General features: G+C 66.6%; 51 protein-coding genes and 3 pseudogenes (1 of these 54 cut by a window edge). 25 read left to right on the top strand and 29 right to left on the bottom strand.

Going from position 1 to position 54,942, the window contains the following annotated elements:
* From AC1D14_RS04460 to AC1D14_RS04430, 7 genes and pseudogenes are all read left to right on the top strand, one after another.
* A pseudogene (locus AC1D14_RS04460) lies at nucleotides 1-275 on the top strand (amino acid permease); the annotation flags it as partial.
* Between the two features lie 410 nt (nucleotides 276-685).
* Nucleotides 686-2,062 (top strand): FAD-binding oxidoreductase, encoded by a 1,377-nt coding sequence (locus tag AC1D14_RS04455; RefSeq protein WP_230119860.1) that lies wholly within the window; start codon nucleotides 686-688, stop codon nucleotides 2,060-2,062.
* Between the two features lie 137 nt (nucleotides 2,063-2,199).
* Nucleotides 2,200-3,567: an MBL fold metallo-hydrolase gene (locus tag AC1D14_RS04450; RefSeq protein ID WP_476968092.1), complete on the top strand. Its 1,368-nt coding sequence runs from the start codon at nucleotides 2,200-2,202 to the stop codon at nucleotides 3,565-3,567.
* Nucleotides 3,568-3,604: 37 nt separating this feature from the next.
* A complete protein-coding gene (locus AC1D14_RS04445) occupies nucleotides 3,605-4,093 on the top strand; it encodes a universal stress protein (protein WP_354962169.1) in 489 nt (162 codons plus the stop codon).
* Between the two features lie 126 nt (nucleotides 4,094-4,219).
* Nucleotides 4,220-5,536, top strand: coding sequence for an ATP-binding protein (locus AC1D14_RS04440; protein ID WP_230119862.1), 1,317 nt, complete (start codon nucleotides 4,220-4,222; stop codon nucleotides 5,534-5,536).
* Nucleotides 5,537-5,544: 8 nt separating this feature from the next.
* Nucleotides 5,545-6,183, top strand: a complete 639-nt coding sequence (locus AC1D14_RS04435; RefSeq protein ID WP_230119863.1) for a transmembrane-type terpene cyclase — start codon at nucleotides 5,545-5,547, stop codon at nucleotides 6,181-6,183.
* A gap of 95 nt (nucleotides 6,184-6,278) precedes the next feature.
* Nucleotides 6,279-6,404, top strand: a pseudogene (locus tag AC1D14_RS04430) (low temperature requirement protein A); the annotation flags it as partial.
* Between the two features lie 343 nt (nucleotides 6,405-6,747).
* Here AC1D14_RS04430 and AC1D14_RS04425 read toward each other — a convergent pair.
* Nucleotides 6,748-7,335: pseudogene (locus AC1D14_RS04425) on the bottom strand (HD domain-containing protein); the annotation flags it as partial.
* Nucleotides 7,336-7,361: 26 nt separating this feature from the next.
* Nucleotides 7,362-8,243 (bottom strand): tRNA glutamyl-Q(34) synthetase GluQRS, encoded by an 882-nt coding sequence (gene gluQRS, locus AC1D14_RS04420; protein WP_230119865.1) that lies wholly within the window; start codon nucleotides 8,241-8,243, stop codon nucleotides 7,362-7,364.
* Between the two features lie 377 nt (nucleotides 8,244-8,620).
* Here gluQRS and AC1D14_RS04415 point away from each other — a divergent pair, with 377 nt between their 5' ends.
* Together AC1D14_RS04415 and AC1D14_RS04410 are read left to right on the top strand one after the other, a co-directional pair.
* Nucleotides 8,621-9,079: an Lrp/AsnC family transcriptional regulator gene (locus AC1D14_RS04415; protein ID WP_476968091.1), complete on the top strand. Its 459-nt coding sequence runs from the start codon at nucleotides 8,621-8,623 to the stop codon at nucleotides 9,077-9,079.
* Between the two features lie 185 nt (nucleotides 9,080-9,264).
* The gene (locus AC1D14_RS04410; RefSeq protein ID WP_476968090.1) at nucleotides 9,265-11,979 is read left to right on the top strand and encodes an FG-GAP-like repeat-containing protein; all 2,715 of its coding nucleotides are present in this window, start codon (nucleotides 9,265-9,267) and stop codon (nucleotides 11,977-11,979) included.
* Between the two features lie 132 nt (nucleotides 11,980-12,111).
* On the opposite strand, the gene AC1D14_RS04405 is transcribed toward AC1D14_RS04410, so the two are convergent.
* Nucleotides 12,112-12,567, bottom strand: a complete 456-nt coding sequence (locus tag AC1D14_RS04405; RefSeq protein WP_230119868.1) for an Lrp/AsnC family transcriptional regulator — start codon at nucleotides 12,565-12,567, stop codon at nucleotides 12,112-12,114.
* A 103-nt stretch (nucleotides 12,568-12,670) separates the two neighbouring features.
* Between AC1D14_RS04405 and AC1D14_RS04400 the strand changes: the two genes are divergently transcribed.
* Nucleotides 12,671-13,318, top strand: coding sequence for a LysE family translocator (locus tag AC1D14_RS04400; protein ID WP_476968089.1), 648 nt, complete (start codon nucleotides 12,671-12,673; stop codon nucleotides 13,316-13,318).
* Between the two features lie 25 nt (nucleotides 13,319-13,343).
* On the opposite strand, the gene AC1D14_RS04395 is transcribed toward AC1D14_RS04400, so the two are convergent.
* The 6 genes from AC1D14_RS04395 to AC1D14_RS04370 form a co-directional block, all read right to left on the bottom strand.
* Complete coding sequence (locus AC1D14_RS04395; protein WP_230119870.1) at nucleotides 13,344-13,703, bottom strand: nuclear transport factor 2 family protein; 360 nt, start codon at nucleotides 13,701-13,703, stop codon at nucleotides 13,344-13,346.
* An 86-nt stretch (nucleotides 13,704-13,789) separates the two neighbouring features.
* The gene (locus tag AC1D14_RS04390; RefSeq protein WP_230119871.1) at nucleotides 13,790-14,752 is read right to left on the bottom strand and encodes a tetratricopeptide repeat protein; all 963 of its coding nucleotides are present in this window, start codon (nucleotides 14,750-14,752) and stop codon (nucleotides 13,790-13,792) included.
* Between the two features lie 26 nt (nucleotides 14,753-14,778).
* Nucleotides 14,779-15,282: a DUF456 domain-containing protein gene (locus tag AC1D14_RS04385; RefSeq protein WP_230119872.1), complete on the bottom strand. Its 504-nt coding sequence runs from the start codon at nucleotides 15,280-15,282 to the stop codon at nucleotides 14,779-14,781.
* A 130-nt stretch (nucleotides 15,283-15,412) separates the two neighbouring features.
* Entirely contained in the window at nucleotides 15,413-16,618 is a 1,206-nt protein-coding gene (locus AC1D14_RS04380; protein ID WP_476881142.1) for an NAD(P)-dependent malic enzyme, read from the bottom strand.
* 275 nt (nucleotides 16,619-16,893) lie between these two features.
* Nucleotides 16,894-17,493: a TetR/AcrR family transcriptional regulator gene (locus AC1D14_RS04375; protein ID WP_230119898.1), complete on the bottom strand. Its 600-nt coding sequence runs from the start codon at nucleotides 17,491-17,493 to the stop codon at nucleotides 16,894-16,896.
* Between the two features lie 126 nt (nucleotides 17,494-17,619).
* Nucleotides 17,620-18,921 carry an MFS transporter gene (locus AC1D14_RS04370; protein WP_476968088.1) on the bottom strand — a complete coding sequence of 434 codons (1,302 nt, stop codon included), beginning with the start codon at nucleotides 18,919-18,921 and terminating at the stop codon, nucleotides 17,620-17,622.
* Between the two features lie 104 nt (nucleotides 18,922-19,025).
* On the opposite strand from AC1D14_RS04370, the gene rraA reads away from it, so the two are divergent.
* The 3 genes from rraA (at nucleotide 19,026) to AC1D14_RS04355 (ending at nucleotide 23,076) form a co-directional block, all read left to right on the top strand.
* Nucleotides 19,026-19,547 carry a ribonuclease E activity regulator RraA gene (rraA, locus tag AC1D14_RS04365; protein ID WP_476968087.1) on the top strand — a complete coding sequence of 174 codons (522 nt, stop codon included), beginning with the start codon at nucleotides 19,026-19,028 and terminating at the stop codon, nucleotides 19,545-19,547.
* A 163-nt stretch (nucleotides 19,548-19,710) separates the two neighbouring features.
* A complete protein-coding gene (locus AC1D14_RS04360) occupies nucleotides 19,711-21,375 on the top strand; it encodes an MDR family MFS transporter (protein ID WP_230119876.1) in 1,665 nt (554 codons plus the stop codon).
* A gap of 261 nt (nucleotides 21,376-21,636) precedes the next feature.
* Complete coding sequence (locus AC1D14_RS04355; protein WP_230119877.1) at nucleotides 21,637-23,076, top strand: sugar porter family MFS transporter; 1,440 nt, start codon at nucleotides 21,637-21,639, stop codon at nucleotides 23,074-23,076.
* A gap of 120 nt (nucleotides 23,077-23,196) precedes the next feature.
* Here the strand turns inward: AC1D14_RS04355 and AC1D14_RS04350 are convergent, their stop codons facing one another.
* Nucleotides 23,197-24,468 carry an MFS transporter gene (locus AC1D14_RS04350; protein WP_476881145.1) on the bottom strand — a complete coding sequence of 424 codons (1,272 nt, stop codon included), beginning with the start codon at nucleotides 24,466-24,468 and terminating at the stop codon, nucleotides 23,197-23,199.
* Between the two features lie 27 nt (nucleotides 24,469-24,495).
* Nucleotides 24,496-24,939: a MarR family winged helix-turn-helix transcriptional regulator gene (locus tag AC1D14_RS04345; protein WP_230119879.1), complete on the bottom strand. Its 444-nt coding sequence runs from the start codon at nucleotides 24,937-24,939 to the stop codon at nucleotides 24,496-24,498.
* A 252-nt stretch (nucleotides 24,940-25,191) separates the two neighbouring features.
* On the opposite strand from AC1D14_RS04345, the gene cycA reads away from it, so the two are divergent.
* Nucleotides 25,192-26,652: a D-serine/D-alanine/glycine transporter gene (gene cycA / locus AC1D14_RS04340; protein ID WP_476968086.1), complete on the top strand. Its 1,461-nt coding sequence runs from the start codon at nucleotides 25,192-25,194 to the stop codon at nucleotides 26,650-26,652.
* Between the two features lie 76 nt (nucleotides 26,653-26,728).
* Here cycA and AC1D14_RS04335 read toward each other — a convergent pair whose 3' ends face one another.
* Both AC1D14_RS04335 and AC1D14_RS04330 read right to left on the bottom strand, forming a co-directional pair.
* Nucleotides 26,729-27,664: a hypothetical protein gene (locus AC1D14_RS04335; RefSeq protein WP_476881147.1), complete on the bottom strand. Its 936-nt coding sequence runs from the start codon at nucleotides 27,662-27,664 to the stop codon at nucleotides 26,729-26,731.
* A gap of 4 nt (nucleotides 27,665-27,668) precedes the next feature.
* A complete protein-coding gene (locus tag AC1D14_RS04330; RefSeq protein ID WP_476968085.1) occupies nucleotides 27,669-28,418 on the bottom strand; it encodes a TetR/AcrR family transcriptional regulator in 750 nt (249 codons plus the stop codon).
* Between the two features lie 102 nt (nucleotides 28,419-28,520).
* Between AC1D14_RS04330 and AC1D14_RS04325 the strand changes: the two genes are divergently transcribed.
* Nucleotides 28,521-29,198: a DUF2306 domain-containing protein gene (locus tag AC1D14_RS04325; protein ID WP_230119883.1), complete on the top strand. Its 678-nt coding sequence runs from the start codon at nucleotides 28,521-28,523 to the stop codon at nucleotides 29,196-29,198.
* On the opposite strand, the gene AC1D14_RS04320 is transcribed toward AC1D14_RS04325, so the two are convergent.
* Nucleotides 29,195-29,614: a winged helix-turn-helix transcriptional regulator gene (locus AC1D14_RS04320; protein ID WP_476968084.1), complete on the bottom strand. Its 420-nt coding sequence runs from the start codon at nucleotides 29,612-29,614 to the stop codon at nucleotides 29,195-29,197. The genes AC1D14_RS04325 and AC1D14_RS04320 overlap by 4 nt on opposite strands.
* Before the next feature lie 104 nt (nucleotides 29,615-29,718).
* Between AC1D14_RS04320 and AC1D14_RS04315 the strand changes: the two genes are divergently transcribed.
* Nucleotides 29,719-30,591, top strand: a complete 873-nt coding sequence (locus AC1D14_RS04315; RefSeq protein WP_230119885.1) for an SDR family oxidoreductase — start codon at nucleotides 29,719-29,721, stop codon at nucleotides 30,589-30,591.
* Nucleotides 30,592-30,692: 101 nt separating this feature from the next.
* Here AC1D14_RS04315 and AC1D14_RS04310 read toward each other — a convergent pair whose 3' ends face one another.
* Genes AC1D14_RS04310 through AC1D14_RS04300 form a run of 3 tightly spaced genes read right to left on the bottom strand, consistent with a single transcriptional unit; the run spans nucleotide 30,693 to nucleotide 34,654 of the window.
* Nucleotides 30,693-31,856, bottom strand: coding sequence for a mannitol-1-phosphate 5-dehydrogenase (locus AC1D14_RS04310; RefSeq protein ID WP_230119886.1), 1,164 nt, complete (start codon nucleotides 31,854-31,856; stop codon nucleotides 30,693-30,695).
* Entirely contained in the window at nucleotides 31,856-33,868 is a 2,013-nt protein-coding gene (locus tag AC1D14_RS04305; protein ID WP_230119887.1) for a PTS mannitol transporter subunit IICBA, read from the bottom strand. Before AC1D14_RS04305 ends, AC1D14_RS04310 begins: the two co-directional genes overlap by 1 nt.
* A 57-nt stretch (nucleotides 33,869-33,925) precedes the next feature.
* A complete protein-coding gene (locus tag AC1D14_RS04300; protein WP_230119888.1) occupies nucleotides 33,926-34,654 on the bottom strand; it encodes a TetR/AcrR family transcriptional regulator in 729 nt (242 codons plus the stop codon).
* Nucleotides 34,655-34,814: 160 nt separating this feature from the next.
* Between AC1D14_RS04300 and ptsP the strand changes: the two genes are divergently transcribed.
* Nucleotides 34,815-36,500, top strand: coding sequence for a phosphoenolpyruvate--protein phosphotransferase (gene ptsP, locus AC1D14_RS04295; RefSeq protein WP_230119889.1), 1,686 nt, complete (start codon nucleotides 34,815-34,817; stop codon nucleotides 36,498-36,500).
* An 18-nt stretch (nucleotides 36,501-36,518) separates the two neighbouring features.
* On the opposite strand, the gene AC1D14_RS04290 is transcribed toward ptsP, so the two are convergent.
* Complete coding sequence (locus AC1D14_RS04290) at nucleotides 36,519-37,421, bottom strand: alpha/beta fold hydrolase (RefSeq protein WP_476968083.1); 903 nt, start codon at nucleotides 37,419-37,421, stop codon at nucleotides 36,519-36,521.
* A gap of 66 nt (nucleotides 37,422-37,487) precedes the next feature.
* Here AC1D14_RS04290 and AC1D14_RS04285 point away from each other — a divergent pair, with 66 nt between their 5' ends.
* Nucleotides 37,488-37,886 carry a helix-turn-helix domain-containing protein gene (locus AC1D14_RS04285; protein ID WP_476968082.1) on the top strand — a complete coding sequence of 133 codons (399 nt, stop codon included), beginning with the start codon at nucleotides 37,488-37,490 and terminating at the stop codon, nucleotides 37,884-37,886.
* 146 nt (nucleotides 37,887-38,032) lie between these two features.
* On the top strand, nucleotides 38,033-38,329 hold the full coding sequence (locus AC1D14_RS04280; protein WP_476968081.1) for a hypothetical protein: 297 nt from the start codon (nucleotides 38,033-38,035) through the stop codon (nucleotides 38,327-38,329).
* Nucleotides 38,330-38,370: 41 nt separating this feature from the next.
* Here AC1D14_RS04280 and AC1D14_RS04275 read toward each other — a convergent pair whose 3' ends face one another.
* Complete coding sequence (locus tag AC1D14_RS04275) at nucleotides 38,371-39,585, bottom strand: PucR family transcriptional regulator (protein WP_230119893.1); 1,215 nt, start codon at nucleotides 39,583-39,585, stop codon at nucleotides 38,371-38,373.
* 235 nt (nucleotides 39,586-39,820) lie between these two features.
* On the opposite strand from AC1D14_RS04275, the gene ald reads away from it, so the two are divergent.
* Nucleotides 39,821-40,939, top strand: coding sequence for an alanine dehydrogenase (gene ald, locus AC1D14_RS04270; RefSeq protein ID WP_230119894.1), 1,119 nt, complete (start codon nucleotides 39,821-39,823; stop codon nucleotides 40,937-40,939).
* Nucleotides 40,940-41,031: 92 nt separating this feature from the next.
* Here the strand turns inward: ald and AC1D14_RS04265 are convergent, their stop codons facing one another.
* Nucleotides 41,032-42,135, bottom strand: a complete 1,104-nt coding sequence (locus tag AC1D14_RS04265) for a Gfo/Idh/MocA family protein (protein ID WP_290369785.1) — start codon at nucleotides 42,133-42,135, stop codon at nucleotides 41,032-41,034.
* 9 nt (nucleotides 42,136-42,144) lie between these two features.
* Nucleotides 42,145-42,756: a TetR/AcrR family transcriptional regulator gene (locus AC1D14_RS04260; RefSeq protein WP_230119895.1), complete on the bottom strand. Its 612-nt coding sequence runs from the start codon at nucleotides 42,754-42,756 to the stop codon at nucleotides 42,145-42,147.
* A gap of 127 nt (nucleotides 42,757-42,883) precedes the next feature.
* On the opposite strand from AC1D14_RS04260, the gene AC1D14_RS04255 reads away from it, so the two are divergent.
* Nucleotides 42,884-43,450 carry an NAD(P)H-dependent oxidoreductase gene (locus AC1D14_RS04255; RefSeq protein WP_476968080.1) on the top strand — a complete coding sequence of 189 codons (567 nt, stop codon included), beginning with the start codon at nucleotides 42,884-42,886 and terminating at the stop codon, nucleotides 43,448-43,450.
* A 184-nt stretch (nucleotides 43,451-43,634) separates the two neighbouring features.
* Here the strand turns inward: AC1D14_RS04255 and AC1D14_RS04250 are convergent, their stop codons facing one another.
* Nucleotides 43,635-44,117, bottom strand: a complete 483-nt coding sequence (locus AC1D14_RS04250) for a hypothetical protein (RefSeq protein ID WP_476881150.1) — start codon at nucleotides 44,115-44,117, stop codon at nucleotides 43,635-43,637.
* A gap of 79 nt (nucleotides 44,118-44,196) precedes the next feature.
* Here AC1D14_RS04250 and AC1D14_RS04245 point away from each other — a divergent pair, with 79 nt between their 5' ends.
* Complete coding sequence (locus tag AC1D14_RS04245) at nucleotides 44,197-44,583, top strand: GerMN domain-containing protein (protein ID WP_476968079.1); 387 nt, start codon at nucleotides 44,197-44,199, stop codon at nucleotides 44,581-44,583.
* Nucleotides 44,584-44,591: 8 nt separating this feature from the next.
* Here the strand turns inward: AC1D14_RS04245 and AC1D14_RS04240 are convergent, their stop codons facing one another.
* On the bottom strand, nucleotides 44,592-45,461 hold the full coding sequence (locus AC1D14_RS04240) for an isocitrate lyase/PEP mutase family protein (protein ID WP_476968078.1): 870 nt from the start codon (nucleotides 45,459-45,461) through the stop codon (nucleotides 44,592-44,594).
* Nucleotides 45,462-45,570: 109 nt separating this feature from the next.
* Between AC1D14_RS04240 and AC1D14_RS04235 the strand changes: the two genes are divergently transcribed.
* Entirely contained in the window at nucleotides 45,571-46,884 is a 1,314-nt protein-coding gene (locus tag AC1D14_RS04235) for an aminotransferase-like domain-containing protein (RefSeq protein ID WP_230121494.1), read from the top strand.
* Between the two features lie 112 nt (nucleotides 46,885-46,996).
* Entirely contained in the window at nucleotides 46,997-47,428 is a 432-nt protein-coding gene (locus tag AC1D14_RS04230; protein ID WP_230121493.1) for a universal stress protein, read from the top strand.
* 36 nt (nucleotides 47,429-47,464) lie between these two features.
* Here the strand turns inward: AC1D14_RS04230 and AC1D14_RS04225 are convergent, their stop codons facing one another.
* Nucleotides 47,465-49,045, bottom strand: coding sequence for an AMP-binding protein (locus AC1D14_RS04225; RefSeq protein WP_230121492.1), 1,581 nt, complete (start codon nucleotides 49,043-49,045; stop codon nucleotides 47,465-47,467).
* A gap of 231 nt (nucleotides 49,046-49,276) precedes the next feature.
* Here AC1D14_RS04225 and AC1D14_RS04220 point away from each other — a divergent pair, with 231 nt between their 5' ends.
* Complete coding sequence (locus AC1D14_RS04220) at nucleotides 49,277-49,615, top strand: hypothetical protein (protein ID WP_476881154.1); 339 nt, start codon at nucleotides 49,277-49,279, stop codon at nucleotides 49,613-49,615.
* A 54-nt stretch (nucleotides 49,616-49,669) separates the two neighbouring features.
* Here the strand turns inward: AC1D14_RS04220 and AC1D14_RS04215 are convergent, their stop codons facing one another.
* The 5 genes from AC1D14_RS04215 to hisC all read right to left on the bottom strand — a co-directional run.
* Nucleotides 49,670-50,299 carry a phosphatase PAP2 family protein gene (locus AC1D14_RS04215; protein ID WP_230120844.1) on the bottom strand — a complete coding sequence of 210 codons (630 nt, stop codon included), beginning with the start codon at nucleotides 50,297-50,299 and terminating at the stop codon, nucleotides 49,670-49,672.
* A gap of 63 nt (nucleotides 50,300-50,362) precedes the next feature.
* A complete protein-coding gene (locus tag AC1D14_RS04210) occupies nucleotides 50,363-51,919 on the bottom strand; it encodes a dihydrolipoamide acetyltransferase family protein (RefSeq protein ID WP_230120842.1) in 1,557 nt (518 codons plus the stop codon).
* Between the two features lie 99 nt (nucleotides 51,920-52,018).
* The gene (locus tag AC1D14_RS04205) at nucleotides 52,019-52,999 is read right to left on the bottom strand and encodes an alpha-ketoacid dehydrogenase subunit beta (RefSeq protein ID WP_230120840.1); all 981 of its coding nucleotides are present in this window, start codon (nucleotides 52,997-52,999) and stop codon (nucleotides 52,019-52,021) included.
* Nucleotides 52,999-54,231: a thiamine pyrophosphate-dependent dehydrogenase E1 component subunit alpha gene (locus tag AC1D14_RS04200; RefSeq protein WP_230120839.1), complete on the bottom strand. Its 1,233-nt coding sequence runs from the start codon at nucleotides 54,229-54,231 to the stop codon at nucleotides 52,999-53,001. The genes AC1D14_RS04205 and AC1D14_RS04200 overlap by 1 nt, the downstream gene beginning before the upstream one ends.
* Nucleotides 54,232-54,379: 148 nt before the next feature.
* Nucleotides 54,380-54,942 carry the 3' portion of a histidinol-phosphate transaminase gene (gene hisC, locus AC1D14_RS04195; RefSeq protein ID WP_230120837.1) on the bottom strand. 556 nt of this gene lie beyond the right edge of the window, so 563 of the gene's 1,119 nt are visible here — the last part of the coding sequence; its start codon lies off the right edge, out of view; its stop codon occupies nucleotides 54,380-54,382.

Below are 54,942 nucleotides of genomic sequence, written 5' to 3'. Positions count from 1 at the left end.
ACAAAGGCTGGCTCAAACGCCCCTCCTTCCGCATGTTCGGCGCCCCCTACACCGGCTACCTCTCCCTCCTCTTCCTCCTCGGCGTCCTCATCATGGTCTTCATCGACTCCCCCCTCACCCTCCTGGTCACCCTCGTCGCCTGCGCCCTCATGGTCGCCGGCTGGTACGCCTGCCGCAAACAAATCCACGAAATCGCCGAAGCCCGCGACGGCTTCACCGGCATGTCCCCCGTCATCGCCAACCGCCCAGCTCCGGGAGCCACTGACCGCATCTAGCTCCCCCACTTAGCGCAGTCTTCCTGAATCACGACGGCGGCGCCCAGGTTCTGTTCTGACGGAACCTGGGTGCCGCCGTCGGCGTTTGTTTTTGCTTATTGACCGCCGAATGGGGCGGGCGTAACTTACGACTAGCCGGGCAGCCTAATGATGTGCTGACACCGGCATCCCGCCCGCCGGCAGCCCGACGGGCAACCGTTTACAATCACGCCGGGGCAGGCGAGCGCCAGGGCAGGCGCGGCGCTCCGGTGCATCCGGTCTCCGCCGCTGCAGACATGCACCATCTGCGGATCTCTCCGCGGACCCATCCGCGTACTGCGCCGGCTGCACACTAGTCGTCAGGCACGGCCGCCGAGTGCCGCGCCCAGACCTGATCATGCAAGCATGATCAGGGCGCATTGGAGTTCACCATGGACAACAGCTCGTTCCAGGCCCTGCAGGACAAAGTGCGGGGCCAAGTCATCACTTCTGACCACGCAGATTATGACGCCGCCCGGGCCGTGTACAACGGCATGATCGACAAACGTCCGGCAGCCATACTGCGTGTTTCGCAGGTGGCGGATGTCATGGCGGCAGTGAATTTTGCCCGAGACGAGGGCCTCGACCTCGCACTCCGCGGCGGTGGTCACAGCGCTCCCGGCTTCGGCACCTGCGACGGCGGCCTGGTGGTCGATTTCGCGGACTGCCGTGGCGTGCGCGTGGATCCGGCCGGCGCCACGGCCCGGGCCGAAGCCGGTACCACGTGGGCCGACTTCAACCACGCCACCGGCGCGTTCGGGCTCGCCACCACCGGTGGCATCATCGGTTCGACGGGCGTCGCCGGGCTGACCCTTGGCGGCGGCGTCGGTTACCTCGCAAGAAAGTACGGGCTGTCCTGCGACAACCTGAAGTCCGCTGACGTGGTCACGGCGGACGGGAAGTTCCTGGTCGCGAGCGCCACCGAGAACGACGACCTTTTCTGGGCCCTGCGCGGAGGCACCGGCAACTTCGGCGCAGTGACCTCCCTGGAGTTCAACCTGCATCCTGTTGATGTGGTCTACGGCGGCGTGGTCATTTACCTGCTGGAGCACGCCGAAGCCGTCGCCCAGCTGTACCGGGACTACATCGCCACTGCCCCCGAGGAAATGGGCCTGTTCCTCGGGTTCCACCAGGGCCCGCCGGTCCCGTTCCTGCCCGAGGAGTACCACGGGAAGCCAGTGGTGGTGCTGGTGGGCGGCTGGACTGGCCCTCACAGCGAGGGCGAGCGGCAGTGGCAGCAGTTCCTGGATGTGGCACCCGTGGCCGGCTCCTTCGTGGGGCCCATCCCCTATCCGGTGCTGAACACGCTCTTCGACCCCATGCTGCCGAAAGGCCTCCAGGCCTACTGGAAGGCCGAGTTCCTGGCCCGGCTGAGTGATGACGCCATCAGGGTCGCGCAGAAATTTGGCGAAGGCATCCCAAGCCTTCAGACCGCAAACCACTACTACCCCATTAACGGCGCCGTCCACCGCGTCGGGCAGGACGAGACCGCGTTTCCATACAGGGACGTCAACTTCGCCGTGGCCATCGCCGGGATGTGGGAGGATCCCGCCGACAACGTGGCGAACACCAAGTGGGTGCGCGACTACTATGCCGAGCTCCACCCCCTCGGTTCCGGCGCGGGCTACGTGAACTTCCTTGACGCCGACGACCAGCCACATATCGAAGAAAATTACGCGGGCAACTATGCCCGGCTCGCCCAAGTCAAGGCCAAGTACGATCCTGGCAACCTGTTCCACGTCAACCAGAACATCAAGCCGGCCGCCTGATTCCTGCCGCTGGCTCACGTGTCCGCCGAACCTGCGGGGTTTAAAAGCCTTCTGCGGCCGATCGGCCTACGATTGAGGCATCCGGGGCACGGCGGGCGACCGGCCGGCGCCGCCCGGGAATGTCGAAGGACCGGCTCATGGACGTTGTCGTCATCGAGACCCCGCAGCTCGGGGACCGCAGCTACCTGATCCATGACGGCAGCGTGGCCCTGGTGATCGACGCCCAGCGCGACACCGACCGCATCGAGGACGCCGCTCGAAGGGCCGGCGTGCGCATCACCCACGTGGCCGAAACCCACGTGCACAACGACTACCTCACCGGCGGCCTGATTCTTGCCCGCGTCCACGGCGCAAAATACCTGATCAATGCAGAGGATTCGGTGGCGTTCGAACGGGATCCGATTGCTGATGGCCAGACCGTGCAGATCGGCGGGCTCTCACTCCGTGCCGTGGCCACCCCCGGGCACACTCACACCCACCTGTCCTACATCGTCACGACCCCTGAGGGGGAACAGGCTGTGTTCTCGGGGGGAAGCCTGCTCTACGGTTCGGTGGGACGGACCGATCTGCTGGGCCCCGCAGACACCGTCGGGCTGACGCGCGACCAGTATGCCTCGGTCCGCCGACTGGCTGATGAAGCGGGTCCCCGGGCCGGGCTGTTCCCGACGCACGGCTTCGGATCGTTCTGCTCGGCAGGACCCTCCACCGGCGCGGGCTCCTCGACCATCGGCGAACAGCTCGCCACCAACCATGCGCTGACCGACCCTGATCCGGAGCACTTTCTCGCTGAACTCATGGCCAGCCTCTCGGCCTTCCCGTCCTACTACGCGCACATGGCACCAATCAACCTGACGGGCCCCGGGCCTGCGGACCTGAGCCTGCCGGAACCTATGGATGCCGGTGAGCTGGCCGCACGGCTGTCGAACGGCGAATGGGTAGTGGACCTCCGCCGCCGCATGGCCTTCGCCAGCAGCCACCTGCGGGGTAGCGTCAGCTTCGAATACGGGTCCGGGTCGAGCTTCAGTTCGTATCTTGGCTGGGTCCTGCCCTGGGGTGAGAAGCTGACGCTCGTCGGCAGCCGGGACGATCTGAAAAACGCCGTCCGCGACCTCTCGCGGATCGGCATCGACGGCCCGGACGCCGCCGTCGGCACCGAGCCGGACGCGCTTGCTCCCGGCGCCCCCGTGGCCTCCTACCCGCGGGCCGGCTGGGCCGCCGTCGTGCATGAAAAGCCCGCCAATGAACCGGTGCTGGACGTGCGGCGCACGGACGAGTTCGCCGCGTCGCACCTCGCTGGGGCGGTGAACGTGCCGCTGCATGAGCTGCTGGCACGGCTCGGCGAGCTTCCGGCCGGGAAAATCTGGGTGCACTGCGCCACGGGATACCGCGCCGGCGTAGCGGCCAGCCTGCTGCAGAGGGCCGGGCGGGACGTGGTGCAGATCGACGCCCGGTTCCGCGATGCCGGGCCGGCGGGTGTAGCGCTGCACAAGCCCTCGCCGCACTGACGCGCACAGTCAAGGATCCACTTTTCAAAGGAGAACAATGATGGATACAGAAGGCCAAGTAGTCGTCGGCGTCGACGGCTCGGACTCCTCGATAGAGGCGCTGCGCCTCGCAGCCCGGCTTGCCCCTGCACTGGACGCCCGGGTGCACGCAGTAGCGTGCTGGGATTTCCCGCAAATGTACGCCGGCTATGTGCCGCCGGACTTCGCCGCGTTCGAGGCGGCTGCCGCCAAGACCCTGCAGGAAGCTCTCGACAAGGCCTTCGGGGCGAACGCCCCTGACGGCCTGAGCCAGGACCTGATTCGCGGCCCGGCGGCGGAAAAACTGGTGGAGGCAGGCACAGGCGCGCGCATGATGGTGGTTGGACGGCGCGGCCATGGCGGTTTCATGGGCATGCACCTGGGATCAGTCAGTTCAGCCTGTGTTTCGCACGCTGATTGCCCGGTCCTGGTGGTGCATTCCGAGCGCGGCCACCGCACCCACCATCTCTGGAAGGGTTCCAAGGGAAAGGGCGAGACAAAGGCCTAGTCCTACGGCCTGCTCAGCCGCGTCGCCGTAACGCAACGCCGCCGCAACCTCCTGCGGGGCCGGTTCGCATATGCTCAGCAGACAAGCTCAACCTGGCTCAGCGACGAACCACACGGGAGACACCTCATGACCAACTGGCGGATCAGGGATTTCCATTCAGCGGACCTGGACGGCATCCTGCATCTCTGGGAATCGCTCAAGGCCACCAACGTCGAACCCGTCTACGCGCTCTCCGAGGTGCTTGCGTCCTGCGAAAAAGACCACGCCGTCGTGGCAGTGCAGGGCGACCAGGTGGTGGGCGCCGCCGTCGGACGCGCCGCGCACGACCAGGGCTGGATCGTCTTCCTGGCCACGCTGCCCGAGTACCGCGGCCGCGGGATCGGCACCTCGCTGCTGGCCGCCGTCGAAAACCGCATGGCGCCGCACGGGCTGAACAAGCTGTCCGCCCTCATGCCCGAATCCGAAACGCGGGTGGAGGCGTTCCTGAGCCGGGGGTTCGTGCTTAAGAAGAACCTGCGCTACTTCGAACGGACCATTCCCGTCCAGCGCCAGGAGCTCGAGCCGCTCAGCCTGCTCGGCGGACGCGTCCTGGCCCGGGACCTGTGGGAGAACGTGGCCGGCATGCGGCGCGAGAAGGAACTGCTGGAGCGGCGTCTGGTCCTCCCCCTGGCCGAGGCCGACCTCGCCGATGAATACGGCGTGGTCCCGCCGCGCGCCGTCGTGCTTTTCGGCCCGCCGGGCACCGGCAAAACGACCTTTGCGAAGGCGATCGCCTCCCGGTTGGAGTGGCCGTTCGTGGAAGTGTTCCCGTCCCGGCTGGCGTCCGATCCCAAAGGCCTCGCCGGCGCGCTGCGCGAGACGTTCCTGGAGATCGCCGAGCTGGAGCACGCCGTGGTGTTCATCGACGAGGTGGAGGAGATCGCCTCCCAGCGTTCGGGTGAGCCGCCGTCGCCGCTGCAGGGTGTCACCAACGAGCTTCTCAAGATCATCCCGGCCTTCCGCGAACAGCCCGGCCGCCTGCTGGTCTGCGCCACCAACTTCATCCGCGCCCTGGACACCGCGTTCCTGCGCCACGGCCGGTTCGACTACGTGATCCCGATCGGCCTGCCGGACCGCCAGGCCCGCGAAGCCATGTGGCAGCGCTTCATTCCCGCCGCTGTGGTGGACGACGTGGACGTGGAACTCCTCGTGGACCGCACCGAAGGCTTCTCCCCCGCGGACATCGAGTACGCGGCCCGCAGCGCCTCCCAGCGTGCCCTGGAAAAAGCAGTGTACGACGACGGCGGGCTGGCGTCCGGGGGCACCGTTTCCGTCCGCGAGGCCGTCCGGAAGGGGCCGGCTACGGAGGACTACCTGGACGCGATTGGCGAGACGCGCACCACGGTGAGCCAGGAGGTCCACGAGCTGTTCCTTGAGGACATAGACGCCCTGGGCCGGGTGTAGGGGGCGAAGTGATCCTGTTCCTGACGATCCTGAGCGGGCTGGCCTGGACCGTGGTCTACGTTGACGCCATCCGGATCGGGTTCAGGGACCGGAGCTATGCCATTCCGGCAGCGGCGCTGGGGCTGAACTTCGCCTGGGAAGTCATCCATGCGTCGCATTCCGTGGCCACAGGAATCACCGCGCAAGGCGTCTTCAACATCGTCTGGGGCCTGGCCGACGTCCTGATCCTGTACACCTTCTTCAAGTTTGGCAGGTCCGAACTGCCGCCCTGGGTTTCGCAAAAGCTCTTTGTCGGATGGACCGTACTGCTCGGCATCGCGTCATTCGCCGTGCAGTGGCTCTTCGTTGTCGAATTCGGCTGGGAGGACGCCGCCCGCTACGCCGCCTTCCTCCAGAACCTCCTGATGTCCGGGCTGTTCATCGCCATGTTCGTTTCCCGGGGCGGGCCAAGGGCCCAGTCCCTGCTGATCGCCGTGGCCAAGTGGATCGGGACGCTGGCGCCCACCATCGTCTTCGGCTGGTTTGGGAATTCACCCCTGGTCCTCGGTGTCGGGGCCCTCTGCAGCGTCTTCGACCTCGTCTACATCGGCCTGCTCTGGCGCGCCGGAGTCCGGTTCGGGCCCGCTGCCGCCCTTCAGCCCTCCTGATTGTCCGGCGCGGCCGGGCTTGTCTGGAGCGGCTGGCGTCCCTGGCGTGCTCTTTGAGCCATGTCCCTAACCGCCTGCGGCATGCGGTGGCCCGGATGGGCGGCCGCGACCCCCACGAGCTGCACAGGACCGGGACGCCCCTGGAGCTGTTCTTCGACCTGACGTTTGTCATTGCCTTCGGCGTGGCCGGCAGCCAGTTCGCCCACGAGATCAGCTCCGCCATCGCCGTCGCAGCGGGCGTCGTGGTGGTGTTCGCCGGCACCGTGGCCCTTGCCGCCGCCGGGGTTTCCGTGCCCGTTGCCTGCTCGTGATTGTCCTGGCGCTGGGCGCCTCGATTGTGATTGATGAGCGCCGCGGCACCGAACGGCTCCAGGAGGCAATGGACACGCTGGAGCAGCAGGCCAAGGCACCGCACCCGTCCTCCTGAGCCTTGCTTCAGTCCCTGCGGGTCTCCACGGGCTCGACCGGCAGCGTCCCGGACGGCTCAGCCAGCGGTGCGAGCGGTTCCACTGGCTCGATTGGCTCCACTGGTTCCACTGCCTCGATTGGCTCCACTGCCGGGACAGTCTCGTAGGACAGCGTCTCGTAGTCGGTGTCGTCCGCCTCGTCCAGCATGTCGTCAAGCTCCGGCAGCAGGAACGGGTTGATGCGTTCGAGGATCTTGCGGATCTCCGGCTCGGCAACGGCCGCGTACAGCACCGGCCGGGCATCGGCGTACCGGGTGACGGGCGGTTTGTCCGGCCATTTTTCCGCCAGTGCCTGCACGCGTTCCGGCAGGGAGTTGTGCGCATTGTCCGCGATTTTCACCAGCGTGGCGTCATGGTCCTCGGCGATGAAGCGGATGCCGGCTTGGTAGTCGTCCGGGTTGTCGTGCAGCCGCTTGGTCACGCGCTCAATGATGCCCACGGCCCGGTCAGAGACGCCCATGTCCAGCAGCGCTTGCCGGGTCATGGGAGTGTCCTCGGCGATGTCGTGCAGGTACCCGGCGATCCGGATGTCGTCGTCGAAATCGGCGAGCGCATCGCCCACGGCAAGCACGTGCTCCCGGTACGGACGCTTGAGCTTGTCCTTCTGGCGGTTGTGCGCCACTTCGGCTAGGACCTTGGCGGTCTCTACGGTGAATCGTGCTTCGAGTGGTCCTTGTTCTGGCATAACCCCAGCGTACCCACTGAAGCCAACTACATGCCCGGCCAGATCCACGGCTGACGCGGCAGGGCGGCCGGGTCGAACTCCGACAGCGCGGAGTCAAGGGAGGCGCCCGGCAGACCCAGGGAATCCAGGATCGTCCGGCGGACAGCATCCGCGGGAACGCCAGCCGATGCAAGGTCGGCCAGAGTGACGGCGCCGTCGCGCTTCGCCAGCCGTGCGCCGTCGGCATTCACCACCAGCGGCACATGGGCATATTCCGGCACGGGCATATTCAGGAGGAACGCAAGATATGCCTGCCGGGGCGTCGATGGCAGGAGGTCGTCACCGCGGACCACCTGATCTATGCCCTGCTCGGCATCATCCACGACCACCGCCAGATTGTAGGCGGTCACGCCGTCGTTGCGGCGCAGCACGAAGTCGTCCACAACACCGGTAAAGACGCCGTGCAGGGTGTCCTCCACCGCCCATTCGGTCACGGCCGAACGCAGGCGGACGGCGGCGGGGCGCTCCGACCGCCTGGACTCGAGTTCCGCCGTCGGGAGGTTCCGGCAGGTTCCCGGATAGGCACCCTGGGGGGCATGCGGTGCGGAGGGTGCCTCCTGGATCTCCCGGCGCGTGCAGAAACACTCATAGGTGAGCCCGGCCGCCGCGAGCCGGCTGATGGCTTCCGTGTACAGCGGCCCGCGGTCGGTTTGACGCACGACGGCGCCGTCCCAGCTCACGCCGATGGCCTCCAGATCGCTGAGCTGCTTCGCCTCCGCCCCGGCGCGGGCCCGGTCCAGGTCCTCGACGCGGAGCAGGAACCGCCGTCCGGTGGACCGGGCGAACAGCCAGGCCAACATGGCCGTCCGAAGGTTGCCCACATGCAGTTCGCCGGACGGACTGGGGGCGAAACGGCCGGCGCTACTCATGTCCTCCAGCCTATGCCGGAACACCACAAGAGCCCCTCAGCTACCGCGCACTCCCGGTGAAAGGGGGGGGGCTCGGTGGCTCAGGGGCTCTTGCCGTGCCGGCTCCGGGCGTCGGAACTCAGTTCCACGAAACCTTGGCACTGCTTGCGGAAAGACGATGCGTGAACAAGTGTCAATCAGCGGCGGCCTCTTTGCGGGAAGCGTCCTCCAGGGGACCGGGTGGTGTGCCGGGGGACCTGTAGCCTGCGGGTTCCGGCGGTAGCCGTCGCCTTGTTGCCACAATTTGAGCAGAAGCCATACAGTAGGCGCAACAGCCTCTCCGCGTAGTGGTCAATCTGACCAAGTTGGGAACAATCCACAGACAGGGAGTGATCAGATTGCAGCAGCTTGACGCCACGGACCGACGGATCCTCGCCGCTCTCGACGACGATCCCAGACTGCCCATCATGGTGCTGGCCCAGCGCCTTGGGCTGGCCCGCGGAACCGTGCAGTCGCGCCTGGAGCGGATGACGGCGTCGGGGGCCCTCCGGCCCAACAGCAGCCGGGTGCTCCCCGCGGCGCTTGGCCGGGGAGTTGCGGCGGCGGTCAGTGCCGAACTCGACCAGAGCCACCTCAATGAAGCCATTGCTGCCCTGCGGAAAATTCCGGAGGTGTTGGAGTGCCATGCGCCGGCCGGCGACACGGACCTGCTGATCCGGGTGGTGGCCACGAGCCCGGACGATCTGTACCGGGTTTCCGAAGAGATCCGGCTCTGCCCCGGGATAGTCCGGACCTCCACCAGCATGTTCCTGCGCGAGGTCATTCCTTACCGGACCACCGGGTTGCTGAGCGGCTGACGGCGCGCCCCCACGCGCCACGCCGATCCTGCGCAAACCATTGGACAAAACTGCGGATAATCTGCCGGTCGTGCTGCGGCGCCGACTGTAGCCTGATTCAGCATTCGCTGTAGCGGTCACAACCGGCAGCCGTTGCACCTCCATCCCAAGGTCTCCGCCAGGGTTCGGTCTCAATAAGGAACTCCATGCGCTCATTTACCCGCTCAATCGCCTCAGTGACGGGCCTCCTGGTCCTGGCTGGGCTCGTGTCGCTTCCGGCCGGCCCCTCGCTCGCCGCAACTGACCCCGCCACCGACGGACCTGCCGCACAGGAAGTGGCCGGAACCCCGCACGGGGACCACATGTACGAGTCGGCACCGGGAGTACCGATGGCCGGCATGCCCACCGGGACTGCCCTCCAGACGGAAGCCGGAGGAACGGCGGCCGCTCCCATGACGGTCAAACTTGTGACGGCCAAGCTGGCCGACAACAAGAACGCCGTATCCATGGCCGCGGCGGACCAGGCGATTGTGGCCACCAGTAACTACTGGAAGGCGATGTCCGGCGGCCGCATCTCCATGACCGTGACGAGCAGGCTGGCGGGGCACCAGTCCGCCGCCACTTCGTCCCAGTCCTACTACGACATCATCAACAAGATCACCGCCGAGCTGAAGTGGACGTACGGCGCCAACACCGCGCTGGTGGTCTTCATCCCGACCGGCACGCTCTCCTACGGCGCACTGGGCGCCGGCTACAGCAGCAACGGCAACAGCGGCCGCGTCCTGATGCCGCAGATCAGCAACTTCACCAACAGCGTGCTCACCCACGAATTCGGCCACGTGCTCGGCTCCATGCATGCGGACGCGCTGCAGTGCGGCAGCGGCATCAACGACGTCAGCACCACCAGCACCGGCCAGTTTGCCGATTCCTCCTGCTACATCCGGGAGTACGGCGACACCACCGACCTCATGGGCGCCTCCCGGTACAGCATGCCGGTGATCAGCTCACCCTTCTGGGATGCCAGGGGACTGGGCCGCGGCGACGAGGTCCGCGACCTTGGCGTGGCATCCGGGGTCAAGAGCTACACCCTGCGGCCCTGGGGCGGGACGCTCGCGAACCGGGCTGTGAAGTTCACCGATCCGGTAAGCCGCGAGGTGTACTACCTTGAGCTTCGGCAGCCCGTGGGCTACGACAGTTACCTGGCTTCCGATTACGCCGGGAATCGGGGCGTGAAAATCGTCCAGCGCGGCGGAGCAACTCCGTCGTCATCGCTGACGCTCATGCCTTCGACTATTCCGTTCAGCGGCTACTACAGCCCGAACCACGCCTGGCAGGCCGGCCGCACCTTCAGAACCCACGCCGGAACGCTGGTGACCGTCAACGCGGTGACGGCCGACTCGGCCACTGTGACCATCAACGCTGACCTAGCACTGAGGACGAAGATCCAGTTTTCCCCCGGCGACTTCAACGGCGACGGCCGGGCGGACGTGGTCTCACGGGAAGCCGACGGCTCACTGTTCCTCCTCGCGGGACAGGCCGGGAACAAAGTGGGAACTCCGGTTAAGATCGGCGTCGGCTGGAACATCTTCAACATGGTCTTGGGCAACGGCGACTTCAACGGCGACGGCAAGACGGACCTCATTGCACGCTCGTCCGACGGCGTGCTGTGGCTGTACCCCGGCACCGGAACGGGCGGCTTCCAGGCCCGAAAGCAGATCGCGAGTGGCTGGGGCAGCCTCAAGCGCATCGTTGCGGCCGGCGACTTCGACGGCGACAAGCGCCCCGACCTGCTGGCCATGCGGACCGACGGATCGTTGTGGCTGTACCCGGGCAATGGAACCGGCGGCTTCCTGCCGGCCAAGCAGGTCGGGGCAGGATGGCAGGGCTTCACGGCCCTCGCAGCGGCCGGCGGACTCCAAGGCACAGCGGGCGTGCTGGCACGCAGCGCTGACGGCACTGTATACCTCTACCCGGGCAACGGAACCGGCGGCTTCCTGCCGCGCAAGACCCTGGCCACCGGATGGGGCAGCGCTTCGGACCTGATCGGCGGCCAGGACTTCACCTCCGATGGGCGCACCGACGTCCTCACCGCGAGCAGCGCCGGCGCCCTGGCGGCGTACCCCGGAAACGGAGCCGGCGCCCTCGCACCCAAGCTGGCCATCGGAACAGCCTGGAACCGGTACACCCAGGTCTGGGAGGCAGGTGACTTCGACGGCGACGGCAAGCCCGATGTCCTGACCCGCACCTCGGACGGCGCGTTGATGCTGCAGCCCGGCAACGGCTCCGGCGGCTTCCGGCCTGCCCGGCAGGTGGGCGTCGGCTGGCAGAGTTTCACCCAGGTGGTGTCCGCAGGAAACTTCAACGGCGCCGGCGGTCCGGATCTGGTGACGCGGAGGTCGGACGGCTCGCTGTGGCTCTATCCGAGCGACGGAAGGGGATATTTCCAGGCCGCGAAGAAGATCGGAACCGGTTGGAACGTGTTCACCCGGATTCTGGCACCCGGCGACTTCTCCGGTGACGGCCGGAGCGACATCATCGGCCAGTCGGCCGACGGAAAGCTCTGGCTCTACCCCGGCAACGGCACGGGCGGATTCCTGACCAAGAAGCAGATCGGCGTGGGGTGGGGCGGCTTCAACCAGGTGATTGCAGCGAATGACTTCACCGGTGACGGAAAGTCCGACCTGATGGCCCGCACCGCGGACGGCACCCTCTGGCTCTACCCCGGCAGCGGCGCCTCAAGTTTCCTGACCCGGAAGCAGATCGGCACGGGCTGGAACGCGTACGAGTCGCTGGCCAGCGTGGGACGTTTCGCCGGAACGGGCAAGCCGAACGTCATCACCACTTCGGCCGACGGCACCCTCTGGCTTCACACAGGCACTGGAACCGGGGGGTTCCAGAATGTCGTCCTGAACCCGCGCTGACAGATCCTCCTGAGACAGGACTGACAGTAGAGCTGAGGGTTCAACGATGACAGCCGGGCCGGCCGCGGAGGATTCCTTCCGCGGCCGGCCGCTTTTAACCCGGAAGGGCGGCCCGTCGTCAGGCCCGGCCATCTATACGGGCGGGCCGGCGTTGGACTTCAGGTTCTTCATCACCAGCGTCGAGGTCAGCCGTTCCACTCCGGGAAGGACAGTCAGCTCGCTATCGTAGAAGCGCTGGTACGACGGAAGGTCCGCGGCGATCACCTTGAGCAGGTAGTCCGGGGACCCAAACAGCCGCTGTGCCTCCACGATGTTCGGGTTCTCAGCAACGCGGTTCTCGAAGATCTCCATCGTTGACTGGTCCACGGTGCGGAGCGTCACGAACACAATCGCCTCAAAACCGAGGCCGACGGCGGCCGGGTCAATGTCCGCCTTGTAGCCGCGGATCACCCCTGATGCCTCCAGATCGCGGAGCCGTCGGTGGCATGGCGCCACCGTCAGTCCCACCTTCGCCGCGAGGGCCGTGGCCGTCATGCGCCCGTCCTCTTTCAGGTGGCGCAAGATATTTCTGTCGATGTGGTCAATCACGCAAGAATCTTACGCCGGGAGCCGGGTTTTGCGCGAAATCAGGGAGCACTTATGGCGGGGATTTGCCTAGGCTTTTCCTGTAACCGCCACTCAGGAGCGCCCCATGAATCTTCAGCTATTTCTGGCCTTCGTGGCCGTCGCCACCGCCCTCGCCTGCACTCCGGGCGTGGACTGGGCCTACTCCATCACGGCGGGGCTGGGGCGCCGGAGCTTTGTGCCCGCCGTAGCCGGCCTGTGCAGCGGTTATCTACTCCACACAGTGCTCATGGTCGCCGGGCTGGCGGCTGTTCTGGCGGGTATGCCGGGAGTGCTCGGCTGGCTCACCATAGCGGGAGCGGTTTACTTGCTGTGGCTCGGAACTGCGACCATCAGGTCCTGGCGCGGTGCAAGCTTCACCGCAGGGGCCGCCGTCGGCAATCCCGGGCAGAACCAGCTCCGGACGTTCCTCCAGGGGATGGGGACCAGCGGCATCAATCCCAAGGGACTGCTGTTCTACCTGGCCCTCGTGCCGCAGTTTGTCAGCGCTGAGGCGCCTCTTCCCGTACCTGTTCAGTCGGGCCTCCTCGGCCTGACGTTCGTGCTGTTGGCCGCGATCGTCTACACCTGCGTTGCACTCCTGTCCCGGAAGCTGCTTCAGTCCCGGCCTGGTGCCGCCCGCACCGTGACCCTCGCCAGCGGCATCATCATGGTGGGCCTTGGCGCAGCACTGCTCTCCGAACAGCTGCTTCCCCTCCTTGCCAGGCTCGCCTAGTTTCCGGCCGGGCAACCACGGGACCTCAGGTCTTACGCTCCATGAACCACTCGGTGAAGGCCGTCGCCCGACCGTCGGGGCCAAGCCGTATCACCCAGAGGTTCTCATAGCTGGTCCTGTCATCGAGATAGGTGGTGCGTCCTTGCACGAAGGCGAGGTCGCCGTCGGCTCCGAGCACGGACCACTCGAACCTCCAATCCTCGGGCTCGTCCGCAGAGGCAAGCCACCGCTCCACGATCTGCTCACTGCCCCGCCATGCGTCCGGGTCATAGGGTCTGGTCGCGTAAACGGCGTCCTCAGTGAACAGCGCCCGGATGTCGTCGGGAGCATTGCTGGTCCAAGCCGTGATGTACTTTTCCATCCACAGCGTGATTGCGTCGGTCATTTGTCCGTTGTACCGCCGCCGGCCCACGCCCACAAGAGCCAGCCCGCAACCGGCAACGCCGAGGGCCAGCCCGGCGGGCCATCGCATCAGTCCCCGCCGAACTGCTTCCATTCCTGTTCCCACAGCCTGCGCTCCTCGACGTCCTTGCGGATGACCTCGAAGGTTTCGAGCTCGGCACGCCGGCGCCGCCAGTCGCGCGGATTCAGGGACTTGCGGCCGTTGTCCAGCACCAGCAATGCGCGGTCGGTCAGCGCGTCGTTGCGCAGCGCCATGCTGGTCTTGCGCCGCCGCAGGACCTCCTTCAGTGCCTGCTGCGCATGCTCGTGGGCGCCAAGCCGGCGCAGCGAGCGCGCGCGGACCAGCAGCAGGGCGGCGGACAGGTCGTCGGCGTTGAGCAGCCCCTCGGTCCAGACCACCACCTCGTGGTCCCGCCCGAGCGTGTGGGCCAGCGCGCACCTCGCCAGGGCGGTAGGCAGCGACGGCGGCAGCATGCCCAGCGCTTCCAGCGCGGCTTCCGTCTGCCCCGTCTCCCGCAGGGAATGGGACAACGCGAGGAACACCGATTCCTCGCTGAACAGCACGGGGACCTCGATGCGCTCGGCGACTTCCACCCGGGTGACCACGCGCGTCAGGTAGCTGGCCGCGAACTGGTTCGCGTCGTCGTCGTTCTTGGTGGTGAGGCCGCGCTGCAGCAGCTCCACAGCACGGAGGTAGCCGCCCTGCTTGTGGGCGAGCAGGCCAGCCATCACGTAGCAAAGTCCCGACCAGCCAGGGTACTCACGGCCAACCGCAATCAACCGGTTGGGGTCGGTGCTGGCGAAGATGGCGTCGTAGACGGACTTGGCCGCCTTGCCGGCGAGGCGCTTGAGCCTGGGCACGGTGCCGTCGACACTGATCAGGGCCCCGCCCCGGCCGCCCAACACCCCGTGGATCAGGCCGCCGACGCCCTCGGCTATTTCCCGTGCGGGCGTCCGGACCTGGCCGGCGCCGAAGGGGGTGAGGTCGCGGGTGTCGCGGTAGATCGGTCCTGGAATCTGCCCGGCGGTCATTCCTCCATGCTAGTGGCCACGCGAATCTAGCCCGAAGCCACGCCCACCCACACGCCGATCACCCAGGTGCTCGCGGCCAGGCAGGCCAGGCCAAACTCCACGAGGATGCCCAGGCCTGTGGCTTTGAGGGCGGCCCAGCTGGTGGTCAGGGCGGTGCGGAAGTTGCGGGTGCGCTGCATCTCGCTGAGCAACAGTCCGGCGGCGAACCCCACGAACAGGCCCACGACGGGGATGATGAACATGCCCGCGATACCCAGCACGATCCCGGCCGCCACGCTCCGGTTGGGGATTCTGTGTTCCTTGAGCTTGCGTCCCGCCAGCACCGCACTGGCCGCCATGCCCGCCAGCACGAACACCATGCCGATGCTGAAAACCACCCAGCCGGTGGCGCCCTCGCCGCCCCAGATGGCCCAGGCGAGAAGGCTCAGCCCGATCACGAGGCTGCCCGGCAGCACGGGGATGACGGTGCCGGCCACGCCCACCAGGATGGCCAAGCCACACAGGACGGTCACTACGGTCTGGGCGTTCATTCCCCCAGTCTAGGGTTCCGGCTCGTCAGGGCGCTCCCTGACGAACGACGACGGCGGTGCCTCCCCAGCACGGGAGGCACCGCCGTCGGGCTTTCAGTCAGCCGTTGTCAGCTGCCGCCCTGGCAGCCGGTCAGACGGCGTCTTCCGCTGCCGCGGCAGCCACTGCAGCGGTGACGGCCGGTGCCACCCGCGGGTCCAGCGGGCTGGGCACGATGTAGTCGGCGGACAGTCCTTCCTCGGCCAGCTCGGCGATGGCGCGGGCTGCAGCAAGCTTCATGGCGGGGGTGATGCGGCGGGCGCCCGCGTCGAGGGCGCCGCGGAAGATGCCGGGGAAGGCCAGCACGTTGTTGATCTGGTTGGGGAAGTCGCTGCGGCCGGTGGCCACAACGGCGGCGTACTTGGCGGCAACCTCGGGCAGCACTTCGGGGTCCGGGTTGGACAGCGCGAAGACGATGGAGCTGTGGTTCATCAGCTTGAGGTGCTCCTCGTCCAGCTTGGAGGAGGAGACGCCGATGAAGACGTCGGCGCCGAGCAGGGCCTCACCGGGACCGCCCGCAATGCCGCGGGGGTTGCTGCGCTGCGCCATCTGGGACTTCTTGCTGGCGGGGTCCGCGGCAATATCGGCGCGCTCGGCGTTGATGACGCCGCGCGAGTCCAGCAGGACCACGTCCTTGACGCCGGCCGTGAGCAGGATTTCAGCGACGGCGATGCCAGCGGCTCCGGCGCCGGAAACCACGACGCGCAAGCCTTCGAGCTCGCGGCCGGTGACCTTCGCGGCGCCGGTCAGGGCTGCGAGGACCACGACGGCGGTGCCGTGCTGGTCATCGTGCATAACCGGGCAGTCCAGGGCCTCGATGAGCTTTTCTTCGAGTTCGAAACAGCGGGGGGCCGAGACGTCTTCGAGGTTAACGGCACCGAAGCTGGGGCGCAGGCGGACAAGCGTTTCCACGATCTCGTTCACGTCCGTGGTGTTGAGGACCAGCGGAATGGAGTCCAGCTCGCCGAACGCCTTGAACAGGGCGGACTTGCCCTCCATGACGGGAAGGGATGCGCTGGCGCCGATGTTGCCGAGGCCAAGCACGGCGGTTCCGTCGCTGACCACCACCACCAGGCGCTGGGCCCAGGTGTGGGTCTTGGCGAGATCCGGGTTGGCGTGGATGGCGCGGCTGACCTGGGCGACACCCGGTGTGTAGGCGATGGAAAGATCGCGCTTGTTGGCGAGGGGGACGGTGCTGGCGATGGAGAGCTTGCCGCTCTCGTGGGCCGCGAAGATTTCCTGCTCCGTCAGCGCTTCGGCCGCGGTGTTGTCAATGGTGGCGATCGTTTCAGTGGACACGTCGTTGTCTCCTGGGCTAGCCGTGGGCGCACGGCACAGTATGGCTCAAGCATTGGAGCTCAAGATGGTCAGGTGCGTGCTTCGCTGACGGCCCAAAGGGTGGGGGTCCGTCCGGAAGCCCGCGGGTACGGGTTGCTAGCCACTCCGGTCCTGCAATGGTAAACATTGCGCGGCCGCCTGTTTGCCAGCGGAGGGACCACTTGACGTGGTTTGCGGGGTTCTTGTGGCCTAATTCACCGAAATGGTAGCAAAAAGGGGCTACTGGTCTAGACCAGTTACGCCGTGTGGCGCATGGACCGCGGCCGCGGAACCAGCAGCGAGCACGCTTTCTTGAGGTCTTCTTCCGCCTCGAACAGCGACAACCGGCGGCAGCGCACCGACTGGACTAGACCAGTGACGGTCAGCAGCAGCACCCGCGAGACGGCGGCGTCGCCACTGGCACCGGTGACAGCCCGCTCCGACAGGGCATCGATCTCACGCAGCAGCGCCGTGGTGTCCCGGTCGTTGACGTACACACCCTTGGTCAGGCACTGCTCCACGGCAGGCTGCATCACGCGCATATGAAAAATTTCCATCACCACACCGGACAGGGCATGGATCCGCACCGTTCCGGCACCCGGCCAGCTGCCCACCTTGAGTTCGCTCAGCTGGTGCCGGTACAGCGCCAGCATGAGGTGCGTGGCGGACGGGAAGTAGCGGTACAGCGTGCCAAGGGGAACGTTTGCCTTCGCAGCCACTTCGGACAGGGTCACAGATTTGAGGCCCTTGCGGGCGAAGCCGGCCGCGACGTCCAGGATCCGGGCATAGCGGGCCTGCTGCCGGGGCAGGGACGGAGGGGCGGCCATGGGCGGAAGATCTGGATTTAATTCAAGCATCATCAGTCCGGAGGGTTGAGATTCCTGCGGCAGCCAGGAGAGTCCCCATCCCAGTCCTGCCCGCAATTCGGACTCAACTATACGGCACTGGGGTTTGGGGCTCGCCTGCAGGCCACGGGCGTCTGGTCAGTCGACGCCCTTGATCTTGACCACGAAGACGGCGCCCAGCAGGCCGATCACGGCGGCGGCGACGTAGAGGGACACGTAGCCGCCCCAGAGCGTGACGAACGGCCAGGCGAGGGCCGGGGCGATGACCTGCGGCAGGGAGTTCGCGATGTTGATGACGCCCAGGTCCCTGCCCCGGTCCCCCGCACTGGGCAGGACCTGGGTGATGAGCGCGAAGTCCACCGCGAGGTAGGCGCCGAAGCCGATCCCCAGGACGCTGGCGCCCACGATGCCGCCGGTCCACGTCGGAGCAAAGGCGAGGATCAGGGATGCCAGCGCAATGATGACCGAGGACGCGATAACCAGCGGCTTGCGCTTGCCCGTGCGGTCGCTGAGCCGCCCGCCGATCACGCTCGTGATGATGACGAACACCGCGTAGAGGCCGGTCAGCACCAGCACGCCAAAGGCAGGCTCGAGCCCCGCTGTCTCCTTCAGGTGTACGGCGTCCGACAGGAAGAACAGCAGGTACAGCGTGACCATATGGTTGCCGATGTTGACCAGCAGCCGGGTGATCCATGCCCACGCGAAGTCGGGGTGGCGCAGCGGGCGGATGAAGCCGAGCAGGAAGTCTGCCCAGTTCAGCTGCGGCCTGGTTCCGGCGGGGAGCGGCGCGTCCTCATTCCTGAAGAGGTACATCACCACGCCGGCCACCAGGGCAGCTGCGCAGACCACGTAGCCGAGTGCGAAGTTTCCGCTGACGACGGCGCCAATCACCGCGCCGATGAGGATACCCACCGTCTGGCCCATTGCGGCCAGCCCTCCCACCGTGGCGCGCTGCGGCACGGGGACGCGGTCGGGAATGGCGGCGGTGATGGCGGCGTAGGCACCGTTGCAGCCAGCCTGCACCAGGCACCAAAGAAGGGTCATGATGGCAACGTTGGGCGCTCCGGCCAGGCCGATCAGCGCGCTTGCCCCGAGGGCAGCACCCACCAGCACCCACGGCACCCGGCGGCCGAACCGGGAGGTTGTCTTGTCACTGAAGGCACCGAAGAGCGGGTTCGCCACCAGTGACACCGCCGCCCCTGCACCGGTCACGAGGGCCAGGATGGCTTCCTTCTGGCCGGCGTCGAAATGCTCGGCCTGCTGCGCGAGGAGAATCTGGATCGGTCCGAAGAACGCGGCGTTGATGCCCAGGTTGACCAGCACCACGCCGGTCGTCCACAGCGGCCTGACCCGGGCAGTCGGCTCGGCGAGCGCCGTGGCCGCCCTTTGCCCCGCCAATCCAGGCTCGGGAACTGCACCGGGAATGTCGGACAGACTCATGGCAGGCTCCCCTTGTAACGGTTTTGATCGTGTGAAATCAGACTATCGTGGGCATCACAGACCCGCTGCTATGGCCGCGCACGCCGCTATCGAGGAGAACCACAATGACCGCTTCCCCCGCCAGCAATCCCACGGTTAGCCAGGGCCCAGCCGAACCCGCCGCCGTCAACACGGCCGACCTCTACGACGAACGCGGCGAGGAGCTGGCCTCCATCGCCCTGCAATTCCAGTCGCTCGGCGGCCGCACCCATTTCAGCGGTCCCGTCCGGACTGTCCGGTGCCTCGAGGACAACGCGCTGGTCAAATCCACCCTGGCCTCACCGGGCAACGGCGCTGTGCTGGTGGTGGACGGCAGGGGTTCGCTGCGGACGGCGCTGATGGGGGACATGATCGCGGCGAGCGCCGTGGCAAACGGCTGGGCCGGCGTCGTCATCAACGGCGCCATCCGGGACCGCGAGGCGATCGCGGAACTGCCTCTCGGCGTCAAGGCGCTGGGCAGCAACCCGCGCAAGAGCGCGAAGGCCGGCGCCGGCGAGACGGACGTGGACCTGCTGATCGACGGCGTGACCATCCGCACGGGTACCACTATCTGGTGCGACCCGGACGGCATCCTGATCGAGCGGTGATGCGTGAGATCCCGGCACTTACGAGGCGTCTGAGTGCCGGGATCTAACCTCTCGGTGAAGGGTGCGGCAAGAAAATTCAGCCAGCGGGAACAACGCGGGAAGTAATATAGTTACTGAAAGCAACTATCAATCGCGATCCCCCGTTTCTGACCCTGGAGCAGCCATGTCCAAAACCACCGCAGGACCCGCGCCCGGAGAGGCCCTGACCAAGCGCCAGACCATCACCGTCATGGTGGGGCTCATGCTCGGAATGTTCCTGTCTTCGCTGGACCAGACCATCGTGTCCACGTCCATCTACACCATCGCCAACGACCTCGACGGCCTCTCACTGCAGGCCTGGGCCACCACGGCGTACCTCATCACCTCCACGGTGAGCACGCCGCTGTACGGCAAGCTCAGCGACATCTTCGGCCGACGCCCGCTGTACCTGGCCGCGATCGTAATCTTCCTGGCCGGCTCGCTGTATGCAGGCTCGGTGCATTCCATGACCGAACTGGCCGTCGCCCGCGGCATCCAGGGCATGGGCGCCGGCGGCCTGCTGGCACTCGCGCTGACCATCATCGGCGACATCGTTGCGCTCAAGGACCGGGCCAAGTTCCAGGGCTACTTCATGTCCGTCTTCGGCATCTCCTCGGTGCTCGGCCCCGTGGTGGGCGGCGCGTTCGCCGGCTCTGCAAACATCCTCGGCTTCGACGGCTGGCGCTGGGTCTTCTTTATCAACCTCCCGATCGGCCTGGCCGCCCTGGCAGTGGTCTTCCTGTACCTGCACCTGCCGGCGAAGCACATGAAGCAGAAGATCGACTACTGGGGCGCCGCCGCCATCACCCTGGCCATCGTTCCCCTGCTGCTCGTGGCCGAACAGGGCCGCAGCTGGGGCTGGACCTCGACAAGCTCCTTCGTCTGCTACGGCCTGGGCGTCGTCGGCGTCGTCGCGTTCCTGCTGGCCGAGAAGCGCGCCGGCGACTACGCCCTCATCCCGCTCCGCCTGTTCAAGAACATCACGTTCGGACTGTCCTCGCTGCTGAACTTCATCATCGGCATCGGCATGTTCGGCGCCATCGCCATGCTCCCCATGTACCTGCAGCTGGTGAAGGGCCTCACCCCCACCGAGGCGGGCCTCATGATGATCACGTTCACGGTGGGCATCCTGTTCGGCTCCATCACTGCCGGCCGCACCATCTCGTCGTCGGGCACCTACCGGATCTTCCCCATCCTGGGCACCGCCATCCTGACGGCGGCCGCCGTCGTCATGGGCTTCTCGCTCGGCGTGGACACCGGGCTCTGGGTTCCCGGCCTGATCGCGGTGTTCTTCGGCCTGGGCCTGGGTTTCTGCATGCAGCCGCTCACCCTGGCCATGCAGGTCTCCGTCCCGCCTAAGGACATGGGCGTGGGCACCTCGTCGGCTGCGTTCTTCCGCTCCATGGGCGGCGCCGTGGGAACCGCCGTCTTCATTTCCATGCTGTTCAGCCTCGCGGCGGACAAGATCGCCACCGGCATGAAGGACGCCGTGCAGAACGCCGACTACCTCAAGGTCCTCAAGGATCCCGCCGTGGCCGCCGATCCCGCAAACGCCAAGCTTTACGAGTTCTTCAAGAACGGCGCCAGCAATGATTCCCTCAACGACACCAGCTGGCTGCACACGGCCAACCCGGTGCTCACCCGGCCCATCACCGAGGGCTTCGCCCAGTCGATCGACGCCGTCATGCTCACCGCCGCCGTGCTTACCGGGATCGCCTTCCTGATCAGCTTCGCACTGCCGAACAAGAAGCTGACGGACCCGAAGGCGGTCGCTCAGAGAGCAGGATCTGAGTCCGTGCCGGCGCACTAGCCATCTTCGGCGGGCACGCCCCGTAAACACATCGCGGGAGGCTGTCTTTTAGGCTGCCTCCCGTTGTGTTTTCCCGTCAGCACCCCGGTGAAGACGACGACGGCGGGCCGCCCCGCCGCCGTCGTCTTCTGTCCCCAAGTGGAACGGCAAGCGGTGACGTGGCACACTGTTAGGCGCGTGTGCGCCGGCCGTCTGGGCCGGTACCGCAGCCGACGACGTCCGCACCGCATTCACCCATCCCCAAACCCCCGAGGGAGAACCATGCCCACCGCCAAGGAGCAACCAACCGCCAGGATCCCGCAGCGGGTCATTTGGCTCGCGCTCGCCGGCGCCGTGGGCGGCTTCCTGTTCGGTTTCGACTCGTCCGTGGTCAACGGTGCAGTCGACGCCATGAAGGAAGAATTCGCCCTGAGCGAGGGTGTCACCGGCTTCGCCGTGGCCGTGGCCCTGCTGGGCTGCGCGGCCGGTGCGTACATGGCCGGCAAGGTGGCCGACCGCTACGGCCGGATCCCCGCCATGAAACTGGGCTCGCTCCTGTTCCTGATCAGCGCCATCGGCACCGGCTTCTGCTTCGGCGTCTGGGACCTGATCTTCTGGCGGCTCGTGGGCGGCCTGGGCATCGGCCTGGCCTCGGTGATCGCGCCGGCCTACATCTCCGAGATCTCACCGCGGCACGTTCGCGGGCGCCTCGCATCGCTCCAGCAACTGGCCATCACCACCGGCATCTTCGCCGCACTGCTGTCCGATGCACTGTTCGCCACCTCCGCCGGCGGCGCCGACCAGCCGCTCTGGCTGGGCATCGAGGCCTGGCGCTGGATGTTCCTCGCCGCCGCCGTCCCCGCAGTTGTCTACGGCGCCGTCTCCTACACGCTGCCCGAATCCCCGCGCTTCCTGGTCTTCCAGGGCAAGGAGGATCAGGCGCGCAAGGTCTTCGAATCCATCGCCCCGGATGAGGACACCGAGCGCCACCTCCGTGAAATCCGCGAAGCGATCGAGGAAGACCAGCTCGCAGGCAAGAAGGGTTCACTGCGCGGCAAGGTGTTCGGGCTGCAGGCCGTGGTCTGGATCGGCATCACGCTCTCCGTGCTGCAGCAGTTCGTGGGCATCAACGTGATCTTCTACTACTCCACCACGCTGTGGAAGGCCGTGGGCTTCCAGGAGAAGGACTCGCTGACCATCTCAGTGGCCACCTCCATCACCAACATCCTGGTGACCCTGGTGGCCATCGCCCTCGTGGACCGGATCGGCCGCCGGCCCATCCTGCTCGCCGGCTCCATCGGCATGGCGGTATCGCTGGGCGCCATGGCCCTGGCCTTCGCCTCGGCCAAGGGCACCGGTTCTGACATTTCGCTCCCCGGCGCCTGGGGCCCCGTTGCCCTCGTCGCGGCCAACGTCTTCGTGGTCAGCTTCGGCGCCTCCTGGGGCCCGCTCGTCTGGGTGCTGCTGGGCGAGATCTTCCCGTCCCGGATCCGCGCCCGCGCCCTGGGGCTGGCCGCCGCCGCCCAGTGGATCGCCAACTTCGCCATCACCCTGAGCTTCCCCATGATGGCCGCAGGCTCGCTGCCGCTGACGTACGCCATGTACGCACTGTTTGCCGCAGCATCGTTCTTCTTCGTCATGTACAAGGTGCCGGAGACGAACGGCATGTCGCTGGAACAGGCTGAGACCCTGTTTGTTCCCAAGGGGTCCGTTAAGGTCTGACCGGCTCTTGGCTCCCCCGGCATGAAACGGAAGACGCCCACGTTCCTGAGGAACGTGGGCGTCTTTTCCTATATCAGCGCGTCCCATGCCAGCGCAGACGCCTGGCTGCGGACGTCCCGCTCAGACCACGTGGGGCTCGTGGGCCGCCAGGTACCGGCGCCCGCCCAACACAACGGCGATGGCCACCACCATGGCTGCCGCTCCCGCAAAGAACGGCACCTGGGGACCGAAGTGTTCGCCCAGCTGTGCCGCGGCGAACGGGGCCAGCGCGCCGCCCATCCAGCGGACGAAGTTGTAGCCTGCCGAGGCAACCGGCCGCGGCGAGTCCGATACGCCCATCGCGAGTTCGGTGTAGATCGTGTTGTTGATTCCCAGCAGCGCACCCGAGACCACCACCAGCACCACAACCACCGGCACCGAGTGCCCGGCGGCGAGGCCCAGCCCGATCAGGTCAAGCATCAGCACGGCGAGCGTGCCGGTGAGCACCCTGGTTGCGCCGAAGCGGTTCTGGAGCACCGGCGCCACGAAAACGGAGAATACCGCGACGGCGATGCCCCAGCCAAAGAACACTCCGCCGATGCCGTACGCGTCCATGCCCAGGATGAAGGGCGTGAAGGCGAGAACCGTGAAGAAGCCGTAGTTGTAGAACAGGCCGCTGGCCGCGGTCGTCCGCAGTCCCTTGTGGCCCAGGGCGAGCAGCGGGTCACGGAGCCGTACTTTGCGTTCGGGGAGAGGCGTCTTGGGCAGCAGGGCGATGAGGGCAATGAAAGCGGCCGCCATGAGTACGGCGGTGCCGAAGAACGGTGCCCGCCACTGCCAGCCACCAAGGAACGCGCCGAGGAGCGGGCCCAGGGAGATGCCCAGCCCCAGGGCGGCCTCGTACAGGATGATCGCGGTGCCTGCACCGCCGCTGGCCACTCCCACGATGACGGCCAGCGCCGTGGCCACGAAGAGCGCGTTACCCAGGCCCCAGCCGGCGCGGAACCCGATCAGCTCACCCACACTGCCCGACGTTCCGGACAGGGAGGAAAACACCACGATGACGGCCAGGCCGGCCAGCAGGGTCCGCTTGCCGCCGATCCGCGAGGAAACGAAGCCGGTGATCAGCATGGCGACGGCGGTGACCAGGAAGTAGCTGGTGAACAGCAGCGAGACCTGGCTGGGGCTGGCATCCAGGTTCTTGGCGATGGCCGGCAGGATGGGGTCCACGAGGCCTATGCCCATGAACGCGAACACCGCCGCGAGGGCAGTGGCCCACACCGCCTTGGGCTGTTTGAGGATCGAGGCCTTTTCCGCCTCGAGCGTTTCCTGCACCGCGTTTTCCTGCACTGCGTTTTCCTGCACTGCGTTTTCCTGCACTGCCGGCAGAGTCTCTGCGCGCTGGCCGTCCATGGATGGCACTCCTAAGTGTTGGCTGTTTCAGTTCTGAAGTGAGCTGTTGATTTTGTCGATAACGGGCAGCGCGGCGGCGAGGGCCTTCCGGTCGTCCTCCGTGAGCGCCGCCAGGATCCCGGCCATGACGGCGTTGCGGCGCTCATTGGCGGAGTCGACGGCGGCACGGCCTTCCGTGGTCAGCACCACCCGGACGGCACGTGAGTCGTCCGGGTCCGCTTCGCGGCGGGCGAGGCCGGCACGTTCGAGCTTGATGACCTGTTCGGTGGCGCTGGGAACTTTCACGCCGAGGTTGCGGGCGATCTCCCCCACGCGGACGCCGTCGTCGAGCAGCATTTTGAGCGTGCTGAGCTGGGCGGCGCTGAGATCGCCGTCGGCGTCGAGGCGGCGCACGAGGTACACGCTGTGGCGCAGCGCCTCACGGAAGTCCTGGGCGAGGGTCTGCAGCTCGGTTTGTTCGCGTGTGCTCATAGTTAGGTAGCCTAATAGTTAGGCACCCTAACAGTCAAGTGCAGTTAGCCCGAACGAACACTTGGGGCCCCTGGAAGTCGCCGTCTGCCCCCTCGCGAAGACAGGGCGTACAGCCCCCGCCGCTCCGGCGGGCCGGGGATGGGGCAGCTGAGACGGGTGATACGTCGTCCTGCGCGACCAGGATGTAGGTTGGAGACGCTGATTTTGTAACCGCCACCACCCTCGCGGCGGACTTTCCAAAGGATTTTGCACATGTCTGAGCAGACAACCACTGGGCAGAGAACTGCCTCCAGCCGGGACAGCGAGCCCCACCTTTCACGCTCGCTGAGCAACCGGCACATCCAGCTGCTGGCCATCGGCGGCGCCATCGGCACCGGGCTGTTCATGGGCTCCGGCAAGACCATCTCGGTGGCAGGGCCGTCCGTGATCTTCGTATACATGATCATCGGCTTCATGCTGTTCTTCGTGATGCGGGCCATGGGCCAGCTGCTGCTGTCCAACCTCAACTACAAGTCGTTCAGCGACTTCGCCGGGGACCTCCTGGGCCCCTGGGCAGGCTTCTTCACCGGCTGGACCTACTGGTTCTGCTGGGTGGTGACCGGCGTGGCCGACGTGATCGCGATTGCCGGCTACGCCAACGAGTTGTGGCCAGGCATCCAGCTGTGGATCCCCGGCTTGGCCACCATCGTGATCCTGCTGCTGCTGAACCTGCCCACGGTTAAGACCTTCGGCGAGACCGAGTTCTGGTTCGCGCTGATCAAGATCGTGGCCATCGTGGCGCTGATCGCCGTGGGCCTGGTGATGATCTTCACCGGTTTCCAGTCCGACGCCGGCACGGCCACTTTCACGAACCTTTGGAACCACGGCGGTTTCTTCCCGCGCGAGTTCATGGGCTTCGTGGCTGGCTTCCAGATCGCGGTCTTCGCATTCGTGGGCATCGAGCTGGTGGGAACAGCCGCGGCCGAAACCAAGAACCCGGAACACAACCTGCCCCGCGCCATCAACGCTATCCCGCTGCGCGTCATGCTGTTCTATGTCGGCGCACTCGTCATCCTGATGTCCGTCACGCCGTGGACCGAGTTCCAGGCGGGCCACAGCCCGTTCATCGGCATGTTCTCGCTGGCCGGGCTGGGGATCGCGGCAACCGTAGTGAACCTCGTGGTGCTGACATCCGCCATGTCCTCGGCCAACTCCGGGATCTACTCCACCTCGCGCATGGTCTACGGGCTTGCCAACGACGGCGACGCCCCCAAGGTCTTCGGCCGTCTCTCCAGCCGCAAGGTCCCGCAGAACGCCCTGTTCCTCTCCTGCGTGCTGCTGCTCGCCGGCGTGGCACTGCTATATGCAGGCAAGGACGTGGGAGTGGCGTTTGACATGGTGACCACCGTGTCCGCCGTCTGCTTCATGTTCGTCTGGTCCATCATCCTTGCCAGCTACCTCGTGTTCCGGAAACGCCGCCCCGAACTCCACCGGGCCTCAACCTTCAAGATGCCCGGCGGCATTCCCATGGTGTGGGTGGTCTTCGCGTTCTTCGCGTTCCTGGTCTGGGCACTGACGACGCAGCCGGACACGCTCACGGCGCTGCTGGTCACGCCGATCTGGTTCGCTGTCCTTGGCGCGGCCTACGCTGTGGTCCGCCGCTCGCCGCTGCACCAGGCACGCGTGGCGGAATGGAAGGCAATGGAGGCCGCCGAGACGGCGTCAGCCAGCTAGCTCGAATTTCCGAAGGCAGGCACCGGGATCTTCGCCCCGGTCCCTGCCTTTTTTGTCGTCGTTCCAGGGCTCGAGGTTACTGGTGCCCGTACCACTCGAGTACACGCAGCGCCCTGAGCGTGTTCCACCGGCTCGGCCGTCCGTCGCCGACCTCCAGGGCGAAATGCACCCGCCCGGGATGGGTGTTCTCCAGCAGCCAGGTCCCGTCGGACCGCCGCTTCGAGCGCAGCACCCCGACCGCCTCGGCCATGCGTTCATCCGGCGGTCCCCCGACAGCCCGGAAGTACTCAAGTCCGCGGAGCACGTCGTAGAACCAGCGTGTGGGGTACGAGAACTGCAGCCAGTCCCGGTCGATCAGCTCCCCTGTGCTCTTGCGCCGGAGAAGGGCGCGCTCCAGCAGATACTCCTCGCCACGCCGCCGGGCCGCGACCGACGCCGGCGTCCCCCCGGTGGCCCGTTCATGTTCCAGAAGCCCTTCGAGTACGTTGATCGTCGTCGCGAATGACGACCGCGTGGAGCCTCGTTCCGCCTCGCAGTTCCAGCCGCCGTCGGTAAGCTGCTCACCGAGCAGGCGCGCAACCACACCGTCGACGTTCTCCCCGAAGTAGGCGCCGAGGGCGACGGCCTTGCCGTTGATGCACGGCTCCACCTCGCCTTCGAAGAACGGCTGGCCACCCTCTTCCCAGCGGCTGTTCTCCCGGACGAGCTCGACGGCGCGGCGGGACGCATCGCTGCGGGGATCCAGGCCGAGGTCGCGCAGGAGCAGCAGGCTATAGGTCGTGGCGGTCCAGGGCTGGCCATTCTCGGAGCCATCGTAGGATGACGGGAAGAACGTGCCCCCGTCCCATTGGCCGTCCTCGCCTTGCAGCTCGAGCATGCGGGCACCCCAGCCTTCTGAAGAAATGCGGGCCCGCTCGGCGAGTACATCCTCCTCCGGCGCGTCGGTGAGGTCACGCAAGACCTGCCAGCGGACCGAGGGGTCAGAGTCGAGCAGCCAGTCGAGGACCTCCATCCCCTCAACCTATGGCGTCGGACCATCCCTGGTCCAGCTTCGCCCTCTTCGAGGTCCAGTCCTGGTGATGAAGTCGCTCAAAGCCGTCAAGGAGCAGATCGAGGGCGAACTCAAACTCAAACTGGTCGTCACAGCCCCGCCCAACCACTTGGCCGTCATCGTGTGTGGCCGCCATGGCGACCTGCAATATGCTCGGATAGCGTGCAGCCATCTCCCGGTACATTGCGGCCTGCACCTCCGGGTGCATCTCGGCCTGGCCACCCGCCGCCTGGCCTGCCGGATCGTCGAACAGCTCCTGGGTAAAGCCCCACATGCGGCTGCCGAGGGCATGCATGACGTGGTGGGTGAGATCGACAGAGAAACCGCCGGCCAGGAACATCGCGATAAACGAGTCCATGTACCCAAGCACGGCCGGCGTCCTGTTGGTACGGGATTCCAGCACCGGGCGGCCCCAGGGATGCCTGAGGAGCGCCCGCCTCGCCGAGAGCACCCTCAGCTTGACCGCAGTTTTCCAGCCTGCATCGCCGACTGGAGGATCGATCTCGCCGACCAGCGTGCCCACCATCCCGTCGAGAAGTTCCTCTTTGTTCGCCACGTGCTTGTACAGCGCCATGGGCACCACGCCGAGCTCCTGCGCCAGCCTGCGCATGCTGACCAGCTCGATGCCCACCTCATCGGCAAGCCGGACGGCGGCCTCCAGCACGCGGTCCCGACTCAGGGGGACCCGGCGCGCAGTCTCCATCTGCTGAGTCATGTGCGCACCTTCCCTTTGCCGTTTTCCATTGACAAGTGTACACCGTACACCTATGGTCAGGCATGAGGTGTACACCGTACACCGGGAAGCGGAGGATTCGACATGCCAACTGAAATTATCGGTGCCCCGACGCTCGTCAGGCTCCCCCGGGCCCAGTGGCCCGTGCCTGCCGGGCTGATCCTCCTCAGCCTGATCCCGGTGATTTTCGGGGCCCTGCGCCTGACCGAGTTGACGGCCGGGGCTACCATCACGCCGCAGAACGCGCGGTTTTTCGCGTCACCAGTCCCGGTGGTGACGCACATTGCGAGCGTCACCGTGTACTCCCTGCTCGGAGCGTTCCAGTTCGTTCCCTCACTGCGACGCCGGCATGGCTGGCACCGCATCGCCGGCCGCATCCTGATACCAGCCGGCCTGCTCGCCGCCCTCTCCGGCCTGTGGATGTCTGTCTTCTACGCCCTCCCGGACGGCCACACCGACGTCCCGCTCCGGCTGTTCTTCGGGACGGCAATGCTGGTGAGCATCGTCCTGGGCCTCGTCGCGATCTGGCGCCGTGACTTCGTACGGCACAGCGCCTGGATGACGCGCGCCTATGCGATCGCCGTCGGCGCGGGAACCCAAGCCCTGGTCAGCATCCCCTGGCTACTGCTGGTGGGCCCAACCGACGTTCCGACCCGCGCGGTGCTCCTGGGGGCGGGCTGGGTGATCAACGTCGCGGCGGCGGAGTACGTCATCCGGCGGCGCTCTCAGCTGTCCGCGCGGGCGTCCCGGCAGGCTGCTTAGCTTCGAACGGCTTTAGAGGCCGGCCCAGAATCCGCGGAACCCGGCCGATGGTTGACGATCCCGTCCGCGTGCTCGGCAATCCAGGCGACCAGGGGCAGCATCAGCGAGGCAAGGTCATGGCCGCTGGCGCTGAGGCTGTAGTCGACCCGGGGAGGAATGATCGACTGGGCGTCGCGGCGCACGAACCCGTCGCCTTCGAGGGTCTTCAGGGTTTGTGCCAGCATCTTCTCGCTGATGCCTTCGGCGCGCCGGCGCAGGTCACTCCAGCGCTGCGGCCCCTCGGACAGGGCGACCAGAATCAGGACGCCCCACTTGCTCGTGACATGGTCGAGAACAGTCCTGCTGGGACAGCCCGCGGGGAAAATACCGTCAGCAAAGGGAAATACAGGCTCGCTGACCTGGGCACTAACCTTCATGCAGGTACCTTACCTTAAAGTGCGTACTCTCTTCTGGGAAGTATCCAACCGGGCGAACGGTTTGCATCAGTGACACTCACTCCACTGGTGAAAGGCAATAAACCATGACCATCGTCGTTACCGGCGCCACCGGCCAGCTCGGCCGCCTCGTCGTCGAAGCACTTCTCAACCGCAACGTTCCCGCGGAACAGATCGTGGCCGCCGGCCGGAATCTTGCCAAGATCGCCGACTTCGCCGAGCAAGGCGTCCAGGTCCTCCCCATCGATTACAACGACGCCGATTCCCTGCATCAGGCGTTCAAGGACGCCGAGAAGGTGCTGCTGGTCTCCGGCAGCGAGGTCGGCCAGCGTATTGAGCAGCACCGGAAGGCCATCGACGCCGCCCGTGAGGCGGGCGTCGGACTGATCGCCTACACCAGCATCGCCAACGCTGACAGGACCGGCATGCAACTGGCCGCCGAACATCAGGCCACGGAACAGGCCCTCCGTGATTCGGGCCTGCCCTTCACTTTGCTCCGCAACAGCTGGTACCTGGAGAACTATACCGACCAGCTTGCCGTGCAGCTCCAGTACGGCTCCGTGCTCGGCAGCGCCGGGGATGGCAAGGTCAGCGCCGCCACCCGGGCCGACTACGCCCAGGCCGCTGCAGAGGTGCTGCTCAGGGACGACCAGGCCGGCAAGGTCTACGAGCTCGGGGGTGACGAGCCGTTTACCCTCAGCGATCTCGCCGGAGAGGTCAGCGCCGCCACGGGCACGCCGGTGAAGTACCAGGACCTGCCGGCGGAACAGTACGCGCAGGTGCTCGTCGATGCCGGGCTGCCTGAGGCCTACGCCGCCATCCTTGCGGACAGCGACCTCGGCATCGCCCGGGGCGATCTGCTCGTGACCAGCGGTGATCTGAGCTCGCTGATCGGCCGGCCCGCGACTCCCATGCGCGAGGCCGTGCAGGCAGCGGCCGGCACCGTGTCCGCCGGCTAGCGCACGACGCAAACGCACGGCGCAAACGCACGGCGCAAACGCACGACGCCGGAACTCACCTGAGCTCCGGCGTCGTGCCTTGTGCCGGTGGCTGGGTACGCCTATGCCGGCGCCGTGACGCCCTCTGCTTTGCGCTCCTCTACGAGCCCGCAGACGGCGGCGAACAGCGGGTGGTCGGCCGTCAGCCCGGTGATCTGCTCGGTCGCGTCGGCCGGCTCGGTGGAGGCCAGAATCTGACCGAGTTCCACCGCTTCGGTGTCGGCGGGGTCGTTGAAGCGCAGGGCCGCCGCGATGGCCCCAAGGAGCGCCTCCGGGACAATTCCGCGCTCCGCGAGTTCCGCGGCCGGACCAATGAACCGCTCGTTCCGGCTGAGCTTTCGCAGCGGCGCCCGCCCCACGCGGTTCACGGTGTCCGGCAGGTGCGGGTTGGAGAACCGGCCCAGGATCTTCTGGACGTAGGCTTCCTGCTCCTCGTGGTTGAACCCGTGCTTGGAAACGAGCAGCTGCTTGGTTTCGTCGAGCACTGCCCGGACATCGGCCGCCACGTCCTGGTCCGCCATGGCGTCGGAAATCTTCTCCAGTCCGGCCTCGAACCCGAAGTACGCCGCAGAGGCGTGTCCCGTGTTGACCGTGAACAGCTTGCGCTCGATGTAAGGCCCGAGTTCGTCCACAAACGTCGCCCCGGGGATGACCGGCGCGGAGCCGCCGAAGGGCGTGCGGTCGATGACCCACTCGTAGAACGTCTCCACCGTCACGTCCAGCCCCTGGCCCGCCTCCTGGTTGGGCACGATCCGGTCCACGGCGGTGTTGGCGAACACGGCCACGTCCTCCAGCGGCCCGGCGGCGTCGTCCCATGACGAGACGATCGCCTCACGCAGGATGTCCGTGGCGTTGATGGCGTTCTCGCAAGCCATCACCTGCAGCGGCGCCAGGTCGGCGGCACGGGCCGCAATCCCCTTCGCGATTGCCGGGGCCACGAACTTCAGGATGTGCGGCCCAACAGCGGTGGTGACGATATCCGCCGTCGCGATCTCCGAGATCAGCTGCTGCTCCTGCGTGCCCGAGTTGACCGCCCGGAAGTTGTCCACGGTGCGCACCGTGGGGTTCTCCCCCACCTCGTGCACGTCGTAGCTGTCCGCGGCCGCTAACTGGGAGATGAGGGCTTCCGCCACGTCCGCGAAGACCACCTCGTACCCGGCCTGGTGCAGCAGCAGCCCCACGAACCCGCGGCCGATGTTCCCGGCTCCGAAATGTACAGCCTTCACTATGCGTTGACCTTTCCGAACAGATCCAGCACTTCCTCCACTGACGTTGCGGCCTCAAGCTGCGCCACCTGCGCCTTGTTCGTGAAAACCTTCGCGATGGAGGAAAGGATGTGGAGGTGTTCGTTGTTGATGCCGGCAACGCCCACCACGAACTTGACCTGCTTGCCGTTCCAGTCGATGCCGTCCGGGTAGCGGATCACGGAAACTGCGGACTTCTTGATGTGGTCCTTGGCGGCGTTGGTGCCGTGCGGGATCGCCAGGAAGCTGCCCATGTATGTGGAAACGGATTCCTCGCGCTCGTGCATGGCGAGGATGTAGTCGTTGTCCACGGCGCCGCGCGCCAGCAGCAGCTGGCCCGCCTCGTCGATCGCGGCGTCTCGGGTTGCGGCGGAGCCGTTGAGGACCACGCTGTCAGCCACAAGGATGTCCGACGGCGGGGCGCCGGCTTCCGCGGGCATCTCGCCAGCGGCGGCGCCAGCCGCAGCAGCGGGGGCGGCGGGTGCCGCAGCATCCCCGCCGGCAGATTCCGGTGCGTTGCTGCTCTTGACCAGTTCCACGATCTCGTCGTAGCGCGGGCTGTTCATGAAGTTGTCCACGGAGTAGTGGACGGCGCTGGACGTGACGGGCTTGGCCCGCTCGGTGAGGTCCTGGTGCGTGACCACCACGTCGTAGGTGTCGTTGAGGCTGGCGATGGACGCGTTGGTGACCTTGACGCCCGGGAAGCCCGCCGCCTTGATCTTGTTCCGCAGCACGGAGGCGCCCATGGCACTGGAGCCCATGCCGGCGTCGCACGCGAACACGATGTTCTCGACGGGACGCGTCAGGACCGCGGTTCCGCCGGCGCCCGCACCCGTGAGGACGGAGGAGACGGAGCTCTTCTTGCCCTTCATGCCCTCCATGCGGCTGGTAGCGGCGCTGAGGTCGCCCTCGTCACTGTGGCGAGTGGTCTTCAGAATCACCGAGGCGACCAGGAATGACACGGTGGCGGCAAGCAGAACCGAGAGGATTACGCCCACATAGCTGTCCCTGGAGGTTTGGGCGATCACGGCGATGATGGAGCCCGGGGCCGCCGGAGCGACGAGGCCGGAGCCGGTGACTGCCAGGGTGGCGATACCCGTCATGCCACCTGCGATCGCTGCCAGGATCAGCAGCGGGCGCATCAGGACGTACGGGAAGTAGATTTCGTGGATGCCACCAAAGAAGTGGATGAGGGCGGCGCCGGGGGCTGAGGCCTTCGCCGCGCCACGGCCGAAGAACATGTAGGCAAGGAGGATGCCCAAGCCCGGACCCGGGTTGGCCTCGAGCAGGAACAGGATGGATTTGCCCTGCGCAAGCGACTGTTGGATGCCCAACGGGGTCAGCACGCCGTGGTTGATGGCGTTGTTGAGGAAGAGGACCTTGGCGGGTTCGATGAAGATGCTGGTCAGCGGCAGGAGGCCATTGTTGACCAGGAACTGGACCACATTGCCGGCGGCCGTGCTGAAGGCCTGAACCAACGGGGAAATGCCGTAGAAGCCGAGCATGGCCAGTAATGCGCCCCAAATGCCTGCGGAAAAGTTGTTCACGAGCATCTCGAAGCCGGGCCTGATCTTGCCGTCCCAGAGGGCATCGAGCTTCTTGATGGTCCAGCCGCCGAGGGGACCCATGATCATGGCGCCAATGAACATGGGGATACCGGCGCCGACGATCACGCCCATGGTGCCGATGGCGCCAACCACGCCACCGCGGACGTCGTAGACCATCTTGCCGCCGGTGTAGGCGATCAGGAGCGGCAGCAGGTAGGTGATCATGGGGCCGACAAGGCCGACGTTAGGCGCGCCCGCTGCGTTGGTGCCAAAGCCGCCAAGTTGAGGGACGGGTATCCAGCCCTTTTCAATGAAGAGCGCCGTGATGATGCCCCAGGCTATGAACGCCCCGATGTTCGGCATGATCATGCCGGACAGGAACGTCCCGAACTTCTGGACGTGAACGCGCGCACTGGTACGGGGTTTTGCAACTGTCTCTGTTGCCATGTGATTTCCTAACCGTGATCCCTGCTGCACCGCAGGATGGTCCGATATTTTCGACGACTAGCTGGTGGAACTGGTGGAGATCCTGTGGAGCCATTCGAGAAAGAGCTTGAGTTCCGAGCTGGAGAGCTGGTCTGAGTGGGATGCCTGCAGCGCCGCGTTCAGCGCTATGGCAGCCACCACCACTGAGGACTTTCCGGAATCCTCCGGGCCGGCTTCCCGGCCCTGGTCGGCGGCCACCGCGAAGATCATGGCGTCCCGGGTCATGGTGGACAGTTCGAGGTTGCGCTCCGCCACCGGTTCCGCGATCAGCATGAGCGTCACGCCTACGTTGGCGGCCAGGATGCTTCTTGCCGCTTCCCGCGGCTGGACGTTCAGCTGCCCGGCCGCGGCGGCCTTGTTCAGCATTTCCTCCATGAGGGCCTCGGCATCGGCAACGATGGACGGGCGACTCTCGGGGCGGATGTTACCGAACATGACCAGATACAGTTCCGGCTGGTTGAGCCCGAACTGCACGTGGTTGTCCCACATCCGCCGGATGTCTTCCAGCGGATGTCCGGACGGGGCGAAATCGCGTTCGCCCGCCACATATTCTTCGAATCCCGCGGCAACTACCGCGTCAAACAGGCCCTCCTTGTCACCAAAGTGGTGGTACAGGGTGGGCGCTGTAACCCCTGCCAGCTGTGTGATCTGGCGGGTTGATACGGCTGCTCCCGAGGACTTGGCCAGCAATTCGGCCGCCGCACGCAACAACCTCATCTTTGGCGGAAGCTGGCCATCGAAACTCATAACCGCTACCCTATCACCTATAGCAACGCTATATGAACTGCATCACATACAATTTTTTCAGGCACCGCACACAACATCGGACGCAGCCGTTCCGAACCGCCCGGACCAGTCCGGGCAGGGACCGGCGGGCCTGGCTACCGGCAGAGAACGAGGACCTTCAGTGCAGAACTTCCCAGGAGTTGGCGTCAGCCCAGGCCGCATCATCGGCACCGTCCGGCAGATGCCCAAGCCCATCAGCGAACCCCCGGCCAGCGAACAGCTGCCGGCCGGCACGTCCCCGGAGGACGCGACGGCGGCGCTGAAGGCAGCAGCGAATGCCGTGCACGATGAGCTCAAGGCCCGCGCAGACCACGCCACCGGAGACGGCAAAGCCGTCCTTGAAGCGACGGCCCTGATGGCCAAGGACACCATGCTGATCAAGGGCGCGGCGAAGCTGATCGCCCGTGGCATGTCCGGGCAGCGCGCAATCTGGGAATCGGGCTCATCGGTCGCGGAAATGCTCCACAATCTCGGCGGCTACATGGCGGAACGGGCAACCGACATCCTCGACGTCCGCGCCCGCATCGTGGCCCAGCTCCGCGGCGTAGCTGCCCCGGGCATTCCCACCTCAGAGTCTCCGTTCATCCTCGTGGCCGAAGATCTTGCGCCCGCCGATACCGCAACCCTGGACCCGAACAAGGTGCTCGCGCTGGTGACGGCCGGCGGCGGCCCGCAGTCACACACCGCCATCATTGCGCGTTCGCTCGGGCTGCCGGCCGTGGTGGCCGCGGTGGGCGTGGACGAACTGCCGGACGGCACCGAGGTCTATGTGGACGGCGCGGCAGGCTCCATCACCGCCAACCCTGACGATTCGCTGCGCGCTGCAGCCGAGACCTGGGCGGCCACCGCCTCCCTTCTCGCCGAGTTCAGCGGCACGGGCGCGACGGCGGACGGGCACCTGGTCCCGCTGCTCGCCAATGTGGGAGGTGCCAAGGACGCCGAGGCCGCAGCCAAGCTCGGAGCGCAGGGCGTGGGTCTGTTCCGGACCGAATTTTGTTTCCTGGAGCGCGACACCGAGCCCTCGGTTGAGGAGCAGGCTGCCGCCTACAAGGGTGTTTTTGATGCCTTCCCCGGCAAGAAGGTGGTCCTCCGGACCCTCGACGCCGGCGCTGACAAGCCGCTCCCGTTCCTGACAGACTCCACCGAGCCCAACCCGGCTCTGGGCGTCCGCGGCTACCGGACGGACTTCACCACTCCGGGCGTCCTGGAGCGCCAGCTGGAGGCGATCGCCCTCGCCGAGAAGCAGTCAGCGGCCGATGTCTGGGTCATGGCCCCGATGATTTCCACGGCCGAGGAGGCTGCCCGGTTCGCCACGATGTGCGCCGAAGCCGGAATCGAGACCCCAGGCGTGATGGTGGAGGTTCCGTCCGCCGCCCTCACCGCCGACACCATCCTGCGAGAAGTGGGCTTCGCCAGCCTGGGCACCAATGACCTCACGCAATACGCGATGGCCGCCGACCGCCAGCTCGGTCCGCTGGCCGGCCTGAACACGCCCTGGCAGCCGGCAGTACTGCGACTGGTGGGGCTGACAGTGGAAGGGGCGGCAATCGAGGGCCACAACAAGCCCGTGGGCGTCTGCGGTGAGGCAGCGGCCGACCCCGCCCTCGCCGTCGTCCTGACCGGCCTCGGCGTGACCACCCTGTCCATGACGGCCCGTTCACTGGCTGCCGTGGCCGCGGTCCTCAAGACCGTCACACTGGCCGAGGCGCAGGAGCTTGCCAAACTGGCGCTGTCCGCGCCCAGTGCCACCGAAGCGCGAGCCTGGGTACGGGAGAAGCTCCCGGTCCTCGAAGAGCTCGGCCTGTAGCCGAGGTGACTGTTCTGCCTAGGCTGTGATGCCGTCGGCGGCTGTGCTGGCCCAGTGGACAATGGCCTGGGCCACGGCCGCCGGCGCGCTGTCCTGAACCACGTGCCCGAAGCCGGGCACTTCCACAAATGTCCCCTGCGGCGCCTGGCGTGCGAGGAATTCGCACCAGGGACGGCGCGCAATGGGGTCCCTGCCGCCGCGGAGCACCAGCACGGGCTGGGTTATGCCGCACACCCTCGTGTCCAACGGGTACTCCATCATCACGGGCAGCTGCGTCAGGTACCAGCGGAGCCCGGTCTTGAAATAGTCGGTGAAGACCACAACGTTGGTGGACGGGCTTTCGCTGAACAGTGAGTCACGGGTCAGGGCAAGCGAGTGCCAGACGGCGCTCTTCCGCGCTCGATCCACCACCGGGCCCATGAGCACCACGCGGCTTACGAGGCCCGGTTCCTGGAGGGCGAGCTCCGCGGCGAACTGCGTCCCCATGGAATGGCCCACCACCACACAGGACTGGACGCCGGCGTCGGCGAGGACCGCCGCGACGAAGGCTGCATATTCGCCCACCGTCACCTGGCGGCCCGGCCGCGGCGTTTCGCTGAAACCGGGCAGGTCGAAGGAGTAGACGACGGCGCCGCGCGCCTGCCGGCCGCCCGCCAACCCGCTGCCCCCAGCCAATTCCAGGTGAAGTTTGGCCAGGTAGCGGTGCGAGACCCCGATGCCGTGGAGCAGCACGAAGACCTCAGGCCCTGCGGTCGAAGGCTCGCCCGCGCGCCCCATACCGGACGCCTGTTCCCCCATACCGGCCGCCTGTTCTGGGCCGGTTTGCCCCATGCCGGTTGCCTGTCCCGGGCCGGCCGGGGACACGTAAAGGCGGCCGGTCAGGCCGTTCGCCGTAACATCCACTCCGTCGTCCAGTTTCATCCGCTGAGCATACCCGCCGCTGGCACAGCCCGGGGCCATCGCCATGGCAGCGGTTAGGCTTCTGCCATGGCATTGATAGCTCCCAGGGTGGCGGCCGCACTTCCCGCCGAGGATGCACAGAAACTCCATCATGCGCTTGACGGCGGCACCGACATCACCGTGTTCGTGGACGGCACTGTCCACCGCCTGCCACCCGCGGCGAGGGACGCCGTCGTCGACCTCCTGGCGCGGTTCAGCCGCGGCGAGGCTGTGACGGTGAGCAGCGTGGAAGAAGTGCTCACCACGTCCCAGGCCGCGGAACTCGCCGGAATTTCCCACACGTACCTGCGGAACATGACGGACCGGGGTGAGATAGCCGTGGAATACCGCGGAACGCACTGCCGGATCCGTCTGGCGGCGATCATGGCTTGGCTGGAAGGGCAGAAGAAGCAACAGGCCGCCGCGGAACGCGCCGACGGCTCCTGACAATGTTTGCGGGACGCAAAATGACGTGCCTCCACTCCCCGGTGACGGCGTGATAAGGATCAAGCAACGATCCCGCCAAACCAGGGAATCGAGCCACTGGGCGGGGTTACTCTTTACTCGTGTTGAGATTCCGGGGGTTGCACATCGTGGCGGGCATTGCCGCCATGAGTGTGGCAGCCGTACTCGGAATGATCGTGGAACTGAACAACACGGCCATCTTCACGTCCAGCTGCGTAGCCTATGTGGCCGTCTCAATGTGGGCGGAAAGCAGGATTTCCCGGCGCCGCGGCCAGCTGCAGGGCCTGCTGCCGCAGATCCCGGACGCCACGGCGCTGGAGCACCCGCCTGAGCAGCTTGTGAAGGAACACTTCCCGGGCGAGCAGCCCGGCGGGGAGCAGCGCCCGGTGGAACAGCGGCCGCTGCTGGACGGAAATGCCGCCTGACGGCTGGATCCGACGGCTGGACGCAGGAACGGACCCGCGGCCTAGATCCGCGGCCGCGCCGCCCACCGCCGCGCTTTGAGTGCGGCGTGCAGCTCCAGCCGGACCATGCCCTTCAGCGGATCCACCCCCAGCAGCTGCCGGATCCGGCCCAGCCGGTTGTAAATGCTGCTGCGGTGCAGATGGAGCTTCTCCGCGACATCCTGCACGGAACCGTCGTTGTCGTAGAGCAGCTCAAGAACGGGCAGCAGTTCCCCGTTGCGGTCGTGGTCCTCCAGCGCCCGGAAGTTCACGGACCCCGCATCGCCCCAGACGCCGGCGCCTCCGCCGGCTGAGGCAAGGAGTTGGTAGACGCCCGTCGCCCGGCAATCCACGAGTTCCCCCAGCTGGGCGTCCACCGCCGCGGCCTGGGCGGCCACCCGCGACTGCCGGTAGGCCTCGGCGAAGTCCTTGGTCCGGGTGAAGCCCTCGCTGATTCCGAGGATGATGCGGTGCACGTGTCGGCCCGAACGTTTAGCGAGCTCCAGCTGGTAGTGGACCAGCACCTGGGCGTGGTTGGCGCGGCCCGTGGATTCCCGGAACAGCACCACGGCATGGGTTTCGGCGCCGGCACTGAACAGGGCCGCGTCCACGCCGATGGTTGCCTGCAGCGCCGCGGACCTGTGAATGAGCGTGGAGGCGATCGGATCAGGCGCCGCCCAGCCGTCGGCGTCGAGGACCGTCACCAGCTGCCAGGGGCCGCGGTCCTGCACTTCCTTCCAGCCTGCCACCGCGGCCACAGCGTTGGCCTCCCCGGCACAAGCGGCCAGGAACTCGCGTTCGCGGCTGCGCCGGAACTCGGATTCAGCCGTGTTGGAGTCCAGGAGCAGCCCGGAAAGCAGCTCAAGCTCGTTCCGGACGTCGGGCAGCTGGGTGAGAATCGCCGTCGCGCTTTCCTCCTCAAGGTCCTGCTGCACCCAGAGGTAACCGACGCGGAAACCGCGGACCATCAGCGGGACGCAGACGCGTCCCAGCATTCCCAGCTCCTGGTTGGCAGGAACCACGACGGGGCGCACCGCCGTGGCGATCCCGTGCGAGAGCTGCCACGCCTTGACGTCGACCGGCACGCGCTTGCTGAGCAGGAAGTTCACCCGGACCCGGTCGGCGTGCGACTGGTTGGAACTGTAGGCGAGCAAGAGCCCGTCCAGGTCCTCAAGCGACAGGCCGCGGCCCAGCTTCTGCGCCACGCGCTCCACGAGCTCCTCCACGTCCTGCTGCATGCAGCAAGACTACGTCCCGGAAGGCATTCCGGGCGAACGGACAGCAGGCGACACTTGACGCCCCCATGCTCGACAAACGTCTAGCCGCGGACTCCAAAAATCGCGGAAAGTCGCGGTTCTCGCTGCGATCAGCCTCGGCTCAACCTGTCGTGTACCTCACAGCCGGATCTATTCTGGAAGCACAACTCCCCCGCAACTTCCGGCCCACAAAGCCATAGAACATGGAGCCCAGAAAATGATCATCGGTGTCCCCAAAGAGATCAAGAACAACGAATTCCGAGTCGCCATCACCGCTGCCGGCGTTCACGAGTTCCGCACCCACGGCCACACGGTCCTTCTTGAGCGCGGCGCAGGCTTGGGCTCGGGCATCACGGACGAGGAATACGCCATCGCCGGCGCCGAAATCGTCACCGACGCCGACGAGGTCTGGGCCCGCGCGGACATGGTCATGAAGGTCAAGGAACCCATCGCCGCGGAATACCACCGCTTCCGCAAGGACCTGATTCTCTTCACCTACCTCCACCTCGCCGCCGAACCTGAACTCACCGCCGAGCTCATCAACTCCGGCGTCACCGCCATCGCCTACGAAACCGTCCAGGAAGGCCGCACCCTTCCGCTGCTCGCCCCGATGTCCGAGGTCGCAGGCCGGCTCTCAGTCCAGGTCGGGGCCACCTCCCTCATGGCCCCCGCCGGCGGCAAGGGCGTGCTCCTGGGCGGCGTCCCGGGCGTCCGCCCGGCCAAGGTCGTCGTCCTCGGCGCCGGTGTGGCCGGCACCAACGCCGCCGCCATGGCCCTGGGCCTGGGCGCGGACGTCACCATCCTGGACATCAACATCAACCGCCTGCGGGAACTCGATGCCCAGTACCAGGGCCGCCTGAAGACCGTCGCATCCAACAAGTACGAGATCGAAAAGTCCGTCGTCGACGCCGACCTGGTCATCGGCTCCGTCCTGATCCCCGGCGCCAAGGCCCCCAAGCTGGTCACCAACGAACTCGTCGCCCGCATGAAGCCCGGCTCCGTGCTCGTCGACATCGCCGTGGACCAGGGCGGCTGCTTCGAAGACACCCACCCCACCACGCACCAGGAACCCACGTACAAGGTCCACAACACGATCTTTTACTGCGTGGCCAACATGCCCGGCGCCGTCCCGAACACCTCCACCTACGCCCTGACCAACGTCACGCTCCGCTACGGCGTCGCCCTGGCCAATCTCGGCGTCCGTGCAGCGTTCGACCGCGATCCCGCCCTGGCCGCAGGCCTGAACATCGCCGCAGGACACGTGGCACACCACTCGGTCTCCGAGGCCCACGACCTGCCCCTGGTATCCGACTGGCACGAGCTGGTCTCCGCGTAGCCCGCCGGAGTTAGCATCGGCTGCTCCATAGCCGCCCTTTTGGACCCCCAGAACGGCAGTTACGGAGCAGCCGATCGCTGTTTAAGCCCGCCTTAAGCCAAGGCCCGGGCTTGCTCAATCAGTTTCAGCACGTCGACCGGGCCGGCCGGATCGACCGGAACCGGCAGCGGCGAGGATGCGCCGCCGTCGGAAATCTTGTCCGCAAGGATCCGGTAGAACTCCGGGTAGGCGCCGCGCTCTGTGGACAGCCGGTCGAGGTGCCCGTCGCGGCCCAGCTTCCCGGCCCACTCGGGCGCTTCGACACCGTACTCTTCGTCCAGCGGTCCCCCGCCGGCAACAATGTAGGGCTCCTGCGGGTCCACGCCGTGCTTGGTGAAGGCCCCCTCGGATCCGAGCACCCGGTAGCGGGGACCCTGCTGGGCGCACAGCATGTTCATCCAGAGGTGGCTCAGCACGCCGGACTCGTGCCGCACCGCCAGGAAGCAGTCGTCGTCCACCCTCTCGCCGGGGCGCCGCGCCAGGAGCTCCGCGTGCACCACCTCGCCCGGCCCGAAGAGCACGAGTGCCTGGTCCAGCAGGTGCGTGCCAAGGTCGAACAGGACGCCACCGCCGTCGGCCGCCGTGGCCTCCGCCTTCCAGGCCTTGGACACCTCCGGGGACCACCGCTCGAACCGGGATTCGAACCGCGTTACCTTCCCCAGCGAACCTTCAGCCAACAGCTCCTTGACGGTGAGGTAATCGCCGTCCCAGCGGCGGTTCTGGAACACTGTCAGCACCCTGCCCAGACGGGCTGCCAGTTCGATCAGTTCCTGACCCTGCCCGCTGGTCACCGCGAAGGGCTTGTCCACCACGACGTCGAGCCCCGCCTCCAGGGCGGCCTTCGCCAAGGGGTAGTGGGTGGCCGGAGGCGTCCCCAGGACCACGAGGTCAAGGTCGGCCGCCAGCGCGAGGACGGCCTCTCCGTCGGCCACTGTTTTCACACCCGGATAACGTCCCAGCGCGGCCGTCTGGCGTCCGGCATCGGACGTTGCGATAACGTCCAGCGAGTACCGGGAATTGGCCGCGATCAGCGGCGCGTGGAAGACGCTTCCGGACAGGCCGTAACCCATCACGGCGGTGCGAATGGGCTGGCCGGCGTCAGCCGGCTCGGGCCGGGAGGCCGCGGACAGGGGCGAGGAGGAGGAGTCGGTGCTCATGGTGCAACGCTACTCCGCAGGCCCCACCACACGCGTGACAAGCTGGCGCCATGACTCCTCGAGGCGCCCCGGGGAAACCCCGTGCACCCGTACCGCATGGAGCAGCCGCTCCGGATCCAGGGTAGCGCTGAGGGACACCGCCATAAGCCACGGGTCCGCGTCGAAGCCGGCGGCGCGCAGCAGATGCTCAATGTGCCGGTGCCACAGGACAGCGGCCGGCACCTCAAACCGGTTGTACGGCGAGTGGTCCGCGGCCCGGGCCAGGTCGCCGTACTCCAGGACGTAGCCGATGCGCCCGGCACCAAAGGCGATGAGCCGCTCAAGGGGCGGAGCCCCCGGGCCCAGCGGCGGCGGCCCGAACATGAAACGGCTCTGGAACTCGGCCTCGGCGGCACTGAGCAGGGTCATCATGAGCCCGGCCCTGCTGCCGAAGCGGCGGAAAACGGTCCCCTTACCCACGCCGGCGCGTTCGGCCAGCTTGTCCATCGTGAGGCCGTCCACGCCGCATTCGTCGATCAGTTCCCGGGCGGCGCAGAGGAGCAGTTCCCGGTTCCGGGCGGCATCGCTGCGTTCCTGGCCGGACCCGAAGGGGGTTCCGGAGCGGATTGGGATGAGGCTCACACAAAACATTCTAGACCGGGGAATAATATCCGGACCGTAGTCCGTTTAGTATCGGTGAAGGCCTAAGACGCCTCCAACAACCAACCAGCCGGCGGAGCGTTCCGCGGCCTGATATCAAGGAGTTCACATGTCCAAGAGCACCGTACTCGCCCTGGTCGGCAGCCTCCGCGCCGATTCCACCAACCGCAAGCTCGCCGAGGCTATCCAGCTGAACGCCCCGGAGAACCTTGAAATCGTGATCCACGAAACCCTGGGCAACCTCCCCTTCTACAACGAGGACGTCGACGTCGAAGGCCAGGTGCCCGAAGCTGCCGCTGCCCTGCGCGCCGCAGCCAATGACGCCGACGCCCTGCTTCTGGTCACCCCGGAGCACAACGGCACCATGCCCGCCTCGCTGAAGAACGCCATTGACTGGCTGTCCCGCCCGTTCGGCGCCGGCGCCCTCGCAGGCAAGCCCACCGCCGTCGTCGGTACCGCCTTCGGCCAGTTCGGTGGCGTCTGGGCCCAGGACGAGGCCCGCAAGGCCGCCGGCATCGCCGGTGCCCGCATCCTTGAGGACGTCAAGCTGGCCGTACCCGGTTCCATGGTCCGCTTCGCGGAGACCCACCCGAAGGACGACGCCGAGGTTGTTGAGCAGATCAAGGGCATCTTCGGCGCCCTCGCCGCTGCCGAGAAGGCCGAGGCAGCAGCCTAGTCCAGGCTATTTCAGCAAACGCCCCCGGCACGTCACCGTTGCCGGGGGCGTTTGCCTTTCCGCTTCTCGCCCGGCATGGCAGCCCGGTTGGCGGTCCACCGGCGCAACCATTCCGTGACTGAGCTGCGGCCGAACTGTCACCGCCACTCCGTTCCCCGCCGACTTCCGCCGCCGTAACGTTGAGTTACCGGACGTACCGGAGCAGGAAGTGCGGTGCAGTCATGACGAGCAGCCAGGGCGGAAGGGCGCGTACGACGGCGTCTGCCGCCTTTTGCCTGTTGCTTCCGTTGTGGCTGGGGTCCTGCGCGGCTCCGCCGGCATTTTCCGAAAATGCCGGCGCCGGACACACCCCCGCGGCTGCGCCGGGCCCCGCGGCCCCCGCCCCCCAGCCGGCTCCGCCGCCAAGGGCGCCCGAGGACATTTCCGTTCCGGGGCTGCCCCCGAACCAGGGATCCGGCACGGAGCCGGGTTTGGGGGCCGGCTCAGGGTCCAGCGTCGGCTCAGGCACGGCAGCCGTCCCGTCGCGGGGATCTGCTGGCGGTTCACCGCCGGCCGGCACGCCGCCTGCAGCGTCGGCTCCAGCCGGGCCCGCCGAGGGACCCGCCGTCCAGGCGCAGCCCGGCGCCGGAACGCCGGAATCTCCCGCACCGTCAGCCTCGGCTGGCACGGGGACCGGAGGCACCACCGCTAACACCGGCGCCCGGCCAGGCGCCGGCGGGCCCGCGGCCAGCGTAACGGGAACAGCGGTGTACTACGTTGCCCTGGACGACGGCGGCAGTTCGGGCGTGCGGTTCGGCTGCAACGACAGCCTGGTGGCTGTCCACGATGCCGACCCCTCGATCCTGGAGCCGCTTCAGGCGGCCATGAGCCAGCTGCTGTCCGGACGCGGCGCACCGCCGCCATCAGGCCTGTACAACTCCCTGGCCGCGTCCACGCTGCAATACGTTTCCGGATACTTTGACGGCACCACGGTGGTGGTCAACCTGAGCGGCTCGGTACAGCCTGGCGGCGTCTGTGACATTCCGCGGATTGAGGCCCAACTGACCCACACTGCCGTGACAGCGGTCGGCGCCATCCGGGCGGAGATCTACGTCAACGGCGTCAGCCTGGCCCAGGTCCTGAGTCTGCGCTAGCACGCGCGTCACTCCCGGGCTCTTGCCCGGGCAAACAGTGCGTCCATATCTGCATGGCTGCGGGCTCCGGCCAGTTCCGACCAGTTGCCGTCGCCCAGGACTTCAGCGGCCACCCGGGACACCGTTGCGTAAGCGGCCTTCGCGGTGTTGCCGCCGATGCTGATTCGCCGCACCCCGGCGTCGTGCAGTTCCCCGACGGAGGGTGCCCCCACACCGGCCAGGGCGTTCAGCGGTGCCGGGATCCTGCGTGAGAGCTCGTGCAGGACGTGCAGATCCGTCACGCCGGGAACGAAGATGCCGTCGGCGCCGGCGGCCAGGTACGCCGGGACCCGACGCAGGGTTTCTTCGAAGGCCCGCTCCCGAAAGCGGCCCGAGAGATAGGTGTCCGTCCGCGCGTTGATAAAGAGCCGCACACCGGCCTCCTCCGCCATGGTCCTGATAATGCCGATCCGGCGGGCCTGCTCGTCCACATCTGTCAGCGGTACCCCGCCGGAATCCTCGATGTTCACGCCCACAGCCCCCGCCTCCAGCACCGCCGTGACCGTCTGCCGCAGCAGGGCATCGTCGAAGACGCCATCCGCGCCTGCGTACCCCGTTTCGATGTCTGCCGTCACCGGAAGGTCGGTGGCCGTGGCGATCCTGCCCAGCGCCGCCATGGCCAGGGCACGGGGCAGCTGGTTGCCGTCGGGAAAGCCCAGACTCCAGGAGATGGCCGAGCTTGAGGTGGCCAGCGCATGCGCTCCGGCCTCCTCCACCAGCCGTGCCGAGGCCGCGTCCCACACGTTTACCAGCACCAGGGGCACCGACCCCTCCGCATGGAGTCCTCGGAAGGCAGCTGCCTTGGCCGACTGGACAGGAACGAACTGGGGTGTGGTCATGGCTCCATTCCATGCCCTGCGCGGACGGAGGTAAAGCCCCCAGCGCCGGACAGATCTTCGGGCAACAAATGTTGCCTTCCTGGCAACACTTGGATGTATCCTAGGAACTGTGACCCACGAAACACTTGACGCCGCCGCAGCCGTCCTTCCCGCCGAAGCCATTGATGCGATTGAACGGGCGGCAACGTCCGCCCACCGCCACGATGAACTCTTCTCGGAGCGCGCAGCGAACATCAAGCAGTCGGCCGTCCGGGACGTTTTCGACATCTCGATGCGACCCGGGCTCGTCTCCCTAGCGGGCGGCAGCCCCTACCTGCAGTCCCTTCCCCTGGACAGACTCGCCAAGACGGCTGCGAGGATCATCGCCGAAGATGGACTGACAGCCCTCCAGTACGGCGGCGGCCAGGGCACGGAAGAGCTACGCACGCAGATCTGCGAAGTCATGGCCGCTGAGGGCATCCTGGACGCCCTACCTGAGAACGTGGTGATCACCGCCGGCTCCCAGTCTGCCCAGGACGTGGCCACCAAGGTCTTCTGCGACCCGGGAGACGTCGTCCTCGTGGAGGAACCCACCTACGTGGGTGCCCTCAACACGTTCGAGGCGTACCAGGTTCAGGTTGAGGCGGTGGAAATGGACGACGACGGCCTGGTACCGGAGCTTCTCGAGGCCAGGATCGCCGCACTCCAGACCGCCGGAAAGAACATCAAGTTCCTCTACACGATCCCCAACTTCAACAATCCCTCCGGCATCACCCTGGCGCAGGAGCGGCGCCAACAGATCGTCGATATCTGCCGCCGGGCCAACATCCTGGTTCTGGAGGACAACCCGTACGGCCTGCTCCGTTTTGACGGGGAACCGCTGGAGCCGCTGCGCGCGGCCAACCCGGACGACGTCATCTACATGGGATCGTTCTCCAAGATCTTCGCGCCGGGACTGCGCATCGGCTGGGCACTCGTCCCGGCACACCTGCTGCGGCGCTACTACCTTGCCTCCGAGGCCGTAACGCTGTGCCCGCCCACACTGAACCAGATGCTGGTCTCGGCCTATCTTCGGGACTACGACTGGAAGGGCCAGATCCAGACGTACCGGGGTCTGTACGCGGAGCGCTGCCACGCCATGCTGGCAGCGCTGGAGCAGTACATGCCGGAGGGGCTTACCTGGACACGTCCCGAGGGCGGCTTCTTCGTGTGGGTCACGCTGCCGCACGGCGTGGACACCTATCCGCTGCTGCGCAAGGCGATCGACTGTGGCGTCGTGTTCATTCCGGGCGCCGCCTTCAGCCACTCGGACGAACCGTCAAACAAGCTGCGCCTGGCATTCAGTGCCGTGCCGCCCGACGCCATCGCGGAGGGTGTGCGGCGGCTCGCGCCGGTGCTGCAGGAAGCCATTGATGCGGTCGCCGGAAGGCACGCGGGAACCTGACCTGCGCTGTGTCCCGGCTGCGCTGTAGCCTGAGGATGGGCGCGGCCGGGCTGACGCAGGATGCGATGATGCGTCCCGCACCCGGACGCGGAAAATGAAGAGGAGCGGGACCATGAGCGGAATCATTGTTGTGGGCGTGGACGGTAGCGGAACCGCCCGCAAGGCTGCGGAGACAGCGAGGGACCTGGCCGTGTCGCTGGGGGCGACGCTGCACGTCGTATCGGCCTTCGACACGGACCGGACCGAGGTGTATGGCAGCGGCAGCGATAAATGGATCGTTTCGGATGCCGGCGAAGCCGAGAAGGTGGCCAAGGACGTCGCGGCAAGCCTCGCCGGCACGGACCTCAAGGTCACCTATTCGTCAGCGCGCGGCAAGCCGGCCGAAGCCCTCATCAAAGAGGCAGAACGCTTCGACGCACGGATGATTGTGGTGGGCAACCGACGCATGCGCGGCCTGGGTCGCGTGCTGGGAAGCGTGGCCAACAGCGTTGCCCACACCGCCTCCTGCGACGTCTACATCGCCAACACCTACGGCGCCGACTAGGAAACTGCTGCGTCCGGCAGCGTTCTCAGCATCCCGCTAAACCTTCAGCATGCGGCGCAGAATCTTGCCGGACGCCGACTTCGGGACAGCGTCGATGAACTCCACCCGCCGGACCTTCTTGAACGGTGCCACCGCCGCAGCCACAAAGTCCATCACGGCGGCCTCATCGAGCGATGCCCCACCCTCCCCCGGCTGACGGACGACGAAGGCCATCGGGACCTCCTGGCCGTCGGCGTCGCTTGTTCCGATCACGGCGGCGTCGGCGATGCCCGGATGCGTCAGCAGCAGCGCCTCAAGCTCTGCCGGGGCAATCTGGTAGCCCTTATATTTGATCAGCTCCTTCAGCCTGTCCACGATCGTCACCACGCCGTCGGCCCGGACGGTGGCCACGTCACCGGTGCGCAGGTAGCCATCTGCATCCAGGCATGCGTCCGTCTCCTCGGCGCGGTTGAGATACCCGAGCATGACATTGGGGCCGCGGCACAGCAGGTGGCCCGGGCCGCTGGTGCCCTCGGCCGGAATGTCGATGTCCTCGCCCGTAGCCGGGTCCACGAGCCGGCATTCCATGTTGGGTACGGTGAAGCCCACCGAACTCACGGGAACATCCGTCGCGTCCCGTGGGATCAGATGCGAGACGGGGCTCAGCTCTGTCATGCCGTAGCCCTGCAGGACGCGGCAGTGCAGGCGCTGGGCGAGTTTGGTGCCCAGTTCACCATCCAGCGGCGCCGCGCCGGACAGCATGGTGTGGACGGAGCTGAGATCGTACTCATCCACCAGCGGTTGCTTGGCCAGGGCCACCGCCACGGGCGGTGCAATAAACAGGTAGGTGCACCTGTGGTCCTGGATCATTCGGAGGAACTCGGCAAGGTCGAACCGCGGGATAGTGACCAGGCTGGCCCGTTCCCGCAGGGCAAGATTCAGCAGGACGGTCAGGCCGTAGATGTGAAAGAACGGCAGCAGCGCAAGAAGCCTGTCGTCCGGCGTGACACCCAGGAGCCCCCGGGCCTGCTGTACGTTGGCCACGAGGTTCCGGTGGCTGAGCCTCACCCCCTTGGGCCGCCCCGTGGTCCCCGATGAATACGGCAGCACGGCCACGTGGGTGGCCGGGTCAAACGTGACGTCCGGAGCCGGCGCGCCTGCGGTGAGCAGGTCACGGAGCGAAAGGTGACCTTCGGCGCCGTCGAGCACCACGAGCCGCTCGGCGGGAATCCCGGCACGCTCGGCCGCTTCCTTGGCTCCCGGAAGCAGCGCGGACACCGTGAACAGCCACGTAGCGCCGGCGTCCTGGAGCTGGAGGGTCAGTTCGTCCGCGGTGTAGAGCGAATTGACGGTGGTGATCGTGGCGCCGGCCCGGAGGAGCCCGTGGAAGACTGCCGCGAAGGCCGGAACGTTGGGGCAGAGCATCGCCGCAACACCATGCGGACCAAGCCCCTGCGCGGCCACAGCGCCCGCAACTGCATTAATCTGCCCGAGCAGCTGCCCGTAGCTTGTCTGCGCGCCGCTGACGCCGTCCACCAATGCGATGCGGTCCAGATCCCCGGCCGCAAGACCGCTGAAGAGGTAGTCGTAGATGCTTTGGTCCGGAACATCCACATCCGGGAAGGGACTTGAGAACACGCCGTATCTCCTTTGATCCGCACCCGCCTTGCCGGCGGCAGTTGGTGCCACTCTAGTACGGCCCACCCCGCGCCGGGGGACCCGGCGAAACCCGCCCGACTTGACCCGGGTCACGCGCCCTGGTGGGCAGTCTCACCCGTATTTCCGGAGATCAGCCCCAGTTCAAACGGTAAAATTGAAGGTGCCCCCGATGGTGCGGACAAGCCAGCACCTACTACCGCCAGGGACTAAATGCTTACGCTTCAGCGACGCCAGCTCGTCGGCCACGACATCCTCCTCGCCCGCCACGGGAACCACATCTGCTCCATGCGGCTGGACCGCAGCGCGGGCCGCGTCATTGCGCTGCTGGACGACGGCTCCGTGGACAGCGCCCCAAACCTCATCTCCCCGGACCTCCGCCTGCCGGACACCCTGCAGAGTGTCATCCGCGATGACTGGAAGTTCCTGACCGCCGTGTCCGGCGGCATTGCAGCCCTGGCCGGGGTGATGATTGCCGCCGCGGTCAACCTGCCCAGCCTCGCCTCCGATCCCGCCCTGGCGCAGCTGCTGACCGCCTACCCGGCCTACTGAGGCCCGCTTACCGCCGTCTTTGCTGTTGTCGTCTTACGTTCGCGGCCGCCGGCCTCAGCCGGTGCGGACCAGCAGTTCCCTCAGCAACCACCACAATCCTGTGGTGACCCCGCCGCCAATCAGCGCACCCACAACAACCTGGGCAACGGTGTGCGCCCGCAGGACCACGCGGGACCAGCCGACGGCGGGGATCAGCAGCAGCAGCGGAATCCATGGGGCGCCCAGCATGATGACGGCGATGGCCGTCGACAGGGCGATCGCCCCTGCATGCCCGCTGATTTTCCAGAAGAGGCTGATGACGGCGAGCACCACAACCCCGCTGACAATCGCCAGAACCATGACAATCACGCTCCGCGGGGCGTGAATCGCTGTCAGCAGTCCCAGCCCGGCCAGCAGCGACACCACAGCCATGGCCAGAACCGGTGCCCGCTGCCTGCGGTCACTGACGTGGTGGTCCGTGACCTTGCCGAGCCGCACCAGCAGCAGCACGAGGGCGAACGGCAGCACGCACACAAACAGCACGGCCAGCGCTCCGAACCAGACCGTACCGGGGAACCCGGGTTCAATCGCGGGGCTGAACAGGAGCAGGAGACCCACCGTGACGGGCGGCTGGAAGGCCTCCGAGAGGAACCATGCCACACGGTTCCTGGCACGGATGCTCATGAGGTTCCGCTCTTCGTGCATGGCCGGCCCTCCGTCATCCTGTGGCCCCCGGTGACGTCAGTCTAAGGTGCCGCCAGAACGCTGTCAGTCAAGCAGCAGCGCAGGCTCTTCAAGGATCGCGGCAACGTCGGCCATGAAGCGGGCGGACAGGTCGCCGTCCACCACACGGTGGTCAAAGGACCCGCCGAGCGTGGTGATCCAGCGCGGAATGACCTCGCCGTCCAGGACCCAGGGCTTCTGCTTGATGGTTCCGAAGGCGACGATGGCCACTTCGCCCGGGTTGATGATGGGCGTGCCGGTGTCGATGCCCAGGGCGCCGATGTTGGTGATGGTGAGCGAGCCGCCCTGCATCTGGGAAGGCTGGGTCTTGCCGGCACGGGCGGTGGTGGCGAGATCGTTCAGCGCCAGCGCCAGCTCCTTGAGGGAAAGGTCCTGGGCGTTCTTGATGTTCGGGACCATCAGGCCCCGCGGCGTGGCCGCCGCGATGCCCAGGTTCATGAAGTGCTTGACCTGGATCTCGGCAGAATCGCTGCCGTCCGGGTTGTCCACCCACGTGGCGTTCACGCTGGGGTTGCGTGCTGCCGCCCAGATGACTGCCTTGGAAAGGATCAGCAGCGGGGACACCTTGATGCCCTCGAAGTCGCGGGAGGCCTTGAGTCGTTTGACGAACTCCATGGTGCGGCTAGCGTCGACGTCCACGAAGATGCTGACGTGCGGTGCGGCGAACGCGGACTCCACCATCGCCTTCGCTGTGGCCTTGCGGACGCCCTTGACCGGGATCCGCTCGATCCGCTGGTCCTGGGGCCGTCCGGACTTGCCCCAGAAGGTGTCGGCCTGGTCCAGTTCCGCGTCCCGCTGGGCCTGGTAGCTGACCAGGTCCTCCCGGGTCACCTCGCCCCGGGCGCCGGTAGGAACCACATCGGCCAGGTCGATCCCCAGGTCCCGGGCGATCTTGCGCACCGGAGGCTTGGCAAGGACCTTGTTCATCAGCCCGGTGATGGTCCCGCCGAAAGTGGGCTTGTCCGGGCCGGTGATGGATCCTGTCGAAGTCGCGGGAGCATGAGCGGTGAAGGAGCCTGTCGAAATCGCGGAACCGCGGGTCTCGAGAGGCTGGACCGTCGGAGCTGTCGAAAGCACCGGCCCGGCCTGCGGGACGGAAGCCTTCCGCGGGCGGCGCCTGACGGCATCGGCCTTCGGACCGGAGCCAACCAGCGGACCGCCGGCCAGGCCGCCGGCCGCTGCACCGCCGTCGGATACTCCCTGCCCGCCAGAAACGGCGGCGCCAGCCCCGGCGGCCGCATCCTCGGCGTCGTCCGGAAGTTTTCCGTACATGAGTGGAGCCGGCTCGGCCGCCTGCAGGGCAGGCGCCGGGACGTCGGCGGGCGTGGGGTCGCCGGAGACAGCGTCGGAAACGCTGATGATGGCTGTTCCGACGTCGATGGTCACACCTTCCGGCACCAGCAGTTCCGTGACGGTGCCGGCGAAAGGCGACGGCAGTTCCACGAGGGACTTGGCCGTCTCGATCTCGCAGAGGACATCGTTGATGGCCACAGTGTCGCCCGGCTTGACCTTCCAGGAGACGATCTCTGCCTCGGTCAGGCCCTCGCCCACGTCGGGGAGGTTGAACTTGTTAAGCGTCATGGGGTCCTCGGGTTTCGAAAGCTCAGGCTTGCCGGCAGGCGCCCGGAGGCGGCCGGAGGCGGAAACGTCAGTAGGCGAAAGCGTCAGCGGGTGACAGCGTCAGTAGGCGAAAGCCCGGTCCAGCGCCTCAAGAATGCGGTCGATGTCCGGAAGGTAATCCTCTTCCACCTTGGCCACGGGGTAGGGCATGTGGAAGCCTCCCACGCGGATGACCGGAGCCTCGAGCGAGTGGAAGGCGCGTTCACCGATCCGGGCCGCGATTTCTCCGCCGATGCCCCCGAAGGTGGGCGCCTCATGGGACACGATCAGTCGTCCGGTTTTCTTCACCGACGCTTCGATCGTGTCGAAGTCGATCGGCGAAATGGAACGGAGGTCGATGACTTCGATGCTGCGCCCGTCTTCCGCGGCGGCGTTGGCCGCCGCGAGAGCCACGGGAACCAGCGGACCGTAGACCACTACGGTGGCGTCGGTGCCTTCCCGCACAACGTGCGCCTTGAAGGGGTCCTCGGCGAGGCCTGCCGTCTGGGTGTCCACCTCACCCTTGAGCCAATAGCGGCGCTTGGGTTCGAAGACGATCACAGGGTCCTGGCAGTCCACGGCCTGCTGGATCATCCAGTAGGCGTCATGCGGATTGGAGGGGGTGATGATGCGGATTCCGGCGGTGTGCGCGAACAGCGCCTCCGGCGACTCCGAGTGGTGCTCGATCGAGCCGATGCCGCCGCCGTAGGGGATGCGGATGACGACAGGGACGGTCAGGTTCCCGTTGCTGCGTGAGTGCATCTTGGCGAGCTGTGTGGTGATCTGGTTGAAGCCGGGGAACACGAAACCGTCGAACTGGATCTCGCAGACGGGCAGGTAACCGCGCAGGGCCAGGCCGATCGCGGTGCCGATGATGCCGGATTCCGCCAGCGGGGTGTCCACCACGCGGTCGGCACCGAACTCGCCGATCAGGCCGTCGGTGACGCGGTAGACGCCGCCTAGCGGCCCGATGTCCTCGCCCATCAGCAGGGTCTTGGGGTTGTTGCTGAGAGTGGCGCGCAGGCCCTCGTTGATGGCCTTGGCAATGGTCATGGTGGTCATCAGTGGCCAGCCCCTTCTGCGGCGTCCTCGCTGGCGAATCCGGCGGTGTATTCCTCGAACCAGGCCAGTTCCTCGGCTACGAGCGGGTGGGCCTCCACGTAGGTATTGGCGAAGGCAGTCCTGATGTCCGGGGTCTCGGAATCGTACGTGGACTTGCGGATGTAAGCGGCGAGTTCGTCGCCGTCAGCCGCGACCTTCGCGAAGAAGGAGTCATCGGCCATGTCCTCGGAGCGAAGGTATTTCTCGAGTCGCTCCAGTGGGTCCTTGGCCCGCCACAGCGCTTCCTCGGAGGACTCCCGGTACTTGGTGGGGTCGTCCGCTGTGGTGTGGGCGCCGACGCGGTAGGTAAAGGCCTCGATCAGCACCGGGCCGTTGCCCTGGCGCGCATGCTCGAGGGCCCATTCGGTGACGGCGTGCACGGCGATGACGTCGTTGCCGTCCACGCGGATGCCCGGGAAGCCGTAACCCTTGGCACGGTTGGACAGCGGGATCCGCGTCTGCACCGCAGTGGGCACTGAGATGGCCCAGTGGTTGTTTTGGCAGAAGAAAACCACCGGCGCTTTATAGGAGGAGGCAAACACCATGGATTCGTGGACGTCGCCCTCGGAACTGGCACCGTCGCCGAAATAGACCATGACGGCGGCCTTAGGTTCAGCCGGCTGGGAGTCAGCCAGGCCGTTCGCCTCTGCCAACCGCTGGTCGCGCTGGATTCCCATGGCGTATCCCACGGCGTGCGGCGTCTGGGCAGCCAGGACCAGCGTGTACAAGTGGAAGTTGGTGTCCTTGGGGTTCCAGCCGCCGTTGGAGATGCCGCGGAACTGCCGCAAAAGCTCCGCCAGGTCCACGTTCCGCGTGAGGGCAACACCGTGCTCGCGGTACGTGGGGAAGATGTAGTCCTGCGGCTGGCTCGCGCGTCCAGACCCGATCTGCGCGGCCTCCTGCCCCGTCAGCGGAACCCAAAGGGCCAGCTGGCCCTGGCGCTGCAGGGCCGTGGCCTCCTGGTCAAAGCGCCGGATGGCCGCCATGTCGGCATAGAAGCCGCGAAGCTTTTCGGCGTCCAGCCTTTCGGCGTACTCGGAGAATACGGAGTCCGTCCCGAGTGTGCCGTCCGGCCCAAGCAGCTGGACCATTTCGGTCCGGGGCTCGCCCAAGGCAGCCTCGGCTTCGGCCTCTAGCTGGTCGTCCACCTCGGTTCCGTCGAACTCGGTGGAGGGCAGATGTGTGGCGCCCATGCCGTCTCCTTGCTTGCCGCATCCGGATGCGTTGCAATGTCGCTGGGATATATGCCGCATCGGGAATGCATTCCGGATGCGGCATATATTTTTGGCTTACTGTTCCTTACTTTATCCGGCGTAGGTAGGCCCGGACGTTTGTTAAGCGCTAGGAACGCCGTGGCGGTTTTGTATAGATTGCACAGAGTTCCAAGAAGCGGGTGTTTGCCTCGGGCTCGCCGATGCTGACTCGTACGCCCTCGGTGCCGAAAGCGCGCACGGAAAGCGCCCGTTCCCCCGCCAACCGTGAGAATTCAGCACTGTTCTCGCCCAGATCCAGCCACACGAAGTTCCCCTGGGCTTCCGGCACAAACCAGCCCAGGGCTCGCAGACCGGCCGTCACACGGTCCCGCTCATCCACGAGGCTTTGTACCCTTTCTACAACCTGGTCGAAATTCTGCAACGACACCACCGCGGCCTGCTCGGCGATCTGGGACACCGCGAAGGGGGTGGCAGCGACCCGCAGGTGCTGGGTCAGCTCAGGCTGCGAAATGCTGTAGCCGACGCGCAGGCCCGCGAGTCCGTGCGCCTTGGAGAAGGTCCTGAGCACCACGACGTTGGGGTATTTCCGGTACATCCGGATGCCGTCCACGGCGTTCTCCGCCCGGACGAACTCCTGGTAAGCCTCGTCGATGACCACCAGGACATCTGAGGGAACGGCGTTGATGAAGC

It is taken from the genome of Arthrobacter sp. P1_B11 (assembly GCF_056406715.1).
This window is presented reverse-complemented; position numbering and strand designations above follow the sequence as displayed.

Coding starts and splice junctions, on each gene's coding strand:
- AC1D14_RS04455 (WP_230119860.1), top strand. CDS start 686: ATGGACAACAGCTCGTTCCAGGCCCTGCAGGACAAAGTGCGGGGCCAA.
- AC1D14_RS04450 (WP_476968092.1), top strand. CDS start 2,200: ATGGACGTTGTCGTCATCGAGACCCCGCAGCTCGGGGACCGCAGCTAC.
- AC1D14_RS04445 (WP_354962169.1), top strand. CDS start 3,605: ATGATGGATACAGAAGGCCAAGTAGTCGTCGGCGTCGACGGCTCGGAC.
- AC1D14_RS04440 (WP_230119862.1), top strand. CDS start 4,220: ATGACCAACTGGCGGATCAGGGATTTCCATTCAGCGGACCTGGACGGC.
- gluQRS (WP_230119865.1), bottom strand. CDS start 8,243: ATGAGTAGCGCCGGCCGTTTCGCCCCCAGTCCGTCCGGCGAACTGCAT.
- AC1D14_RS04410 (WP_476968090.1), top strand. CDS start 9,265: ATGCGCTCATTTACCCGCTCAATCGCCTCAGTGACGGGCCTCCTGGTC.
- AC1D14_RS04400 (WP_476968089.1), top strand. CDS start 12,671: ATGAATCTTCAGCTATTTCTGGCCTTCGTGGCCGTCGCCACCGCCCTC.
- AC1D14_RS04395 (WP_230119870.1), bottom strand. CDS start 13,703: ATGACCGACGCAATCACGCTGTGGATGGAAAAGTACATCACGGCTTGG.
- AC1D14_RS04390 (WP_230119871.1), bottom strand. CDS start 14,752: ATGACCGCCGGGCAGATTCCAGGACCGATCTACCGCGACACCCGCGAC.
- AC1D14_RS04385 (WP_230119872.1), bottom strand. CDS start 15,282: ATGAACGCCCAGACCGTAGTGACCGTCCTGTGTGGCTTGGCCATCCTG.
- AC1D14_RS04375 (WP_230119898.1), bottom strand. CDS start 17,493: ATGCTTGAATTAAATCCAGATCTTCCGCCCATGGCCGCCCCTCCGTCC.
- AC1D14_RS04370 (WP_476968088.1), bottom strand. CDS start 18,921: ATGAGTCTGTCCGACATTCCCGGTGCAGTTCCCGAGCCTGGATTGGCG.
- rraA (WP_476968087.1), top strand. CDS start 19,026: ATGACCGCTTCCCCCGCCAGCAATCCCACGGTTAGCCAGGGCCCAGCC.
- AC1D14_RS04360 (WP_230119876.1), top strand. CDS start 19,711: ATGTCCAAAACCACCGCAGGACCCGCGCCCGGAGAGGCCCTGACCAAG.
- AC1D14_RS04355 (WP_230119877.1), top strand. CDS start 21,637: ATGCCCACCGCCAAGGAGCAACCAACCGCCAGGATCCCGCAGCGGGTC.
- AC1D14_RS04350 (WP_476881145.1), bottom strand. CDS start 24,468: ATGGACGGCCAGCGCGCAGAGACTCTGCCGGCAGTGCAGGAAAACGCA.
- AC1D14_RS04345 (WP_230119879.1), bottom strand. CDS start 24,939: ATGAGCACACGCGAACAAACCGAGCTGCAGACCCTCGCCCAGGACTTC.
- cycA (WP_476968086.1), top strand. CDS start 25,192: ATGTCTGAGCAGACAACCACTGGGCAGAGAACTGCCTCCAGCCGGGAC.
- AC1D14_RS04335 (WP_476881147.1), bottom strand. CDS start 27,664: ATGGAGGTCCTCGACTGGCTGCTCGACTCTGACCCCTCGGTCCGCTGG.
- AC1D14_RS04330 (WP_476968085.1), bottom strand. CDS start 28,418: ATGACTCAGCAGATGGAGACTGCGCGCCGGGTCCCCCTGAGTCGGGAC.
- AC1D14_RS04325 (WP_230119883.1), top strand. CDS start 28,521: ATGCCAACTGAAATTATCGGTGCCCCGACGCTCGTCAGGCTCCCCCGG.
- AC1D14_RS04320 (WP_476968084.1), bottom strand. CDS start 29,614: ATGAAGGTTAGTGCCCAGGTCAGCGAGCCTGTATTTCCCTTTGCTGAC.
- AC1D14_RS04315 (WP_230119885.1), top strand. CDS start 29,719: ATGACCATCGTCGTTACCGGCGCCACCGGCCAGCTCGGCCGCCTCGTC.
- AC1D14_RS04305 (WP_230119887.1), bottom strand. CDS start 33,868: ATGGCAACAGAGACAGTTGCAAAACCCCGTACCAGTGCGCGCGTTCAC.
- AC1D14_RS04300 (WP_230119888.1), bottom strand. CDS start 34,654: ATGAGTTTCGATGGCCAGCTTCCGCCAAAGATGAGGTTGTTGCGTGCG.
- AC1D14_RS04290 (WP_476968083.1), bottom strand. CDS start 37,421: ATGAAACTGGACGACGGAGTGGATGTTACGGCGAACGGCCTGACCGGC.
- AC1D14_RS04285 (WP_476968082.1), top strand. CDS start 37,488: ATGGCATTGATAGCTCCCAGGGTGGCGGCCGCACTTCCCGCCGAGGAT.
- AC1D14_RS04275 (WP_230119893.1), bottom strand. CDS start 39,585: ATGCAGCAGGACGTGGAGGAGCTCGTGGAGCGCGTGGCGCAGAAGCTG.
- ald (WP_230119894.1), top strand. CDS start 39,821: ATGATCATCGGTGTCCCCAAAGAGATCAAGAACAACGAATTCCGAGTC.
- AC1D14_RS04265 (WP_290369785.1), bottom strand. CDS start 42,135: ATGAGCACCGACTCCTCCTCCTCGCCCCTGTCCGCGGCCTCCCGGCCC.
- AC1D14_RS04255 (WP_476968080.1), top strand. CDS start 42,884: ATGTCCAAGAGCACCGTACTCGCCCTGGTCGGCAGCCTCCGCGCCGAT.
- AC1D14_RS04240 (WP_476968078.1), bottom strand. CDS start 45,461: ATGACCACACCCCAGTTCGTTCCTGTCCAGTCGGCCAAGGCAGCTGCC.
- AC1D14_RS04230 (WP_230121493.1), top strand. CDS start 46,997: ATGAGCGGAATCATTGTTGTGGGCGTGGACGGTAGCGGAACCGCCCGC.
- AC1D14_RS04220 (WP_476881154.1), top strand. CDS start 49,277: ATGCTTACGCTTCAGCGACGCCAGCTCGTCGGCCACGACATCCTCCTC.
- AC1D14_RS04215 (WP_230120844.1), bottom strand. CDS start 50,299: ATGCACGAAGAGCGGAACCTCATGAGCATCCGTGCCAGGAACCGTGTG.
- AC1D14_RS04210 (WP_230120842.1), bottom strand. CDS start 51,919: ATGACGCTTAACAAGTTCAACCTCCCCGACGTGGGCGAGGGCCTGACC.
- AC1D14_RS04205 (WP_230120840.1), bottom strand. CDS start 52,999: ATGACCACCATGACCATTGCCAAGGCCATCAACGAGGGCCTGCGCGCC.
- AC1D14_RS04200 (WP_230120839.1), bottom strand. CDS start 54,231: ATGGGCGCCACACATCTGCCCTCCACCGAGTTCGACGGAACCGAGGTG.